The sequence below is a fragment of the Geothermobacter hydrogeniphilus genome, assembly GCF_002898515.1.
Lineage (GTDB): Bacteria > Desulfobacterota > Desulfuromonadia > Desulfuromonadales > Geothermobacteraceae > Geothermobacter_A.
This window is the reverse complement of record NZ_PPFX01000008.1, coordinates 1-57,671: the sequence shown is the minus strand read 5'-3', so window position 1 is coordinate 57,671 and position 57,671 is coordinate 1. Positions and strand designations below refer to the sequence as shown.

The 57,671-nt window shown below is 58.8% G+C and carries 48 protein-coding genes, 7 tRNA genes and 1 riboswitch; of the genes, 17 read left to right on the top strand and 38 right to left on the bottom strand.

What is annotated here, in order from left to right:
• The first annotated feature begins 60 nt into the window (after window positions 1–60).
• Window positions 61–1,428, top strand: coding sequence for a ParA family protein (locus tag C2E25_RS05370; protein WP_103114754.1), 1,368 nt, complete (start codon window positions 61–63; stop codon window positions 1,426–1,428).
• Between the two features lie 16 nt (window positions 1,429–1,444).
• Here the strand turns inward: C2E25_RS05370 and C2E25_RS05365 are convergent, their stop codons facing one another.
• From C2E25_RS05365 to C2E25_RS05225, 30 genes are all read right to left on the bottom strand, one after another.
• Window positions 1,445–2,602, bottom strand: a complete 1,158-nt coding sequence (locus C2E25_RS05365; RefSeq protein ID WP_103114753.1) for a divergent polysaccharide deacetylase family protein — start codon at window positions 2,600–2,602, stop codon at window positions 1,445–1,447.
• 61 nt (window positions 2,603–2,663) lie between these two features.
• Entirely contained in the window at window positions 2,664–3,977 is a 1,314-nt protein-coding gene (locus C2E25_RS05360) for a S41 family peptidase (RefSeq protein WP_103114752.1), read from the bottom strand.
• A gap of 26 nt (window positions 3,978–4,003) precedes the next feature.
• Window positions 4,004–5,149 (bottom strand): murein hydrolase activator EnvC family protein, encoded by a 1,146-nt coding sequence (locus C2E25_RS05355; RefSeq protein ID WP_158247135.1) that lies wholly within the window; start codon window positions 5,147–5,149, stop codon window positions 4,004–4,006.
• 8 nt (window positions 5,150–5,157) lie between these two features.
• Complete coding sequence (gene ftsX / locus C2E25_RS05350) at window positions 5,158–6,051, bottom strand: permease-like cell division protein FtsX (protein WP_103114750.1); 894 nt, start codon at window positions 6,049–6,051, stop codon at window positions 5,158–5,160.
• A 168-nt stretch (window positions 6,052–6,219) separates the two neighbouring features.
• Complete coding sequence (ftsE, locus tag C2E25_RS05345) at window positions 6,220–6,885, bottom strand: cell division ATP-binding protein FtsE (RefSeq protein ID WP_103114749.1); 666 nt, start codon at window positions 6,883–6,885, stop codon at window positions 6,220–6,222.
• A gap of 8 nt (window positions 6,886–6,893) precedes the next feature.
• Window positions 6,894–7,292, bottom strand: coding sequence for a type IV pilin protein (locus tag C2E25_RS05340; protein WP_103114748.1), 399 nt, complete (start codon window positions 7,290–7,292; stop codon window positions 6,894–6,896).
• Between the two features lie 6 nt (window positions 7,293–7,298).
• Window positions 7,299–7,784: a type II secretion system protein gene (locus C2E25_RS05335; RefSeq protein ID WP_233189346.1), complete on the bottom strand. Its 486-nt coding sequence runs from the start codon at window positions 7,782–7,784 to the stop codon at window positions 7,299–7,301.
• Window positions 7,785–10,316 (bottom strand): secretin N-terminal domain-containing protein, encoded by a 2,532-nt coding sequence (locus C2E25_RS05330; RefSeq protein WP_158247134.1) that lies wholly within the window; start codon window positions 10,314–10,316, stop codon window positions 7,785–7,787.
• Window positions 10,317–10,393: 77 nt separating this feature from the next.
• Window positions 10,394–11,092 carry a hypothetical protein gene (locus C2E25_RS05325; RefSeq protein ID WP_103114746.1) on the bottom strand — a complete coding sequence of 233 codons (699 nt, stop codon included), beginning with the start codon at window positions 11,090–11,092 and terminating at the stop codon, window positions 10,394–10,396.
• Window positions 11,089–11,661: a type 4a pilus biogenesis protein PilO gene (locus tag C2E25_RS05320; RefSeq protein WP_103114745.1), complete on the bottom strand. Its 573-nt coding sequence runs from the start codon at window positions 11,659–11,661 to the stop codon at window positions 11,089–11,091. Before C2E25_RS05320 ends, C2E25_RS05325 begins: the two co-directional genes overlap by 4 nt.
• Window positions 11,658–12,215 carry a PilN domain-containing protein gene (locus C2E25_RS05315; protein ID WP_103114744.1) on the bottom strand — a complete coding sequence of 186 codons (558 nt, stop codon included), beginning with the start codon at window positions 12,213–12,215 and terminating at the stop codon, window positions 11,658–11,660. Before C2E25_RS05315 ends, C2E25_RS05320 begins: the two co-directional genes overlap by 4 nt.
• Window positions 12,216–12,222: 7 nt before the next feature.
• A complete protein-coding gene (pilM, locus tag C2E25_RS05310) occupies window positions 12,223–13,143 on the bottom strand; it encodes a type IV pilus biogenesis protein PilM (RefSeq protein WP_103114743.1) in 921 nt (306 codons plus the stop codon).
• A gap of 3 nt (window positions 13,144–13,146) precedes the next feature.
• Window positions 13,147–14,865, bottom strand: coding sequence for a GspE/PulE family protein (locus C2E25_RS05305; RefSeq protein WP_103114742.1), 1,719 nt, complete (start codon window positions 14,863–14,865; stop codon window positions 13,147–13,149).
• 11 nt (window positions 14,866–14,876) lie between these two features.
• Complete coding sequence (locus C2E25_RS05300) at window positions 14,877–16,088, bottom strand: type II secretion system F family protein (RefSeq protein WP_103114741.1); 1,212 nt, start codon at window positions 16,086–16,088, stop codon at window positions 14,877–14,879.
• Window positions 16,089–16,447: 359 nt separating this feature from the next.
• Window positions 16,448–17,431, bottom strand: coding sequence for a cytochrome c3 family protein (locus C2E25_RS05295; protein WP_158247133.1), 984 nt, complete (start codon window positions 17,429–17,431; stop codon window positions 16,448–16,450).
• A gap of 124 nt (window positions 17,432–17,555) precedes the next feature.
• Window positions 17,556–18,323: a hypothetical protein gene (locus C2E25_RS17455; RefSeq protein WP_158247132.1), complete on the bottom strand. Its 768-nt coding sequence runs from the start codon at window positions 18,321–18,323 to the stop codon at window positions 17,556–17,558.
• Between the two features lie 110 nt (window positions 18,324–18,433).
• Complete coding sequence (locus C2E25_RS05290; protein ID WP_103114739.1) at window positions 18,434–19,456, bottom strand: 6-bladed beta-propeller; 1,023 nt, start codon at window positions 19,454–19,456, stop codon at window positions 18,434–18,436.
• Window positions 19,457–19,468: 12 nt separating this feature from the next.
• The gene (locus C2E25_RS05285; RefSeq protein WP_103114738.1) at window positions 19,469–20,434 is read right to left on the bottom strand and encodes a peptidylprolyl isomerase; all 966 of its coding nucleotides are present in this window, start codon (window positions 20,432–20,434) and stop codon (window positions 19,469–19,471) included.
• Window positions 20,435–20,584: 150 nt separating this feature from the next.
• Window positions 20,585–20,661 (bottom strand) — tRNA-Asp (locus C2E25_RS05280).
• A gap of 18 nt (window positions 20,662–20,679) precedes the next feature.
• Window positions 20,680–20,755 (bottom strand) — tRNA-Val (locus C2E25_RS05275).
• A gap of 8 nt (window positions 20,756–20,763) precedes the next feature.
• Window positions 20,764–20,840: transfer RNA gene (locus C2E25_RS05270), tRNA-Asp, on the bottom strand.
• A 126-nt stretch (window positions 20,841–20,966) separates the two neighbouring features.
• Window positions 20,967–21,239 carry an HU family DNA-binding protein gene (locus C2E25_RS05265; protein ID WP_085009138.1) on the bottom strand — a complete coding sequence of 91 codons (273 nt, stop codon included), beginning with the start codon at window positions 21,237–21,239 and terminating at the stop codon, window positions 20,967–20,969.
• Window positions 21,240–21,341: 102 nt separating this feature from the next.
• Complete coding sequence (gene lon, locus C2E25_RS05260; protein WP_103114737.1) at window positions 21,342–23,756, bottom strand: endopeptidase La; 2,415 nt, start codon at window positions 23,754–23,756, stop codon at window positions 21,342–21,344.
• A 38-nt stretch (window positions 23,757–23,794) separates the two neighbouring features.
• A complete protein-coding gene (clpX, locus tag C2E25_RS05255) occupies window positions 23,795–25,045 on the bottom strand; it encodes an ATP-dependent Clp protease ATP-binding subunit ClpX (RefSeq protein WP_103114736.1) in 1,251 nt (416 codons plus the stop codon).
• Window positions 25,046–25,072: 27 nt separating this feature from the next.
• Window positions 25,073–25,657, bottom strand: a complete 585-nt coding sequence (gene clpP / locus C2E25_RS05250) for an ATP-dependent Clp endopeptidase proteolytic subunit ClpP (protein ID WP_103114735.1) — start codon at window positions 25,655–25,657, stop codon at window positions 25,073–25,075.
• Between the two features lie 3 nt (window positions 25,658–25,660).
• A complete protein-coding gene (gene tig, locus C2E25_RS05245; protein ID WP_103114734.1) occupies window positions 25,661–27,001 on the bottom strand; it encodes a trigger factor in 1,341 nt (446 codons plus the stop codon).
• 116 nt (window positions 27,002–27,117) lie between these two features.
• Window positions 27,118–27,200: transfer RNA gene (locus C2E25_RS05240), tRNA-Leu, on the bottom strand.
• Between the two features lie 125 nt (window positions 27,201–27,325).
• A tRNA-His gene (locus tag C2E25_RS05235) sits at window positions 27,326–27,401 on the bottom strand.
• A 77-nt stretch (window positions 27,402–27,478) separates the two neighbouring features.
• Window positions 27,479–27,555, bottom strand: a tRNA-Arg gene (locus tag C2E25_RS05230).
• Between the two features lie 8 nt (window positions 27,556–27,563).
• Window positions 27,564–27,640: transfer RNA gene (locus C2E25_RS05225), tRNA-Pro, on the bottom strand.
• Between the two features lie 380 nt (window positions 27,641–28,020).
• Here C2E25_RS05225 and C2E25_RS05220 point away from each other — a divergent pair.
• The 8 genes from C2E25_RS05220 (at window position 28,021) to C2E25_RS05185 (ending at window position 35,765) form a co-directional block, all read left to right on the top strand.
• Window positions 28,021–28,809, top strand: coding sequence for an MlaE family ABC transporter permease (locus C2E25_RS05220; protein WP_103114733.1), 789 nt, complete (start codon window positions 28,021–28,023; stop codon window positions 28,807–28,809).
• Between the two features lie 41 nt (window positions 28,810–28,850).
• Window positions 28,851–29,642, top strand: coding sequence for an ABC transporter ATP-binding protein (locus tag C2E25_RS05215; RefSeq protein ID WP_103114732.1), 792 nt, complete (start codon window positions 28,851–28,853; stop codon window positions 29,640–29,642).
• Complete coding sequence (gene mlaD, locus C2E25_RS05210) at window positions 29,629–30,075, top strand: outer membrane lipid asymmetry maintenance protein MlaD (protein ID WP_103114731.1); 447 nt, start codon at window positions 29,629–29,631, stop codon at window positions 30,073–30,075. Before C2E25_RS05215 ends, mlaD begins: the two co-directional genes overlap by 14 nt.
• Window positions 30,076–30,079: 4 nt before the next feature.
• Window positions 30,080–30,865, top strand: coding sequence for a VacJ family lipoprotein (locus C2E25_RS05205; protein WP_103114730.1), 786 nt, complete (start codon window positions 30,080–30,082; stop codon window positions 30,863–30,865).
• Between the two features lie 230 nt (window positions 30,866–31,095).
• The gene (locus C2E25_RS05200; RefSeq protein ID WP_103114729.1) at window positions 31,096–31,683 is read left to right on the top strand and encodes an MlaC/ttg2D family ABC transporter substrate-binding protein; all 588 of its coding nucleotides are present in this window, start codon (window positions 31,096–31,098) and stop codon (window positions 31,681–31,683) included.
• Window positions 31,684–31,699: 16 nt separating this feature from the next.
• Window positions 31,700–32,194: a Crp/Fnr family transcriptional regulator gene (locus C2E25_RS05195; RefSeq protein WP_103114728.1), complete on the top strand. Its 495-nt coding sequence runs from the start codon at window positions 31,700–31,702 to the stop codon at window positions 32,192–32,194.
• A gap of 274 nt (window positions 32,195–32,468) precedes the next feature.
• Window positions 32,469–32,669 carry a cold-shock protein gene (locus C2E25_RS05190; protein WP_085009163.1) on the top strand — a complete coding sequence of 67 codons (201 nt, stop codon included), beginning with the start codon at window positions 32,469–32,471 and terminating at the stop codon, window positions 32,667–32,669.
• A gap of 138 nt (window positions 32,670–32,807) precedes the next feature.
• Window positions 32,808–35,765: an insulinase family protein gene (locus tag C2E25_RS05185; protein ID WP_103114727.1), complete on the top strand. Its 2,958-nt coding sequence runs from the start codon at window positions 32,808–32,810 to the stop codon at window positions 35,763–35,765.
• A gap of 6 nt (window positions 35,766–35,771) precedes the next feature.
• On the opposite strand, the gene hrpB is transcribed toward C2E25_RS05185, so the two are convergent.
• Together hrpB and C2E25_RS05175 are read right to left on the bottom strand one after the other, a co-directional pair.
• Window positions 35,772–38,261: an ATP-dependent helicase HrpB gene (hrpB, locus tag C2E25_RS05180; protein WP_103114726.1), complete on the bottom strand. Its 2,490-nt coding sequence runs from the start codon at window positions 38,259–38,261 to the stop codon at window positions 35,772–35,774.
• 219 nt (window positions 38,262–38,480) lie between these two features.
• Window positions 38,481–39,614: a M20/M25/M40 family metallo-hydrolase gene (locus C2E25_RS05175; protein WP_103114725.1), complete on the bottom strand. Its 1,134-nt coding sequence runs from the start codon at window positions 39,612–39,614 to the stop codon at window positions 38,481–38,483.
• Window positions 39,615–40,035: 421 nt separating this feature from the next.
• On the opposite strand from C2E25_RS05175, the gene C2E25_RS05170 reads away from it, so the two are divergent.
• The 6 genes from C2E25_RS05170 (at window position 40,036) to C2E25_RS05145 (ending at window position 46,007) form a co-directional block, all read left to right on the top strand.
• Entirely contained in the window at window positions 40,036–41,361 is a 1,326-nt protein-coding gene (locus tag C2E25_RS05170; RefSeq protein ID WP_103114724.1) for a M23 family metallopeptidase, read from the top strand.
• 20 nt (window positions 41,362–41,381) lie between these two features.
• On the top strand, window positions 41,382–42,860 hold the full coding sequence (locus C2E25_RS05165; protein WP_103114723.1) for an AAA family ATPase: 1,479 nt from the start codon (window positions 41,382–41,384) through the stop codon (window positions 42,858–42,860).
• A 7-nt stretch (window positions 42,861–42,867) separates the two neighbouring features.
• Entirely contained in the window at window positions 42,868–44,031 is a 1,164-nt protein-coding gene (locus tag C2E25_RS05160) for a hypothetical protein (protein ID WP_103114722.1), read from the top strand.
• 19 nt (window positions 44,032–44,050) lie between these two features.
• A complete protein-coding gene (locus C2E25_RS05155; protein WP_103114721.1) occupies window positions 44,051–44,359 on the top strand; it encodes a hypothetical protein in 309 nt (102 codons plus the stop codon).
• Window positions 44,356–45,198: a DUF362 domain-containing protein gene (locus tag C2E25_RS05150; protein WP_103114720.1), complete on the top strand. Its 843-nt coding sequence runs from the start codon at window positions 44,356–44,358 to the stop codon at window positions 45,196–45,198. The genes C2E25_RS05155 and C2E25_RS05150 overlap by 4 nt, the downstream gene beginning before the upstream one ends.
• A 251-nt stretch (window positions 45,199–45,449) precedes the next feature.
• Window positions 45,450–46,007, top strand: a complete 558-nt coding sequence (locus tag C2E25_RS05145) for an ACP phosphodiesterase (RefSeq protein ID WP_146032897.1) — start codon at window positions 45,450–45,452, stop codon at window positions 46,005–46,007.
• Between the two features lie 10 nt (window positions 46,008–46,017).
• On the opposite strand, the gene C2E25_RS05140 is transcribed toward C2E25_RS05145, so the two are convergent.
• Window positions 46,018–46,689 carry a YkgJ family cysteine cluster protein gene (locus C2E25_RS05140; protein WP_103114718.1) on the bottom strand — a complete coding sequence of 224 codons (672 nt, stop codon included), beginning with the start codon at window positions 46,687–46,689 and terminating at the stop codon, window positions 46,018–46,020.
• Between the two features lie 198 nt (window positions 46,690–46,887).
• Here C2E25_RS05140 and C2E25_RS05135 point away from each other — a divergent pair, with 198 nt between their 5' ends.
• Window positions 46,888–49,473 carry an ABC transporter substrate binding protein gene (locus tag C2E25_RS05135; protein WP_158247131.1) on the top strand — a complete coding sequence of 862 codons (2,586 nt, stop codon included), beginning with the start codon at window positions 46,888–46,890 and terminating at the stop codon, window positions 49,471–49,473.
• A 39-nt stretch (window positions 49,474–49,512) separates the two neighbouring features.
• Here C2E25_RS05135 and xthA read toward each other — a convergent pair whose 3' ends face one another.
• From xthA to C2E25_RS05120, 3 genes are all read right to left on the bottom strand, one after another.
• A complete protein-coding gene (gene xthA, locus C2E25_RS05130; protein WP_103114716.1) occupies window positions 49,513–50,340 on the bottom strand; it encodes an exodeoxyribonuclease III in 828 nt (275 codons plus the stop codon).
• Window positions 50,341–50,415: 75 nt separating this feature from the next.
• The gene (gene recQ / locus C2E25_RS05125; protein ID WP_103114797.1) at window positions 50,416–52,251 is read right to left on the bottom strand and encodes a DNA helicase RecQ; all 1,836 of its coding nucleotides are present in this window, start codon (window positions 52,249–52,251) and stop codon (window positions 50,416–50,418) included.
• A gap of 29 nt (window positions 52,252–52,280) precedes the next feature.
• Window positions 52,281–53,645, bottom strand: a complete 1,365-nt coding sequence (locus C2E25_RS05120; protein ID WP_103114715.1) for a radical SAM protein — start codon at window positions 53,643–53,645, stop codon at window positions 52,281–52,283.
• Window positions 53,646–54,019: 374 nt separating this feature from the next.
• On the opposite strand from C2E25_RS05120, the gene C2E25_RS05115 reads away from it, so the two are divergent.
• Entirely contained in the window at window positions 54,020–55,747 is a 1,728-nt protein-coding gene (locus C2E25_RS05115) for a B12-binding domain-containing radical SAM protein (protein ID WP_103114714.1), read from the top strand.
• 14 nt (window positions 55,748–55,761) lie between these two features.
• On the opposite strand, the gene C2E25_RS05110 is transcribed toward C2E25_RS05115, so the two are convergent.
• A complete protein-coding gene (locus C2E25_RS05110) occupies window positions 55,762–56,316 on the bottom strand; it encodes a PAS domain-containing protein (RefSeq protein ID WP_103114713.1) in 555 nt (184 codons plus the stop codon).
• A 32-nt stretch (window positions 56,317–56,348) separates the two neighbouring features.
• Entirely contained in the window at window positions 56,349–57,341 is a 993-nt protein-coding gene (locus C2E25_RS05105; protein ID WP_103114712.1) for an IS1595 family transposase, read from the bottom strand.
• A gap of 276 nt (window positions 57,342–57,617) precedes the next feature.
• Window positions 57,618–57,671: riboswitch (cyclic di-GMP riboswitch) on the top strand. This riboswitch is flagged as partial in the annotation.

Genomic DNA, 57,671 nt, shown 5'->3' with positions numbered 1-57,671 from the left:
CTCCTATGAATACCTTGCGCCGCCACACGATGACGGCCGTCATCTTTTCGGAGTACGTGCATGCAACCTTACGTCGTAACCATTGCCAGTGAAAAGGGTGGAGTCGGAAAAACCACCCTGGCAACCAATCTGGCCATCTATCTCAAAGCCCTGCGTGAAGATCTGCCGGTAACGCTGTTCAGCTTCGACAACCATTTCTCCGTCGATCAGATGTTCCGCATCGGCAACCGGCAGCCGACCGGCGACGTTTATTCCCTGTTGACCGGAACGCCGTTCACGGAACTGCTTGAGACCGGGGAATTCGGCGTCCAGTTCATCCCCTCCAGCTTGCGGCTGGGGGAGTTGCGCGATCGGATGAGCGACCCGGCCCTGCTCGGCAACCTGCTCTGCCAGGCCGACCTGCAGGGGGTGGTGCTGATCGACACCCGTCCTGACCTGGACGAATTCACCGCCAATGCCCTCTACTGCGCCGACCGGGTCATCGTCCCGGTCAAAGACGCTCCTTCACTGGAAAACAGCCGCCGGCTCTATCGCTTTTTCGAGCACCATGAACTGTCCCGGCAGGCATTGCGCATCCTGCCCTGCCTGGTTGATTCCCGCATCCGCTACCAGGAAGGCCCCTTCACCAACCCTTACCAGCTGCTCAAGGCCTATGCCCTCAACCGCGGTTATCGCTGCATGGAGGGCTTTATCGCCAAGAGCCCGAAGGTGGAATCACTCAACACCAATCCGGAGGGAAAAGTCTACCCGATACTGACTCACGGACGCGGCACCGAGGTCCATCTGCAGCTTGCCAGCCAGGCCCGTCAGCTGCTGCTGGATGTCGACGCCGCCGACCGGCACCGCCTGGCGGAGATGGCGGACGCCCGGACAAGCCTCCTGCAACGGCGACAACAAGGTCATCGGCAGCGACTGGAACGGCTCTCCGGCCGGTGCCTGGCCTGCGGAGAACAGTTGCCGGCAGCGGGTATCGAGGGATTTTACCTGGAAACCGGCGACGGCAACCAGGCCGGCTTCATTGAATCGGACTGTTTCACCGACATGGTTTTCGGCTCCGTCTACCAGGGCGGCAGGGGTAAGCCGTCCCAGAACGGCATGCAGGAACTTTTTCTCGAATCGGCAACCCGCAGCTACTTTGCTCTTGCCGTCCCCCCCAGGGCTGACGGTCCCGTCTTCTTCCGATTTGACGAAGACGGTCGGGAACTCTCCAGCCGACCGGTGGCGACAAATACCCGCGACGGTCTCTTCAACCGCGGCCCATCGAGCCTGTTGAAATTCTGGAACCACCTGGAGAAACAGATTCCCGGCGAATTCGCACTGCTGCGCAAGGGGCCTGACGGCCAGGCAGAGGAGATCCTCGCCGGCAACAACTACCGAGCCTTCAGCCAGGTCAAGCAGCTGGTCGGCATGCGCCTGCAGGGGATATAACACCTCGACCGTCTTCTCAACCTGTCCCGGGTCGCTGCACCAGCGCCGAGGCGGGAACCACCTGGACGCCCCGGTCACGCAAAAAACCCTGCTCGCGCCGCAGGGCCTCAAGCGTCTGTGGATAGGGGTGACAGATGCCGATGGCGCTGCCTCGACGCGCCGCAAGCAGGGCGAGCTTGCGAATCTGCAGAGATATTCGATCGACATCCCGGTCGTTGTCGAGAAACATGTCCCGCGAGGCGACCGGCACACCTATACCCCTGGCCTCGGCCGCGGCCACCGACAATCCGGTGGTGCGGCTGTCGATGAAGAACAACCCCTCGCCGCGCATCACCTCCAGCACCGGACGCATCTTCCCCGCGTCGGCGGTAAAACGTGAACCCATGTGATTATTACCGCCGACGGCGTAGGGTATTTTTTCCAGATAGCTGTAGAATCTCTTCCGAATCTCCCCGTTCGACAATTTAACCAGCAACGCGTTGTCCCCCGGGCTGGTATCGGGATAGGCGAGCGGCTCCATGGGAATATGGATCATGACTTCCCGCTTGTGCCGATGAGCCAGGGTCGCCACCTCGGCGGCGTGACGGGTGTTGGGCAGGATCGACAAGGTCACCGGAAGGTCAATATCAAGCAGTTGACGCACCATCCGCAGGTCGCGGCCGAGATCGTCCATGATGATGACAACCCTCGCCCCGGCGGGGGTGGGAGGTGCCTCGGTCTGGAGGAAGAAAAGACGATAACGGACCCTGCCGTCAAGCAGCACCACCAGCGAACGCCCGGACGTATCGATCTGCAGTTCAATCGTACCGGCCAGGCGGCCCAGACGCCGACGCAGTTCGTCAAGAACCTCGCGGGAAGGAAAAGACGCGGACAGGGTCAGCTCGGTCACCTCTCCCCGCTGCCGCGCGACAAGGTGCTGCAGAGAAGCGCCGCTGCGCAACATGGCGCTTTCCAGTTCAACCCTGACGTCCTCCAGCAGCAGCCGGGTGTCGGGCGATTTGACCGGAACCTGGTAGTGCTCACGCATCCGGGCGAGAAAAAGCAGGCTGCCGAGCAGGAAGCCCCCCAGAAACAGGACCGCCAGGGCAACCCGAAGGCCGTTGCCCTGGCCGCCGGCCCTGGATCGACGGGCCTTAGCCGGTTGTTTTTTCTTTTGTGTTTTACGGGATGCCATTCTTGCCGCCAAACTGTCGGGGCCGGATTCCGGCTTTCAATCTCCTGAATCAGGAACCCTTTCAGGCCGCCTGTTTCTCTCCTTGAAAGATCTTCATCCCCTTGAGCAGATCCAGAGCCCGCATCAATTGGTAATCACTGCGGTCCTCCTTGCTCAGGCGTGATTTCACAGGAGCCTTTTCACTGTCTCCGGCAGCGGGTGGCGTGGCGAAATGATGGGCGAGATCTTTTTCACTGAAATGCTGTTCCTCCTCACTTTCTTTTGCCAGCAGCGGATGAACTTCGATATCAGGGGTAATCCCCCGAGCCTGAATGGATGTCCCGCTGGGGGTAAAGTAACGCGCGGTGGTCAGGCGCAACCCCGCACCGTCGGCAAGCGGGAGAATGGTCTGCACAGAACCCTTGCCGAAGCTGCGGGTTCCGAGAACCAGGGCCCGGTGATGATCCTGCAGAGCCCCGGCCACGATTTCCGAAGCGCTGGCGCTGCCGCCGTCGATGAGCACCACCATGGGATAGTTCGGCTCGGTCCCTTCGGCATGCGCCGAGAAGGTCATCTGGCTTTCCAGTTCACGCCCCTCGGTATACACGATCAGACCGGAGGAAAGGAACGTATCGGAGACGGCAACGGCTTGATCCAGCAATCCTCCCGGGTTGTTGCGCAAATCGAGGATCAACCCTCCAAGACCGGCGTCGCCGCTCTCTTTTTTCAGCGCGGCCAGGGCCTGGTGCAGTTCATTGCCGGTCTTTTCCTGAAACTGGGTCAGCCTGGCATATCCGATCTGTCCATCCAGCATTCTGGACTTTACGGAATGGATGCGGATAACTTCCCGGACCAGGGTGAATTTCCTCGGCATGTCGAAACTGTCACGCATAACGGTGATATTGATTTCGCTGCCTGCCGGACCACGCATCATCTTGACCGCTTCCATCAGGCTCAGGCTCTTGGTGTAACGGTCCTCGATCTTGACAATCTGGTCACCGGGCTGCAACCCGGCCCGGAAAGCCGGGGTATCCTCGATCGGAGATACAATGATCAGTTGACCGTCACGCATGGTGATCTCGATGCCAAGCCCTCCGAATTCACCCTTGGTGTCAATGCGCATCTCCCGGTAAACCTCCGGCGGCATGAATCCGGAATGGGGATCGAGGGATTCAAGCATGCCGTTGATGGCACCGTAGATCAATTTTTTCAGATCGACCTCTTCAACATAGCTTTTGCGGACAATGGTCAGAACATCGGTAAAGAGTTGCAATTGACGATAGGGGTTCTCCTCACCATCGTCCTCGGCACCCGAATTCGGCGCCAACCAGAGGCCGCAGAGCAACACTCCGGTCAACAAGATGGCCAGCAAACGGATTTTTCTAAAGCGACGCATAACGCCCTCCTGAGTTCCCCGGATTTTCAACGACGCCGGCGCGTCAGCCAGCGCAGCGGGTCCTGTGGGGTTCCACCTTTGCGAATTTCAAAATAGACCACATCCGACCCCTCAAAGCCCGATACAGCGATGGCTTCCCCTCTTTCGACCCGATCTCCCGCCTTGCGAAGCAGTCGACTGGCCTGCGCATAAAGGGAATAATAGCCGTCACCGTGATCAATGATGAGCAGATTACCATAGCCGCGAAACGGTTTGGCAAAAATGACGGAACCGTCCCACACCGCCTTGATCGGCGTCTCTCCGTTGATCCCGATCTCGATTCCATGGCTGTCATAACGGGTGCCGAGTTCAGGATGACGACCGGTACCGAAACCTATCCTCACGGGGCCCCGAACCGGCCAGGGAAGACGTCCTCGCTGACCGGCAAAGCCGGTTTTCGTACCGGCAGACGTAACAACGGTGTCCTGTTCCAGGTTTTTGACCAGAGCAGAGAGACGCGCAGCTTTCTCTTCCAGCTCATGCAGCAGCACCGCCAGGGCCTCTTCATCGTGTCGCACCCTGGCCAGCAACTGCTGTCGATTACGCTGGGCCTGCCGAAGTTTTTTTTCCCGTTCACGCCGTGTGTCGAGAGCGCGCTGCTGGTCCTGCTGCAGTTCAGCCAGACACCGCAGTTCGGTTTCTGTCAGTCGCACCTGGCGACGGTAATCATCGAGCAACTCCCGGTCATGCCGCACCATGCGCTGCAGAAAATGGTATTCCTCGGCCATGGCGGCCGGGGACCGGGCGGAAAAGAGGACCTTGACCAGGCGGATGTCGCCGCCCTTGTAGAGTACCCTGAGCCGTTCCCTGACCTGCCCTTCAAGGGCCCGCTGATTTTTCCGCGCCTTGTTGACAGCGGCCTGCTGATCAGCAACCTTTTTATTCAACAGGACAAGTTGCCGTCGAGCCTGTTGTAAATGCTGTCGGGCAGCGCGCAACTGCGCATCGCCCCGATGGAGCCGGCTGACCAGTTTACGGGCCGCCGCCTGCTTGGCTGCCAACTGCCGGTTGGTGGTTTTGATCCGCTGCTGCAACTGCTGCAGATCGCGACGGGTATCATCCAGTTTTTCTCCCCCCGAGACGGGGGCCGAAAAAAACAGCAGCAGAAACAGTCCGGTCAGTAGGAAACGCAATGCCACCATCAGATACGTACGAACTTGCGCAGGGAAAAGAGACTGCCGAACAGGCCGAGCAGGCAGCCGAGAAGAACGATCAATATTTGCCAGTGCGGCGGCAGGAAACTGATTTTTCCCAGGCCGCTGGCCAGCAGCAGCCGGCCGAGATCCTCCTTGAGAACCATCGAGAAAAAGAGAAAGCTGGTCAACAGGGCGAAAAGGCCGCCAAGGGCGCCCTGCAGGGCGCCTTCAAGCAGGAAGGGAGCCTTGATAAATGCCGGCGTCCCGCCGACCAGGGCCATGACTTCAAGCTCTTCACGACGGGCGTAGAGAGTCAGCTTGATCGTGTTGGAGACAATGAAGAGGGCGGCAAACAGCAGGAATCCGCCCAACACCAGGCCGGCTGTCCGCAGCAGTCCGAGAAATGCCTCGAATCGCTCCAGCCATTCCTGACCGTAACGCAGGTCGGCGAAGGATTTATTGCGACGCAGGCGTTCCACCACCCGCTGAACCCCGGCACTGTTGCGATATTTTTCTGTCAACCGGACTTCAAGTGCCGCCGGGAGAAAGTCGTTCGCCATCCCCTGAAGCAGATCAGCATCATCTCCCAGGCGGACCTGAAACCGTTTGAACGCCTGCCGAGGACTGATATAGGCCACGCTTTCAACCTCGGGATACTGGCGGATCCGGCTCAACTGACGGTCGAGAACAGGGCTGGCCGGGGGATGATCGAAGTAGGCCACCACCTGAACGTCGCGACTCCAATGGCGGGTCAGCTGCTGCACGTTGATGACAATCAGGGCAAAAAAAGCCAGGATCACCAGCGCAACTGTCACCGTACTGATGGCGGCACTGCAGAGAAAAGGGCTCTGTCGCATATTGCGCAGCGCCCGGAGCAGAAAATAGATAACTCTTCGCATGGCAGCCGAAATCGCTAGCAGGGTGTTAAAAAAGTTCTGTTCCCCAGGCTGAGCAAAAATGTCCAGATGCGAGGCGCCCGCAGCCCCACGGCATAAGGCGTACCGGAAGGTACGTCGTTGACGCGGGGAAAGGGCAACGCAGCAGATGGGCGTTTTTGCTCAGCCTGCCTAGGGCGTCAGGTCACGGACCAGACGTCCCTGATCAAGAGTCAGAACCCGGCGCGGAAACCGGCGGATGATGTCCCGGTCGTGGGTCGCCAGCAGGACCGTTGTTCCGCGGGCATTGGCGCCTTTGAACAGTTCCATGACCTCACAGGTATTGTCCGGATCGAGATTGCCGGTCGGTTCATCGGCAATCAGCACCAGGGGGTCAATGACCAGCGCCCTGGCAATGGCGATCCGCTGCTGTTCTCCGCCTGAGAGTTCCAGCGGATAACGCTTGATCTTGTGCTCAAGGCCGACGAGCTTCAGCACCTGGTAGACCTTGTTGCTGACCTCGTAACGTTTTTTCCCCTGGATTTCAAGAGGAAAGGCGACATTCTCAAACACGCTGCGGCTGTTGATCAGCTTGAAATCCTGGAACACAACACCCAGGCGCCGTCGCATCAGGGCAATTTTTTTGCCGTTCATGCGGGTTAGATTCTGACCGTTGATAAGGATCTGTCCCCGGGAAGGCTTTTCGGCCGCGAACAACAATTTGAGAAGCGTTGATTTGCCGGCCCCCGAGGGGCCGGTGATGTAGACAAATTCACCCTTGGCGACCTTCAGGGTCAGATCCCTGACAGCCGAGGAGTCCTTCTGGTAACTCTTGTTGAGATTATAGACCTGAATCATCCCGCCCCCTACCAGTCACTGTAGGGGATACCGTTAAGGCCCACCTTGTCGGAACCGCTCTTGACATCATAGATCCCCCCTTCTGCCAATTCCCCGTCATCCGTCGGCTCGGGCGGCAGAACCTCCCAGCTGTCGCCGGCACCGGTGAAGGGATCACGCGGCACCCCGCGCAGGTACTTTGACGTTACCAACTCGTCGAGAGATTCGGGGTAACGATTGTGGTCGGCAAAGAAGGCGTCGATGGCATGTCGCATCTGGTAGAGATCTTCCATCAGGACCGTTTCCCGCGCTTTAACCGTACTCTGCTTGTAACTCGGCACCGAGATCGCTGCAAGAATACCGATGATCGACATGACGATCAAAAGTTCGATCAGGGTGAAACCGCGCTGTCGTTTCAATCGCTGCATGTTTCTTTACCAGGTGTTGTAGGGGGTGCCGTCCAGCCCGATGGCATCACTCTGCGAATAGATATCATACACATTGTCACCGCCCCAGACCGTCGAATCGGGATCGTCTTCCAGCGAACGCAGACCCCATCCTTCATTGTAACGGTCGAAAGGATCCTTGGGGATACGACGAAGGTAACGTTTCTTGAAGGGGTAGAGCCCTCCCCAGTCCTTTCCTTCGAGCAGAACCTCAAGACCTTCCGGGTACCCGGTGTCGTTGATCGAAACAATAATTTTCTTCTCGGCCACCGCCCTGTCGAAATCGGCCTTGTAGGCATCGATGGCGTGGCGCACTATTCTCAGGCTGCGCTGCAACTCAATTTCCCGGGTCCGCTTCACCGTAACTTCGGCCATCGGCAATACCGCCGAAGCCAGAACGGCCAGAATCGCCATGGTGACGATCAGCTCAATCAGGGAAAGTCCCTTTTGTCCAACCCGGTACCGACGACCCAATTAACGAACCTCCACCAGGGTTCCTTCGGCAGTGACCTTCAGACGATGACCGGCCGGATCACGAAAATTGATCCGTTGCAGGTTGACCTTGGCCGTGCCGGGCTTGAGGGCGCGGAAAACCAGCTGATAGAGAACACCGTCACCGGAAACACCCTGGCCTCCGGCGCCCTGTTTGTAGCCGACGATGATCTGTCCCCGGGCCTGGTTGGGGCTGGTGGTGAAAACCGTGGCGGTGCCGCCGGAACGCAGGAAGCTTCCTTCCGTGGCACGCACGAACTGCAGCAATTGATGATCGAAAGAAACGAACATCGGCGCGCTGTACAGGTCTTCAACCCCGTCGACACGCACCGTGAGGGTGAACTCCCGGCCGACATCGATCAGCTTCGGCCCCTGGAAATAGGCCCGACTGACAACGTCCGGAATGGGAATATTCAATTGCGGCACACTGTCAACCGGGCCCTTTTCGTCGGCCGGGGCAGCCTGGGGAGCGGCCTGGATACCGGGTGCGTCGGCTTCTTCGGGAGCCCCATCCGCAGGCGTTGACGGTGCAGAGGGAACTTCGTTCCGGGCAGGGGTGACCGCGGGGACGGCTTTGTCCGTTTCCACCGTCTTATCTTCGAGCAACTCGCGGGCCTGGGGAGAAATCCCCTGATCCCCCAGCTTCAGTTCCATCGCAGGCATCGCCTCATGCGGGATCACGGCCGGAACATTCTGCGGCCGGGGAAGTTTCTGCTGAGCATCGAAGTCCTTGGCGAAGGACTGGAAGCTCGGTCCAACCTGGAAGGTATCTTCAGAGCCCGACCAGATACTCGACACGTCCGCTTTCGGCAGGTCGAGATTCTTGACGATGTGGGGGGTAATGGAAAGCAGGATCTCCCGTTTCTGCACACTGTTGTCGTGTCCTGACACGAGGGAACCGAGCAACGGGATATCGCCCAACCAGGGGATGGTGTCCTTTTGTTTGGAAGAACGATCTTCCAGCAGTCCTCCCAGAATCGTTCTTTCTCCATCTTTCAGGGTGATGGCCGTCTGCGCAGTCGTGGTCTGGATGGTCAGCGCCCTGGTACCGCTCTCCGTGGTGAATTCACCGATGACGCTTGACACTTCCAGGTCGAGTTTTGTCACCACGGTGTTATCCAGCTGGATATCCGGTTCGACATTGAGCTTCACCCCGACATCAACGTACTGAATATTGTCCGAACGGGTATTGTTGTCGGAGGTTGTTACGGTGATGATCGGTTCACGCGTCCCGACATGAATCTTGGCCTTTTCCTTGTTCTTGACGCGCAACTTCGGGTTGGCCAGAACCTCGGCCGACGTCAGGCTCTTGGCAAAATCGAAAGTGGCGCTCGGCAATGTATAAAAGGTCTCAAGATTGCCCAGGCTGCTGACCAGGTTGTCCGTCGAACTTCCCAGGGTACTGTCGACAATTTTTCCTGAACCCTTTTTGGAAAAACCCAGCCCCGCGGAATAGGCGGACAGACTGACGCCGATTTTTTCCAGATCGGTCTTGCTCACTCCGACCAGTTCAAGGTCAAAAACAACCTCGGCCTCGGCCCGGTCAGCCGCCTTGAGAATCTGTTCCGCCAGCTTGATAACCTGCGGTTTGTCCCTAATCACCAGGGCGTTGAGCTGTTCATTGACATAGATCTTGCGCAACTGCAGCATGGTGCGCAACATGTTGACCGCTTTTTTGGCATCGATATTCGACAGGTAAAAGGTCTGGATAATCAGATCCTGGTACTGTTTTTCCTTCTCCTTGGTCTTGGGGTAGAGAATCACGGTCTTCGGATTGAGAACCCGTTTCTCCAGTTTGTTCATTTTCAACAGCAGTTCCAGAGCCTGAGCGAAGGTCGCATCTTCGAGAAAAACCGTGACCTGCTGCCGTTCGACATCTTCATCAAAAATAAAATTGATTCCCGACAGTTTGGACAGGATTTTAAAAACATCCTTGACCTTGGCATTCTTGAACTTCAGGGTGATCGGCTGGGTCGACGTGACATCAAGTTCAACCCCGTCGATCAGAGTCAGGCCGACCCGTCGGATCTTGGCCTGCAGCTGCAGGGCATGTGCATGGTCGGGAACCAGCAACAGAGCCTGGTCGAGGCTGTTGGCCGCCTGGTTGAAGCGTCGCTGCTTGTAGAATTCTTCAGCCTCGCTGACCAGTTCATCGGCATGGAGGATTTCCTGCACCTGACGCATCTCCTGGTCTGCGGTTTCCAGGCTGGGATCGAGAGAGCTGGCCTGCAGATATTCGCTGACCGCCTGCGGGTATTGCTGCTCACTGCGGTATTTCCGCGCCTTGTTGAGATGATCGAGAGCCGCCCGGGAACGCGCGTCGAACAGTTTCATCCGGTATTCCTGACTGTCCGGATTCTCACGCAACGCTTCGCTGTACTTGAGCACCGCCTCATCGTAGCGTGCCTGACGCACCAATTCCTCGCCCGATTCAAATGCCTTCTGCGCGGCACACCCGGTGAGCAACAGCAACAGGCTCCCCCATAGTACAAGCTGCTTCCATGTCTGCTTCATGCAAAACCTCATAGGTCAATGTCTTCCCCGGTCCAGCCGGAGATACAATCCGGCGAATCTCTCTGGCACCCTTGCGGTCAAGGCTGGTAGCGCTTGAACGATTTAAGTTGGGGACGCCGAATGGGTGGAACCGGGTGCTGGGGCATCGGTTCATCCGATGTCGTTCCCGGTTGCGCGACCGTTCCGGGAAGCGAGGACGGGCTGTCCTCGGCATCCTTCAGATCCACCCGGATCAAGGCTGATCGTCCCTGCTGGCGAATGATGATTTCATCCGCGTTCATCTCCTCCACCTGGAACTGGTTTTCCTTGCCGAAACGCGTCCCCTCACTGACAATGAACAGTTCATCACCGGCGGCGAGAAAAACAGACTGCCGGGCCTCCTTGACAAACAACCCCAGAAACGTGAACCGGGTCGCGGGCGGCATCGGTGGCGGCGCAACCCTGACCTCCGGCGGCGGCGAAGGCAGGGGCTGTTTAACCACCGGTGCAGGTGGCGGCGGTGGTGGCGGCGCTGGCGGTGGCGGTGGCGGAACATAGAAATGGAAAATATCCCGTTTTACGCCGCTGAAGTCATTCTCCTGCCGTTCCAGCAGTTCCAGCCGCAGGGCCACTTCGTGAGGACCGGGCTTGTGGACGAGCGTCGGTCGACTCTGTCCGCGGGAGCGGATCGCGACCCGTTCACCGGCGACCTGATCATAGGGGTCGTACCAGATCCCATAGCCGATGGCAGCCACCAGCCCGAGAGCCAGCACGATGAGCAGATGCTGACGCTTCATGCCGGCTCCAGACGAAAATAGGTGGTCATACGAATACTGAGCTTCACGCTGCCCGCATCCTTGCCGTCACTGTCAAGACTGAGGTTGTCAATGGCGATCAACCGCGGAGACTGCTCGATGAGGGAAATAAACTCTTTCACCTGTCGGTACTCCCCGCTGATGGAAAAGGTCAGGGGGTATTCCAGCAGATCATGTCCCTTGCTCTTTTTCGGCTGGTAGTTGATCGCCTTGATATCCAGGCCGGTATCGCGGGCAAAACCATAGATCTCACCAACCAGCGCGCTGAGCCCATCCCGACCGGGAATCCGTTGCTTGAATTTTTCCAGATCACGCCGGGCCTTGAGAAAGGCCTGTCGGGGGGACTGGTTGGCCACACTTAATTTCTGCGCCCTGCGTGCCCTGGCCTGCAGCTCTATGAAGGTACGTTCCTTCCGCTCCAGGTCGGGGGAAACCCGAAGATTGATGAAACCATACAGCAGCAGGTCGAGGACCAGCAGTGCCAGCACCAGAAGCGGCCAGAGACGATTGAAACACCAGATCGCCCGCAGACGGGCCAGTATCTGCTTCATACCTTCCCCCTGCGAACCTTGATCCCGAAGGTCATCACACCCTGGCTGCCGGGCATTTCCCGACCGGCAGCCTTGAGGGCCTGATCAAGCAGCAACACATCTCTGAAGGCGGCCGATTTCTGCAGGCGATCAAGAAATTCCTGCAAATCCTCCACCTTGCGAGCCTCTCCCCTGAGCAAAATGGTACCATCCTTGAACTGTGGGCGAATCGAGGTGATGCGAACCTTGGCCGGCAAAACCTCTTCCAGTCGGGAAAGAAGCAGGCTCCAGCGGTAGCTGTCGCGGGCAATAATCTGGTTGGAAAAGCGAATTTCTTTCAATTGGGCAGAGAATTCAGCATCATTGATCGGGGTCGAATCAGCGTTGATGCCGAGTTGGCTCTCCAACTCACCAATCCGTTGCTGCAGAAGACGCGACTGACGGGCACTGGCCCGCCAGTCGGCCAGTTGAACGCCAAGACCCAGCAGCAGTACGGCACAGAGACAAACATAGCCGGCATACAGCGCCCGTCGATTCAGATGGCCATGAGTGGCAAGGTTGATGGTCGGTCTCATAGACGGTTCACATCATCCGTTCGGCGGCACCTGCCGCTCCGGCAAGTCCGCGGGCGCGCCATTCGGGGACTCCGAGGTCAACAGCGCCGAAATGATCGAAGCGGGGGGTGACGGAAACAACTTCCTTTTCAAAAACCGTCTCCAGCGCCGCGACCAGGGAACCGGCATCTTGCCAGTCGTTGTGCAGATAAACCCGGGCGCGATTGATTTCCGGATGCATCTCCCGGGCGCCCGCGAGAGAGCGGTTGACCTCCTGAAATATTTTCTCGGCTGACATTCCGGCAACCCGGCTGCGCTGAAAAACCACGCGTCCATCAGCCTGGTAGCGAAAACTGAGGGCGTCGCCATCACAACCGATCAGGACAAATTCATCACCCATATCAACCGCCTGCCGATACCAGTTGTACAGGTTGGCGCTGTGAAAATCCAACCAGGCGGCCTGGTACCCCGCCTTGTCAAACGCCTCTTCGTACTGCTCGACAACGGCACGGGCGATAACCGCCACCAGCAGGCGATGACGGCCCGACTCCTGTTGTTCGAGAAGCTGATAATCCAGATGGACATCCTGGGGTTCGGCCGGAAGACTCGCCTTGAGCTGCCAACGCAGGATTTCACAGCCTTCCTGCCGTGACTTGAAGATCGTTTCCACCTCTGTAACCAACTGTCTCCCGGCGGCATCGGGAAGCCCTACAGAAACCCGCTCTTCCTTACCGGAGACGGGATCGAGAATCTCCCGCAAGCGTTCCACGAACAGATCGAGATCGGCGATATTCGGCTCCCGGGTTCCCACGGACAACAATCCATCATCCAGGCCGAGCAGACGACCGGTGACCAGATGCCGCTGTTTTCCCCGGCGCTGCATAGACACCAGGCGCAATTCGTCGGGACGGATATCGAGCCCCAAATAGGTACGTTGAAACAGGCCCATCAACTATCCCTCCACGAAGGTCACGCGATTGATCTCAGCCAAACTGGTTGAACCGGAAACCAGTTTTTCCAGGGCGGCCTGGCGCAGAAATTGGGTTCCGGCAGCACGAGCCGCCTGTTTGAGTTTGCTGACCGGAGTTTTATTGACAATCATTTCCCGTAGATCGTCATTGAGATCAAGCAGTTCAACGATGGCGCTGCGGCCATGATATCCGGTTCCATTGCACTCGCTGCAACCCTCGGGCTCATAGAATGTGTGTCCGGCATATTTCTCCGGGGCGAGACCGGCCTCGCGCAGGGTGTCGCGATCATAGGTCACCGGACGCCGGCAGTGAATACAGAGTTTTCTCACCAGGCGCTGCGCTGCCACGCAATTTAAACAGGAGACAAAGTTGTAAGCGTCGATGCCCATGTGCAGAAACCGGCCGAGAACATCGAAAACATTGTTGGCATGCACCGTGGTAAAGACGAGGTGTCCAGTCAGGGCCGACTGTACAGCAATCTGGGCGGTTTCAGGATCGCGGATCTCGCCGACCATGATCTTGTCCGGATCGTGACGCAGAATCGAGCGCAATCCGCGGGCGAAAGTCAGCCCCTTCTTTTCATTGACAGGAATCTGGACAATCCCCTTGAGTTGATACTCAACCGGATCCTCAATCGTAATAATCTTTTCTTCTTCGTTGAAAATCTCACTCAGGGCGGCATAGAGAGAGGTGGTTTTCCCGGAACCGGTCGGTCCGGTAACCAGCACCATGCCGTAAGGTTCGCGAATCATCCTGCGCAATCGTTTCAATTCCCGCTCGGAGAAACCGAGAACGTCCAGGGTCAGTCCCTTGAGGTCCTTGGCGATGCTCTCCTTGTCGAGAATACGGATAACCGCGTCCTCGCCGAAAACACTCGGCATGATCGAAACCCGGAAATCAATCGATTTTCCTGCCATCCGCACCTTGAAACGGCCATCCTGGGGGATGCGCCGTTCAGAGATATCAAGCTCACTCATGACTTTGATGCGGGAAATGATCGGCCCCTGGAAACGGGTATCGAGCGGTTCGGTGGCCCGGAACAGGACACCGTCAACACGATACTTGATGACCACCCCATCCATATTGGTTTCGATATGGATATCCGAGGCGCGCTTCTGCAGGGCGTCGTAAAGCGTTGAATCAATCAACCGGATAATCGGGCTGGTATCTTCGGTCAGCTTTTCGATAGAGAGAATCTCTTCTCCCTTTTCGGTCTCCTTGACCAGGTGCAGCTTGAAATCCTCGGAGACATCCTGCAGCATCTGCTGCGATCCACCGCCCTGCTCCAGCAGCAGGTCAATGCGGCTGGCTGCCGCAACCATCAGCGTCAACGGGGTATTGAGCAGCAGTTCCAGATCATCAAAAGTCGTGACATCCGAAGGATCGGCCATCGCCACCACCAGGCCATGGTCATCCCGTTTAACCGGCAGGAAATGATAACGCAGCGGCAATCCCGCCGGCATTTCCGCCAGCAGTTCGGGATCGGGCTGAAACTCCTTCAAATCGAGATACTCGAGGTTGAACTGCAGGGCGAGAGCCTGAGCCAGTTCATCCTCGTTAAAGAGCCCTTCGTTGACCCCGGTCTGGCCGAAACGGCCACCGACGGCGGCCATCTTCTCCAGGATCAGCTTCACCTGGGCCGGAGCGATGGAACCCATTTCAACCAGAATGTCACCCAGCTTCTTGCGTTCGAATTTCATCACCGTCCCGCTCATCCGCCGACTGTCCCCGCAAGCTGAAAGATCGGGAAATACATCGAGACGACAATGCCGCCGATAATCAGCCCCATGCCCGCCATCATCAACGGTTCAATCAGGGTCGTCAATCGATCCAGGCGTCGCTCGACCTCACTCTCATAGTATTCGGCAACATCGGCCAGCATTTCAGGCAGGGATCCCCCGGCTTCACCGACGGAGATCATCCGCAGGGCAATATTGGGGAAAAAGCCGGCCCGCTCAAAGCTCTCCGAGAGCCCCATTCCCTCTTCAACACGTCGCGTCGCCAGAACAATTTCCCGCTCCAGCGCCCGGTTGTTAAGGGTCCCGCGCGCCATCTGCAGCGACTGGATGACAGGAATCCCGCTGAGCAGGGTGGTCCCGAGAGTACGACAGAAACTGAGCAGAGCATATTCACCCAGCATGGGGCCGAAAAAAGGCAGTTTCAACTTGAAGCCGTCAAACCAGAACGCTCCCTTGTCCGAAGCCAGGAAGGTTCGCAGCAGGATGCCCAGCACAACCACGGCGGCAATCAGTAACGGCAGGAATTCTGTCAACCCGTTGGCGATGCCGATCACGATGCGCGTCATCAACGGCAATTGAACGTTGGCATCAGCATAAATCTGGCTGAAACGCGGGACAACAAAAAGCATCAGAAAAAAAACCACCAGCACCACGGCGATAACCAGCAGCATGGGATAAAAGGAGGCATTTTTAACCTTGGCTTTCATCATTTCAAGGCGTTTCTGATATTCGATATAACGACCGATGGTCACCGGCAACTCACCGGTCCGTTCCCCCGCCTTGACCGAGGCGATGTAAAGATGGGGAAACGCGCGGGGGAATTTCCCCAGCGCCTCAGAGAGCGATGCGCCTCCCCTGATGTCCTCGCGTATCGCGTTGAGCACCTCATGCATCCCCCCGCTCTCCTGACGGTCGAGCAAGGTGTCAAGGATCTGCAGAATCGGCAATCCGGCCTTGAGCAGAACCATCAGTTCCTGGTTGAAGGAGAGAAAACGTCGGCTGCTCCAGCCACCGCGGGTACCGACAGACTGCGCAAGCCCCTGAAAATACCGGCGACGGATCTCGAAAACATAAAACCCCTGCTCACGCAGGTGTTCACGCAACAACTCGCGACTGCCGGACTCGAACTCCCGCTCAACCACACGTCCGTCAGAGGTGCCTATTTTACAGACAAAGGAAGGCATAATCGTCTTAAGATACCATAAAAACAGGGCTGTTTTCACGAAAAAGCTTAACACCTGAATCAGGGAGTTTATGCCGGATGGAGAATGCAAGTGCCTGTCCTGAAAACGGTTTCCAAAAATCCGAGGTGCCCCCATAGGTTCACCGGTGATTTTTGGAAACCGCAGACAGGACAATGGCTTGTGTTATCCGCCAGCAATGAACTCACGGATTCAGGTTGCACTTCGGACGGGGTCGAAGAAATAGACCGAAGTGGAAACGTCCAGGCAAAAAGGCCGACAGAAGACTGTCGGCCTTAATACGTTTCAGTTCATCCGGTCCTGATATTGCCTTCCTCGTGGGACAGTCACCGATCCGGACTTCAGTAGCTCAAGGCATCGTGCTCAACACCGTGGCAACTCAGGGTACAGCTGCCATGGCGGGACGCGACTCCCTGGGCCTTGTATTCGAGTCTGCCGTTTGCGGCCGGCCGTACCACATCCTCGTTGAACCGGATCAGGTACTGATTCTGCTGGCTGCCATGGGCATCGTGACAGGTAAAACAGGACGTGCCCGCTTCGCCACGGGAGCGGTCACCCAGAATATGCAGACTGTGCAGGGAGAAACTCTCATCTCCAAGGATACTGTTGCGATCATGACAGGTGTAGCAGAGCTGATAAGCGTAATAGCTCTCATTGCGCCCGTCATCCATCTCGTAATTGTATTTCAACAGCCCTCGGAAACGTGACCCGTGCGGCCCCCGGGGCCCATCGACCTCGTCACTTCCATGACAGGAACTGCAGCTCAGCATCGAAATGTCACCCGGACGCTCCTGCGTTTCGTTATAAGGCTCAAGCAGGCTGATCACATACTTGTTCCGCCCCTCACCCTCAACCGGATGAAAAGACCGATTGGTCACCTTGAACTCGAGATGTTTATCCGTTGAGTCCACGGGAAGATTGGCGCTACTGGAATGGCACCGGTAGCAGAGTTCATATTCATCCTTGATGTCAGCAATGAAATTCCCCACCCGGCGACCCTTCAACCCCCTGAATGGAGCTTCGGCACTGACCAGATGGGGGTCATGACAATCAACACACTCAGAATGCCGGGTGGCATTGACAATTTCTTCGGGCAGGGCCTCCCCCTGGCGGTGGACCCCCTTTACATCGAGGACCGGGTGGCGATAGGGCTTGACAAGCTCGGCCTCGATGTTCTTCAGCCCCCCCGCTTGCTTGCCGAGATACCCGCGCTCCTGCATGGCCGTCCGGTTGACAGTCGACCCATGACAGGAAAGGCAACTGCCCTCCTCCCCGGAAATCGACATATTCATCCCCCGATGACAGGCGCGACATGTTTTCGGCAAGGCCTGCCTGTCTCCGTGCGCGCCTTGAAGCTTGCCGCCACGAGATAAAGCAGCCCAGGAGGTGGATACGGAAATCAGAAAAACGAAGCAGAGAAGAAGGTATCTCATGACATTCACATCGTTTTTAAAGGTTATGCTGCGTGCCGGTGTTGTTCGGCGGCGCAACATGGCAGGCATCACAGGTCGTTGAATAGTCGGTGGCCTCAACTCCGGTGTAATTGCGCCAGAAAGGCAACGAATAGCCGACACCGCGCGTATTGACGTGAGGATCGTGACAGGTTGTGCATTGCATCCGTTCGAGGCTGTCCCGCGGCGCCTGACTGTCGATCGGCGGCATCTGGTACTCGGTACTCGTTTTGCGACCGTTGATAAGCCCCATAACGGTCGCATTGTAAACAAAGGAGATCGGATGGGATTTCGCCAGATCAATCGTTCCCGAAGCCGACATGGTCATGGAAGAATCAATGATTTCACCACTGATCACCTCTCCGATGGCGGTCACACCATCGTGGCAGGAAAGACACATGCGGGATGCTCCGTTCGGATACTGAATACTGGCATCCGTATTGGTATATTTCGCGGCGCCGATCGTTTTGATTTCAACAACGCCGCCATAAAGCGGGTATGAAGAATCGGGCAGCGCCAGATCGGGGCGGTTCCACAGAGGCGTCTGGGGGTCGCCGCCATGCGGGGTATGGCAGAAAACACAGATACGATCTTCTCCGCCGGCGGCCGCATGGATGTTACTGCTGCTGAGGGAAGAGAGGTTATGTGGATTGGAATTGTTACCGTTATTGAAGCCCAGATCCTTGGGTCCCGGACCGGCGGCAAAAATCTGTCCGCCCGAAAAGAGCAATGAGGCGAATATGAACAGGAAAAAATATTTTGACATACGACTCGTCTCCAACCAGAACAGATTCTAACCACGGAGCCCGACAGTCGCAATATATGCAACATTAGGACCAAAAACCACAATCCCGGCTACCCGGTCCCGAAGAGTCCTCAATCCCCCAGATATTGAAACATCTGCACCCGGTGATTAAAGCTGTCCACCACATACAACCGGTCACTGTCGTCGAAAACCATGCCGGCGGGCATATTGAATTTCCCGGGAACATTGCCGGGACCGCCCCACCCCAAAAGCAGTCTTCCGGCCAAATCAAACACCTGGACATTGTCAAATGCCGCATCAGTCACGTAAACATGCTGGGCGGAATCGACCGCGACACCTCGCGGCCGGGCAAAACTCCCCGGCACATCTCCCAATTGACCGATGCTGCCGAGAGATGCCCCGTCAGGAGAAAAATATTCGATCCTGAAGTTCATGGTATCAACAACAAAGAGACGTCCCGAACGATCGACCGCAAGGCTTCCCGGCAGACTGAACAGGCCATCCGCCGTCAATCCGCTTTTCTGCTCGCCGAGATAGCGACCGTCAGCGGCAAAAATCTTGATGATGTGGGCCAGGGTATCGGCGACATACACACGCCCGTCCGGTGCGACGGCAAGCCCCGTCGGACGGCGGAACCCTCCGGGCGGATCGAGCAACCTGACAAACTTCAGATCTTTATCCGTAACAAAGACCCTGCGCAGACCGGAATCGGAAACATACAACTTGCCGTCCCGCGGGTCCCGGGCGATACCGACCGGGGAAAGCAGGGTCCATTCACCGAGCCGCCGCCAACTTTCCACCCGTTTCCGTGCAAGGTCGATCATCTGCACGGCCCGGCCCTCGGTATCGGCCACCCACATCCGCCCGTCACCATCCACGGCGATTCCAAAGGGAGTGAGCATTCGGATATCAGCGGTCTTTTCTCCGGTCAACCAACTGAACACTTTCCCGCTCTGCTCTTTTCCGGCCAGATCGTCGGCCGCCTGGACACTGCGCAGAAACTGAATCCGCGGAGGTGCGGGCGGTTCCGGCCAGAGCAGTTGTTGACGCGCACGCGCCCAATCAGGATCGTGGCCGCCGGCACCGGCACATCCATAAATAAAAACCAGCAGTAAAACGGGGAAAAACCTCATCTCTGCAACCCGCTACTTGAGGAATCGTTCAACCTTGTATTTCTTTTTCAATGAACTCATCCACTTTTCATAAAGCTGATCGCGATCCTCCTTTTCCAACTTCAAGCGGATCGTTTTAGCCATGTCATCATAACTGAGCTGGGTTGGCGGATTGATCTTGTGCAGCTTGATAATGTGATACCCGTAAAGGGATTCGACGGGCCCGACAATCTCTCCGGGCTTCATTTTTTTAAGCGCGGCCTCAAATTCCGGAAGACTTTGTCCCTCATGGAACAGGCCGAGGTCACCTCCAACCCACTTGCTGCGATCATCGGAGTTGTAATAAGCAAGGTTGAAAAAGTCTTCACCTGCCTTGGCCCTGGCAGCGAGATCCTCAGCTTTCTTCTTCAGCTTGGCCCGCTCCTCTTTGCTGCTGCTCGGATCAACCTTGACCAGAATATGGCTGGCGTGGAACTGCCGCGGACGCATGAAGCGGGATTTATTTTCCTGATAATACCTCTTGACGCGCTCTTCGCTGACCGAAACCTTGTCCGTAACAGCCTGCTTCTCAGCCGCGGCGGCCAATAGCCCCCGATACAGGGCAGCCCGAAACTCATCAATCGTTTCACCACCAAGCGCCTTGGACAATTCATCATCGGTCTTGAACCGTTTCCGGTAGGGCTTCATTTTCTCCTTCAGGGATCCGGGAGGAACGGATATTTCTTCATCCAGAGCATACTGAACCTTGAGCGCCCGCTCGATAAGTTCCTCATAAGCCTGCGACTTGATTTTCGCCATTTTCTCGGCGGAAACACCGCTGTGGAAACTGCCCTGCAGGGGGATAATCTTGTTAATCCGCCGCTGCAGATCGTATACGGTCACCGGGATACTGCCGACTTTAGCAACAATCCTCGGGGTCTCGGCGGCCCAACAGAGAGAAGAAATCGCCAGAACAAACAGACTTGCAAGAATCAGCCGACAGCACCTTTGCCAAATCATAGAGACTCCAGAGTTTCTGAACCCGGGAGGGTTCAAGCGGGTTAAAAAGTTTTCTGACAGGTTGCTGATATTAAGGGCAGGGGGCGGGCAAGTCAAGTAAGGCCCACCTAACGGGCAAAGGCGAGCCCACTGGGGCTCGCCTCTGGAAAATGGCGGGGCTGACGGGACTCGAACCCGCGACCTCCGGCGTGACAGGCCGGCGTTGTAACCGACTCTACTACAGCCCCTGAAAGTCTTATTTGTTTTGGTGGGCGAAGAGGGGCTCGAACCCCCGACATCCTGCTTGTAAGGCAGGCGCTCTCCCAGCTGAGCTATTCGCCCGAAAATAATGGCGGGGCTGACGGGACTCGAACCCGCGACCTCCGGCGTGACAGGCCGGCGTTGTAACCGACTCTACTACAGCCCCGCAACTGAAAAAGACAGAAATAGGAAACAGAAAATAGTGGAAGACTTGAGAAAACTATTCTCTGTTTCCTATTTCCGCGTGGCCGCCAAAAACGACGGCCACGCGTGAAACATCAGGTTTGTTCGCCTAGTTGACCGCGTCCTTCAGAGCCTTGCCGGCTTTGAACTTGGGGGTCTTGGCAGCCGGAATGTTGATCGGCTCACCGGTCTGGGGATTCTTGCCGGTACGGGCGGCCCGGTCACCAACACTGAAAGTGCCAAAGCCGACGAGAGCAACCTTGTCGCCAGCCTTGAGGGCGTCAGTGATAACACCGGTGAAAGCTGCCAGAGCCTTTTCGGCATCGGCCTTGCTCAGCCCTGCCTTTTCCGCCATCGCATTTACAAGATCAGCCTTGGTCACAACAAACCTCCATTTATAAATGATTGATAAAGCCCTGCTGAAAACGGGACATATATAGCAGACTCCAAAAAATGAAGTCAAGCACTAAATACGGCAAAAACCCTAGTGTCGCACAGCCTCTTCGGCACTCTCGGAGTAGGCACTCTGCCCGAGTACGGCATCTTCCTTCCCGACCTGCAGGGCCGCGGAAATTACGCCATCCATATGAGCAACGGGTACGACTTCCAGATCTTTGCGAACCTGACTGGGCACCTCTTCAAGATCCTTCTCATTCTCCTGAGGGATCAGGACACGACCGATACCACCACGACGCGCCGCCAGCAGCTTCTCCTTCAGACCGCCGATCGGGAGCACCCGACCCTGCAGGGTGATTTCGCCGGTCATGGCCACATCACGATCAACAGGCCGTCCGGTCAGAGCTGAAGCCAGGGCCGTTGCCATGGTAATGCCCGCGGAAGGTCCATCCTTGGGAATCGCGCCCTCGGGAACGTGAATATGGATATCCAGCTTGTGATAAAAATCCTTGTCAAGCCCCAGTTCCCGCCAACGGGAACGGACATAACTCATGGCCGCCTGGGCCGACTCACGCATGACCTCGCCAAGCTTGCCGGTAACCGTCAATTTCCCCTGTCCCGGCAGGACCACAACCTCGATGGTGAGCAACTCACCGCCAACCTCGGTCCAGGCCAGTCCGGTGACCAGACCAACCCGATTCTGCTGTTCCTTGACACCAAAATTGAACCGCGGCACGCCGAGATATTTTTTGACCTGTCCGCCACCGACCACGAAACGCCTGTCCTTCCGCCTGGACTTGACCACCTCCCGGGCAATCTTTCGACAAATGGTGGCAAATTCCCGCTCAAGGCTGCGCACCCCGGCCTCACGGGTATAGTGACGAACGATTTCATAAATGGCCGCATCCGAAAAACGTACCTGATCAGGGCTGAGGCCATGAGCCTCAAGCTGCTTGCCGGCCAGGTAGCGGCGGGCAATATGCAGTTTTTCCTCTTCGGTATAACCTTCGATGCGGATGATTTCCATGCGATCCTGCAGGGGGCGCGGGATATTGTGCAGCGTATTGGCAGTCGTCACGAACATGACACCCGACAGGTCATACTCAACATCGAGAAAATGATCCCCGAACGAAGCGTTCTGTTCCGGATCAAGAACTTCCAGCAACGCCGAGGAAGGGTCCCCGCGAAAATCGGTACTCATCTTGTCAATTTCATCGAGCAGGAAAACCGGGTTTTTGACCCCCGCCTTACGCAACCCCTGAATGATCTTGCCCGGCATGGCGCCGATGTAGGTCCGTCGATGCCCACGGATCTCCGCCTCGTCACGAACGCCGCCGAGAGAAATCCGGACGAACTTTCGTCCCATGGCACGGGCGATGGATCGACCCAGGGAGGTTTTTCCCACCCCCGGCGGACCGACCAGGCAAAGAATGGGGCCCTTGATCTTTTTCGCCAGCGACTGCACGGCAAGGTACTCGAGAATTCGTTCCTTGACCTTCTTCAGACCATAGTGGTCAGCCTCAAGAACCTCTTCGGCATGAACGATATCGAGTTGATCCTTGGTGCCTTTTTTCCACGGCAGGGCAATCAGCCAGTCGAGATAATTGCGAACGACGGTCGCCTCGGCCGACATCGGCGACATCATTTTCAGCTTGCGCAGTTCAGCGAGGGCCTTTTCGGTCCCCTCCTTCGACATCTTCTTCTGCTGGATATTTTCCTCGAGTTCGCGCAACTCCTGCTTGAACTCATCCTTTTCTCCCAGCTCTTTCTGGATGGCGCGCATCTGCTCGTTGAGGTAATACTCCTTCTGGCTGCGCTCCATCTGGTTCTTGACCCGGCTGCGGATCTTCTTCTCGATCTGCAGGATCTCGACCTCCCGCTCCAGCAGACCCAGCAGATTCTCCAGCCGCTCCACCGAATCCATGGTCGCCAGGATCTCCTGTTTTTCGGCGATTCGCACGTTCAGGTGGGCGATAATGGTGTCGGCCAGACGGCCGGCCTCACTGATTCCCTTGACCGAGGAAACCATCTCCGCCGGCACTTTTTTGCTCAGGTTGATGTAATTTTCGAACGCGTCATTGACACTGCGGATCAGCGCTTCGATTTCGGCTGAACCGGAATCCCGATCCTCAAGGGCCTCGATGGAGACAAAATAACAGTCATCCCGCTCCATCATCGCCTGGATATGGCCACGCATCTTGCCCTCGACCAGCACCTTGACAGTCCCGTCGGGCAGCTTGAGCATCTGGATGACCTGGCCGACCGTACCTATCTCGTAAATATCTTCGGCCTGGGGCTCATCGTTTTTGGGGTCTTTCTGCGTCGCCAGAAACACCAGCTTGTCTTTTTCCATCGCCCCTTCAAGGGCATTGATGGAACGCGGCCGGCCGACGAACAACGGGGTGACCATGTGCGGGAAAATGACAATGTCGCGCAGAGGGAGAAGCGGCAGAAGCTCGGCAGAAGGCTCCTGTCCGGAGTAATCCTCAAGAATTTCAGTCATAATAATGAGCGGCTCCGATGGCCGGGGGCAAAGCCCCCTCAGGCCGATTCAGCACAATCGTAAAGTACAATCGGACGGGATCGCTTGAGAATGGTCTCTTCGTTGATAACCACCTCCTTGACCCGGTCCTGGGAAGGAATGTCGTACATCACCTCAAGCATGGCCGTTTCCAGGATCGAACGCAGACCGCGGGCCCCGGTTTTGCGTGTCAGGGTCTCCCTGGCGATGGCCACCAGGGCGCCGTCAGTAAATTTGAGGGTGACATTCTCCATCTCGAAGAGTTTCTGGTATTGCTTGATCAGAGCGTTTTTCGGCTCTTTGAGAATCTCGATCAGGGCCGTCTCGTCGAGTTCCTCAAGGGTGGCGATCACCGGCAGACGACCAACAAACTCGGGAATCAACCCGTATTTGAGCAGGTCGACCGGCTCGATCCGGGACAGGATTTCCCCCAGATTCTTCTCTTCCCGCGACTTGATTTCGGCACCGAAGCCCATGCTTTTGGCGCCGCAGCGACGGGTGATAACATCCTCGATTCCGGCAAAAGCACCACCACAGATAAAGAGAATGTTGGTGGTATCGACCTTGAGGAATTCCTGTTGCGGATGCTTGCGACCACCCTTGGGAGGCACGCTGGCGGTGGTCCCCTCGATGATTTTCAACAAGGCCTGTTGAACACCCTCACCGGAGACATCCCGGGTGATCGAAGGCGAGTCGGACTTGCGGGCGATCTTGTCGACCTCATCGATATAGATAATACCCCGCTGCGCCTTCTCCAGATCGTAATCGGCCGCCTGCAACAGGCTGAGGATGATATTCTCAACATCCTCGCCCACGTAACCGGCCTCGGTCAGGTTGGTGGCATCGGCAATCGCAAAGGGAACGTTCAAGACCCGGGCCAGGGTCTGGGCCAGCAGGGTCTTGCCGCTGCCGGTGGGACCAAGCAGCAGGATGTTGCTTTTCTGAATTTCGACATCCTCGTTCCGGGCGGCATACTCGACCCGCTTGTAGTGATTGTAGACCGCAACCGCGAGGATTTTTTTCGCCAACTCCTGGCCGATAACGAAATCGTCAAGAATATCCTTGATCTCGGAAGGCCGGGGCAATTTAGCGTCACCGTCCCCCGTGCCTTCATCAAGCTTGGCCTCTTCCGCGATGATATCCTTGCAGAGGTCGATACATTCATCGCAGATATAGACCGCGGGACCGGCAATCAGTTTCTTTACTTCGTCCTGAGCTTTTCCACAGAAGGAACAGCTCAACTCGCTGGACTGATCATCTCTTTGGCTCACACATCACCTTCCCGGGATGAAAAGGGATCACCCCTTCCTGGTAACTATATCGTCCAGAATACCATACTCTTTAGCCATGGCACCACTCATGAAAAAATCGCGTTCGGTGTCGACAGCGATCCGGTCGAGAGCCTGACCGGTATGGTCGGCCAGAATCTGGTTGAGCTGGTCCCGCATCTTCAGAATTTCTTCGGCGTGGATCTTGATATCCGATGCCTGACCCTGAAACCCACCGAGGGGCTGATGAATCATGATCCTGGCGTTGGGCAGCGCATAGCGTTTGCCCTTCTCACCGGCCGCCAGCAGGACAGCCCCCATGCTGGCCGCCTGGCCGACACAGATGGTCGATACCGGAGCCTTGACATGCTGCATGGTGTCGTAGATGGCCAGACCACCTGTCACGACACCGCCCGGCGAATTGATATACAGATGAATATCCTTGTCCGGATCTTCCGATTCGAGAAAGAGCAACTGGGCAATCACCAGGTTGGCGACATTGTCGTCAATCGGCCCACCGAGAAAGATGATGCGGTCCTTCAGCAACCGGGAATAGATATCATAAGCCCGCTCGCCACGACCGGTCTGCTCAACCACCATCGGTATCAGGGTCATGATCTATACCTCCGCCGGGGATTCGGATTCTTCAGCCGGCTGGTTTTCCGCCAACTGATCCTTGCTCACTTCAGTCACGGTCGCCTTTTCCAGAAGAAAGGCAATAGTTTTTTCTTCAACGATCTGGGATTTCAATGAATTCCGGGCCTCATCGTTGTCGTAGTACTTCTTTACCGCATCCAGGGAGGCGTTGGCCATGGCGGCAATCTCTTCGAGCTTACCGTCAATTTCTCCGTCCTCAACCGCAATATCTTCCTGGCGGGCAATCGCTTCAAGAATCAGACTGCCCTGAACCTGTCCGACAGCCGTCTCGCGATACATAGCGGCGAAAGATTCTTCGTTCATACCGAGCATTTCCAGGGACATGCCCTGCTGCTGCATACGGTTGCGGATATTGTCGAGCATGTATTCCAGCTGCTGCTGAACCATGGCCTCCGGCACGTCAACCGGGTTACGCTCCACCAGGACCTTGACCAGACGCTCACGCAGCTCACTGTCGATCCGGCCGGTTTCCTGCTCACGGTAGTTTTCAGCCAGCTTCTCCTTCAGCTCGGCGAGACTGTCAACGCCGTAGCCCTTGGCAAACTCGTCGTCGAGTTCAGGAACTTTCTTCTCCTTGATTTCGTGCAGCCGGACCTTGAAGACCGCCGGCTTTCCGGCCAGATCCTTGTTGCCGTACTCTTCCGGAAAACTGACCTCGATCTCTTTTTCCTCGTCCCGCTTCATGCCGACCACCTGCTCCTCGAACCCGGGAATGAACGATCCCGATCCGAGTTCCAGAACATGCCCCTCGGCCGTGCCGCCTTCAAAGGCCTCTCCGTCGACAAAACCCTGAAAATCGATGGTCACGAAGTCACCCTCACGGGCTTTTTTACGCTTGCTGACCTCCATCGACGAACGGGATTTCTGCATCTCTTCGAGACGATGATCCAGCAACTCCTGGTCAGGGGCGAAAATCTCCTTCTCCAGCTGCAGACCGGTGTAGTCGCCGGCCATCACTTCGGGTTTGACTTCAACCTCGGCAACATAGGTAAAGGGGGATCCCTTGGCAATCTCGCCCGACTCGATGATCTCCGGGTTGCCGACCGCCGGCAACTGGTGGTCGACCAGGGCCTTGAAATAACTGTCGTTGATCAGCCGGGTCAGTACCTTCTCGCGCATCTGCGGCGCGTAGTACTGCTCCAGCACCCGGGGCGGCACCTTGCCCTTGCGAAACCCCTTGACCTTGGCGGTCCTGGCAATTTCTCCGTACGCACGGCGAATCTCCTCACCGACCCGATCGGCGTTCAACTCAAAGGACAGTTTCTTGCGGATACTGCTGACTTCTTCGACCTTGACATTCATCTGATCACCTCTATTGAAATAGACTGACTCGGCTCCAGAACAAAAAGTCCGCAACCCGGCAAACGGGCTGCGGAAGCGCCCGCCGACGCGCAGCTGCTCACAGGCGACAGGGGGGATGGTGCGAGAGGGGGGACTCGAACCCCCACGGTTGCCCGCTGGATCCTAAATCCAGTGCGTCTGCCAATTCCGCCACTCTCGCGAAACCGACCTTGTTCCTGACCTCTTATCTTTGCCAAATAAGAAAGCCCACCCCTCTCCGCAGTCCCCCGCGGACTGTGCCGCGTATGTTCGTTACGGTTTCCGGGCGGGCTATCAATGTTGAAATGGGGTGAGTGAAGGGATTTGAACCCTCGACAACTGGAGCCACAATCCAGCGCTCTACCAACTGAGCTACACCCACCACAAGCGAGGGGGAATACTACCCAAAAGCAGATTGGCTGTCAAACCTAAAAAAACGTCTTCCAGCACGAATAAAAGTGGCACGCCAGGAAGGACTCGAACCCTCGACCCACGGCTTAGAAGGCCGTTGCTCTATCCAGCTGAGCTACTGGCGCTGAAACTATGGTCGGGGAGACAGGATTCGAACCTGCGACATCGAGTTCCCAAAACTCGCGCGCTACCAGACTGCGCCACTCCCCGGTTAACTTTATCTCTGACCCGCCGACGACACCCCACCAAAATCGTACGAATAAAAGAAAGATCACCGATCCATCACCGGCGGCTGTACGTCCTGACGGAGGCGGTTTTTACCATGCTCAGGCGAGCAATGCAAGCACCTCTTGTCTAAATCAACCACTTGGGCCGTGAGTTGGCAAGCTTTTCAGCTCGGTATTCATGTTCTGCCTGCCGGTCCGGCACCCGGTCGAAGGCCGATTGCCTTTCGAGCCACTCATTCGGTCCGCCAAAAATCGAGCTGTTTATCTCAACTTTACCTTCTCGGATTTGACTACGGCAGGCCAAGGTGGTGGAATGATTTTCCTATTGCAAAGCGGACTCAATTGGTTATTCTCAAGAGTGTTATGTTGAAGCTATTGGAAAAACTCGGTTATGAAAGTCTGTACCTGCTTGAAGTCACCGGCCGAATGGGCATTTTCCTGTTCTCCTGCCTCGGTCGGGTCCTGGCGCCGCCCTACAAGCTGAATCCGATCATCCGACAGATTCATTTTATTGGCAGTCGGTCAGTCTTTGTCATCCTCTTCACCGGAACTTTCACCGGCATGGTCCTGGCCCTGCAGGGTTATTACACGCTGCGCAAATTCGGTTCCGAAGGCTTGCTGGGCTCCGCCGTCGCTCTCTCCCTGCTGCGCGAACTCGGACCGGTCCTGACAGCGCTGATGGTCATCGGCCGAGCCGGATCGGCGATCACCGCCGAGGTTGGAATCATGCGCAACTCGGAGCAGATCGATGCCCTTGAATGCATGGCCATCGACCCCTACAAATACCTGATCGCTCCCAAATTCGTCGCCGGCCTGATCGCCATGCCGCTGCTGACCTTCATCTTTGACGTGGTCGGCATCTTCGGCGGCTGGGCGGTCGGGGTCGGCCTGCTCGACATCAACCAGGGAACATTTTTCCAGTCCATGTATAAAGCGGTCGCCTGGCAGGACATCAACATGGGTATCATCAAGGCGCTGATTTTCGGACTGCTGATGATCTGGATCTGTTCGGTCAAGGGTTATTTCCTGCACCTCGACCGTTCAGGGGGATTCGGCGCCGAGGGAGTCAGCCGCACAACAACCTCCGCGGTGGTACTGTCATCGGTATCGATCCTGGTCTGGGATTACCTGATCAGCGCCATCATGCTCTGACCTTCGACAGGTTCATTGCTCTTCAATCCCGGAACACGGACATGGATTCAGAAATTGTCATCGAACTGATCAATGTGGAAAAATCCTTCGGCAGCCAGAAGGTTCTCGACCGGGTCAACCTGCAGGTCCGCCGCGGGACAACCCTGGTCATCGTCGGCGCCTCCGGGCAGGGGAAAAGTGTCATTCTCAAGCACATGCTCGGTCTGGTCAGACCCGATGCCGGACAGGTCAAGGTCTTCGACAAGGATATTGCCAACTGCAGCAAATCCGAACTGAAAGAGGTCCGGAAAAGCTTCGGGGTTCTTTTTCAGAATGTCGCCCTGTTCGATTCGATGACCGTCTATGACAACATCGCCCTGCCCCTGCGGGAGAGAACCCACCTCTCCGAAGCCGAAATCCGGGCCAACGTCGAGGAGAAACTCGCCATGATGGACCTCGACAAGGCCGGCAACAAATTCCCGGCCCAGATCAGCGGCGGCATGCAGAAACGAGTCGGCCTCGCCCGAGCGCTGGTCCTCGACCCGAGCATTGTGTTTTTCGATGAGCCGACCACCGGTCTCGATGTCAACAAGAGCAACGAAATCTACCGCCTGTTTTACAAAACCCAGGCCCAGCTCGGGTATACCGCCGTCATTGTCAGTCATGACGTGCCCAAGATCTTCAAACTCTCCGACCACGTGGCGCTGCTGGCCAACAAGCAGATCCAGGGCTGCCTGACTCCGGAAGAATTTCAGCTTTCGGACAACCCCCACATCCGCAGCTTCGTCGAAACGACCATGGGGCCGATATATTCAAGTGAACGGGAGGAATCGAGTTTTTATGAAAAAGTTTAATATCGAAATAGCCGTCGGCCTTTTCCTGGTCCTGAGCTTCCTCTGTTTTGCCTATATCTCTGTCAAACTGGGCAATCTCAACCTGTTCGGCAACCCGACCTATCAGGTGGTCGCCCGTTTCGAGTCGATTTCCGGCCTCAAGGTCGGCGCCAATATCGAAATCGCCGGCGTCAAGGTCGGCCGGGTGGCCGCCATCCATCTCGACCAGAATGATTACGAGGCCGTGGTGAATCTTGAGATCAACAACAAGACCAGAATCCAGGAGGACAGCATCGCCTCGATCCGCTCCGCCGGAATCATCGGCGACAAGTACGTCAGTATTTCTCCCGGCGGCTCGGATGACTACCTGAAGGCGGGTGACGAGATCACCGAGACAGAGTCGGCCATCAATATCGAGGAACTGATCAGTAAATATATTTTTGAAAAGGATTAGCTTGATGTCCAAATTGATCACCGCGCTTCTGCTGACCATTTTTCTCGCCCTGCCCCTGGCCGGATTTGCCGCCGAGGTTCAACCGTCCACAACCGGTCCACGGGTGGCAACTGAGAACGGGCAGTCTGCCGTCGACACGGAGGACGATTTCGACGACCCCTTCGCCGATGAAGAGATCGTTGTCAATGACCCGATCGAACCCTTCAACCGGGCTATGTTCTGGTTCAACGACAAACTCTATTTCTATCTCCTCAAGCCCATCGCCCGCGGCTACCGGATCATTCCTGAGCCGGCACGGGTATCAGTCGACAACTTCTTTCGCAACATTGAAACACCGGTCCGACTGGTCAACACCCTGCTGCAATTCAAGATGGAAGATTCAGGCACGGAAATCGGTCGTTTCGTGGTCAATACCACCGTCGGCCTGCTCGGGCTGTTCGACCCGGCAAAAAGCTGGCTGGGGTGGGAAAGGAAAGAAGAGGACTTCGGGCAGACCCTCGGCCATTACGGCTCCGGCCCCGGACTGTACATTGTCTGGCCGGTGATGGGACCTTCCAACCTTCGTGACAGCGTCGGCATGGCTGGAGACTACTTTGCCCACCCCCTCTACTCCCCCCTCTATTTCAAGTTGAAAACCTGGGAACAGTATGCCCTCTACGGGCTCGACTCAACCAACAAGACCTCCCTTGACCGGGACACCTATGAAGGCATCAAGAAAGACGCGCTGGATCCCTACCTTTTTGTCAGGGATGCCTACCAGCAGTACCGGGAAGCGCAAATAAACCGGTAGAACAACATCCGTGATCCACGGTATACTTGGACCTGAATCAGTGAGCCCCTTGTCGGCGGATAGCACAAGTCATTAATCTGCCTGAGCTTCCCAAAAATCACCAGCGAACCTATGGGTGCACTTCAGATTTTTGGAAATCTCATTCAGACCAAGCGCTTACGCTCTCCATCCAACAGGAACTCACTGATTCAGGTTGGAGGAAATAAAATCGACTCTTAAGGAGAGATTCAATGACTGTTCGACATCTTTATCTGCTGGCACTGCTGTTCAGCCTGGTCTGGCCGGTAACCGCCGGCGCCAGCACCCCGAAGCAAGACATATCCGGCACCGTAGATAATATTCTGGTGGTATTGCGCAATCATGAACTTTCCGCCGAACAACGCCGCGAGCAACTCAGCAACCTGATCCGACAACGATTTGAATTCACCGTCATGTCGCGCAGCACCCTGGGTAAAAACTGGAGAAAAGCCAGCACGGAGCAGCGGCAGGAGTTCATGAAGCTGTTCTCCGACCTGCTGGAAGCGACCTATCTCGGTCGCATTGAAAGCTACACCAACGAGCAGGTTCTCTATGGCGAAGAAAAGGTCCGCGGCAAAAAAGCCCTGGTTAAGACCCTGATCAAAACCAAGACGGTCGAGATCCCGATTGACTACAAACTGGTCAGGAAAGAAAACAGCTGGTTCGTCTATGACGTGGTCATCGAAGGGGTGAGCCTGGTCCGCAATTTCCGCAGCAGTTACAACAGCATCGTTGCCCGGGAGGGCTTTGACGGCCTTTTCGGCAAAATGCGGACAAAAATCGCCGAACTGCGCAAGTAGAAAAGGCAGAACAACTATGGGACAAGCAACATCTTTTGTCTGTGACGGCGTCTGTGAAGAACGGCTCTGCGGTCGGATGAAACAGGAGTTGCGTTTTTTCAACTTCATGGAAGACGAAGACCTGGATGAGGTCAGCCATTATTTCGAATGCCGCCAGGTGCCGGCCGGACAGACCCTGTGGAAAGAAGGCGAACCGGGAACCTTCGTCGTCTTCATTATCAACGGCCGCATCGAACTGCGCAAGGAAACGGAATTCAAGGGGCGCAGCGTGGTCGTGGGAATCTACGGCCAGGGATCAATCGCCGGAGAACTCTGCCTGCTGGACCACAGTCCGCGGACCGAAACGGCCATCGCCCTCGACCATGTCGACCTGATTATTCTGACCGCTAACAATTTCGAACAGATGATGTCCCTTCATCCGGAACTGGGCAACAAGCTGCTGCGCGGCATGCTGTTGACCGTGTCCCGCAGATTGAAAAAATCGTTCGAACGTCTTGCCTCCATTTTCTGACCTCACTCCTTTCGCTCAAGAAGCCAAGCCTCCGATATCACGCTTTTTTTCTATTTCCAGCCTTTTCAGTCAAAAAAAACTTGCCACGATCTTGAGGTCATGATATAAGGCAAGGGATTCTTCAGGTTAACTCCAGGTAACAAATGCAAGTTTTCAAACGCAATAGCAGGAAAAGAAAACGGTCGCACACCTGAGGAAGGCGTGCGACTTTTTTTATTTCCAAAGGGTTCCAGGACCCGCAACTAAAGCCCTGCGAGGGTAAAAGGAGCAGAAGATGGCAGAAGGTGTTGTGAAATGGTTCAATGATGCTAAAGGTTTCGGTTTTATTGCCCAGGAGGGTGGCCCCGATGTGTTTGTTCACTTCTCCTCCATCCAGGCCGATGGTTTCAAGTCCCTTGCCGAAGGGGACCGTGTTTCATTTGACATCACCGAAGGCCAGAAAGGCCCGCAGGCCGCGAACGTCGCCAAAATTTAATACCGGCGAAAAGGAATACAGAAGCCCCGCGGTTCAATCCGCGGGGCTTTTTTTGTGCCCGGGCAACACTTCCCGCTCCTGTCGGCTACACTTGACCTGACAGTTGCTCGCAATCTGAACTCTGGAGTCATGACAATCATGCAAGAACCCCGCTTCCACCCGGGAGAAACCATTTCCGGTTTCCTGGTCCATGAAAATGAAACAATCGCCACCCTGAACCTGCAATTGATCCGCCTCGAACATCAGCAGACCGGTGCCCGCTACCTGCACCTGGCGACCGAAGATCCCAACAACCTGTTCGCCGTCGGTTTCCGCACCCCGCCGAAGGATTCCACAGGAGTCGCCCACATCCTTGAACACACGGTCCTTTGCGGCTCACGACGCTATCCGGTCCGGGACCCTTTTTTTTCCATGCTCAAACGTTCGCTGAACACCTTCATGAACGCCATGACGGCCAGCGACTGGACCTGCTACCCCTTCGCCAGCCAGAACCGAACAGACTTTGACAACCTGCTCGGTATCTACCTGGACGCGGTTTTCTTCCCGCTGTTACGCGAGCAGGACTTCCTCCAGGAAGGACACCGCCTCGAATTTGCTGACAGAGACAATCCTTCGTCAAAACTGACCATTCAGGGTGTGGTCTACAATGAAATGAAGGGCGCGATGGCGTCGCCATCTTCACTACTCAGCCGACGGCTGGCCCGCGCCCTCTACCCGACCACCACCTACCACCACAACTCCGGCGGAGAACCCTCCGAAATCCCGAAATTGAGTTGGCAGCAGCTCCGGGAGTTCCATGCCGCGTACTATCATCCCAGCAACAGCTGGCTGTTCAGCTATGGAAATTTCCCCCTCGCCGAGCACCTGGAGAACGTCGAGGAGCGGGCCCTGCGACACTTCACCCGCCGCCCGGTCGCAAGCGAAGTCCCATCAGAACAACGACTCGACCAACCACGCGTTGTCGAGGAGCCTTACGCCCTGGCAGCGGATGAGAACCCTCAAGGCAAATCGATGGTTCAGGTGGCCTGGTTGACCAGCGACATCGAGGACCACGAACTGCGCCTGGCGCAGAATCTGCTCTCGGTCCTGCTGCTCGGCAACCCCGCCGCCCCCCTCTACCGGGCCCTGCTGGAAAGCCGCCTCGGCAGCAACCTCGCCCCCGGATGCGGCTACCATGACGACAATCGCACCACCTATTTCGCCGCCGGGCTGCAGGGGACGGATCCCGAGCGGGCCGGGCAGATCGAACAGCTTATCCTCCAGACACTGGAACAGGCAGCGACCACCGGCTTTGAACCGGAGCGCGTCGAAGGGGCACTGCACCGCTTGGAATTCGTCAACCGGGAAGTCAGCGGCGACAGTTATCCCTACCCCCTGGGCCTGCTGATGCGCCTCTTCGGCCCCTGGCTGCACGCCGATGAAGCCGCCGCGCCGCTGCGCATCGATCTGCACCTGCAGCAACTGCGAAAACGCCTGCGTGACCCCGCCTACCTGCCGGAAATGATACGTCGCCTGCTGCTCGACAACCCCCACCGGGTCCGCCTGCTGCTGCGTCCCGACCAGACGCTGGAGACGCGGGAAAATGAACAGCTTGAAAAAGAGCTGCAGGCGGTCCGCGAACAGCTCGGACCGCAGCAGGCACGAGCGTTGATCAAACGCTCGGCCGAATTGCGGGCTATGCAGGAAGCCGAAGAAGACCTGAGCTGCCTGCCGACCCTCAGCCGTGCCGACATCCCCCCATCCGAACCCGTCGTCAAATCCGGACACATGATTTTCGATCACGGCACGATAACCCGTTTCGCCCAGCCGACCAATGGCATCTGCTATCTGGTCGGGCATCTGCGCGCCGATCGGCTCCCCCCCGCCCAGTGCGCAGACCTTCCTCTTTTCGCCGCCCTGTTGCCGCAGATCGGCGCCGGGAGGCGTGATTACCTGCAGATGGCTGCCGCCACAGAACGCTACACCGGTGGCATCCAGGCCGGCACTGAAATCCTCGAACAGCCGACGGCCGCGGCTTGTTTTCAGAGTACCCTGGTGATCAAGGGCAAGGTGCTGACACGGCACCGCGACCGGCTGCTGGAGCTGCTGGGCGACACGCTGCTCGCTCCCGACTTCAGTGATCTCGAACGGCTGCAGACAGTCCTCGGCCAATTCCGCAGTTCCCTGGAAAACTCCATCCCCGGCTCCGGGCACAGCTATGCCGCACGCTACGCGGCGGCCAGCCTCTCCCCGGCGGCCCGGCGGCGTGAAGAATGGAGCGGCATCAGCCTGCTGCGCCGCATCCGTACCCTGACCACGGACAGTCGGGAAAACCTGGAGGGTTTCGCCCAACGGCTCGATGCACTGGCAAAAACGCTCGCCGGAGAAGCCGGTCCCGCCTGGGCGGTCACCGCCGACGAAGCGGACCTCAAGACCCTCGACAAGTCCCTCGAAACCTTCCTGCAGCGCTTTCCCACGACCGACAGGAACATCCCGCCCGACGAAGAGCAATCGCACGGCAGTGCCCCCCACCACTGCGGACTGACCACCTCGGTTCCGGTCGCCTACGTCGCCCGGGTTTTCCCCACTGTCTCCTACAACCACCCCGACGCCGCGCCACTGATGGTGCTGGCCAAACTGCTGCGCGCCGGCTACCTGCACCGGGAAATTCGCGAAAAAGGCGGCGCCTATGGCGGGCTGGCCGGTTGCGATATCGAAGGCGGTACCCTCTCCCTCCTCTCCTACCGGGATCCGCATATTGTCCGGACCCTGGGAGTCTTCGATGCTGCCACCCACTGGGCCGCGGCCGCGGACTTTGACGACTCGGCCGTTGACGAGGCGGTGCTGTCGGTGTTCAGCGATCTGGATCGGCCCCTGTCCCCCGGAAGCCGCGGATCGCGGGAGTTCGCCAACCAGCTGCAGGGACTGACCCCCGAACTGCGCCAGCAGTTCCGCGAACGGGTACTCGCGGTGCGGGCCGCCGACCTGGCCCGGGTCGCCGAAGCTTACCTGGTGGCGAACCGTAAAAAGAGCGCGGTCACGGTTGTCGCCGGACGCGAGATGATCGAAAAAGCCAACCAGGAATTAGAAACCCCGTTGGCGGTGGAGGCGATTTGAGCCGGGCTACCTTCTTGAAGGGCGTTTGACCCGTCCGGTCGCTTCGGCGTTGAGAGGATCTTCCGGCCAGGGGTGTTTCGGGTAGCGGCCCAGCATCTCCTTGCGGACTTCGGGATAGACGTCGTTCCAGAAGGAGGCCAGGTCACCGGTCACCTGCAGCGGCCGGCCGGCGGGAGAAAGCAGGTGGACCTGGACCACGATCCGGCCCTCGGCCAGCCTCGGCGTCTGCGCCTGGCCGAACAGTTCCTGCAGTTTCACCGCCAGCACCGGGGTTTCGCCCGCCAGGTAATCGAGCTGAACGTCGCGGCCGCTCGGGACCTTCAGCCGCACCGGAACCCAGCGATCGAGCTGCCGCAGGGACCGAAAGTCGAGCAACGCCCGCAGCGGCGGCACCAGGTCCACCCGCTGCAAGGCGGCAATGCTGGAGACCCCGGAGAGGTAGGGTCCAAGCCACTCATCAAGCTGACCCAGCAGCCGCTCGTCGGTCAGCTCCGGCCATCCGGGTGGAGAGAGAACGTCCGCTACCAGCCGCATCCGGGCCAGCAGTTGCCGCGCCGGCGGCGTCCAGCCGAGCGTCTCGATACCACGTCGCCGCACGGCTTCCAGCAGGGCGGCAAGGACCTGCTCCGAACGCGGCTTAAAGGGGCGCTGCTGGACCCGCAGTTCGCCGATCCGACGCACCTCCCGCGCCTGCAGCCTCTGTCGGCGATCATCCCATTCAACTTCGGCGCGCCAGGGAGTATCATCTCCCAGCAGGCCTAGAACCTGGTCTTCCGCCAGGCTGCTGGCCAGCCGAATCAGGCCTTCACCCGACTGCCCCTGGATATCAACCGCGACCAGCCATTCCGCCCCTCCGGCCTGCGAACTTTCGGCCAGCAACGCCCCCTGTCCCCCGGACAGCAGGTAACGCCGTTCCGTCCCCGCCCGTCGCCGGGCGATACGGTCGGGGAAGGCTTTCGCCAGCAGCAGAGCGACCTGGCGTGAGTCGATCTGCAGCCGGACCCGGGAGGTTCCACAGCGGTCCAACCAGAACTGAAATGCCCGTGTCAGGGGCGGCCAGCGCCGATCCGCGTCTCGACTTCGCAGCCAGGCGAGCCGTTCGCACAGATCGCAACCACCACGGCCATCTCCGGAGACGCGCTCCCCCAGGGCGTCACGTTCACTGAGCAGGGCAACCAGGGCGCTGCCGGTAGCCGGGCAGTCCAGATCCAGCGCGTCAACCAGCAACCGCGCCAGGCGCGGATGACAACCGAAACCGGCCATACGCCGTCCGATCGGTGTCACGCGACCCCGTTCGTCGAGCGCCCGCAACTGCAGCAGCAGGCGGCGCGCCGCCTCCAGAGCCGAAGTCCCCGGGGGATCAAGCCAGGCCAGCTGCGACGGATCACGCACCCCCCAGCCGGCCAGCTCCAGCAGCAGCGGGGCGAGATCGGCCTGGCGGATCTCGGCCGGCGCGGCGGGCAGCAGCGCCCCCTCTTCAGCTTCGCTCCAGAGGCGGTAACAGTCTCCGGGCCCGAGCCGTCCCGCGCGTCCGGCCCGCTGCCGGGCGCTGGCCAGGGAGATGCGCACCGTTTCCAGGCGGGTCACCCCGGCGGCCGGGTCAAACCGCGGACGGCGTTCAAAACCGCTGTCGACCACGGTCCGTACCCCGTCGATGGTCAGACTGGTCTCGGCGATATTGGTCGCCAGCACCAGTTTGCGCTTTCCGGCCGGGCGGATCGCCCGCTCCTGGGCCGCGTAATCGAGACCGCCGTAGAGGGGGACCAACAGCAGATCATTATTCTCCGCCCAATCCTTCAGTTGTCCCTGCAGCCGGCGGATATCGGCGGTTCCGGGCAGAAAGACCAGCACGTCTCCCGCGGTCTCGGTTACCGCCCGCCGCACCAGGGCCGGCATGGCGTCCAAACGCCGACCGGCGGGAACCCGTTGCAGATGGTGCAGCCGAATCGGATGCTCACGTCCGGGACAATCGATCAGCGGCGCATCGTCGAGCATTTCGACCAGCGGAGCCGCCTCCAGGGTCGCCGACATGATCAGCAGCTTCAGATCCTCGCGCAGCCCGCTCTGCACTTCGCGGCACAGTGCCAGCGCCAGGTCGGACTGCAGGTTGCGTTCATGAAATTCGTCGAAAATGACCAGGCCGACCCCCTGCAGTTCGGGGTCGTCCTGCAGACGACGGGTGAGAATCCCCTCGGTCACCACCTCGATCCGGGTTCGTCGCGAAACCCGGCTCCGGTAGCGGACCCGGAAACCGACCGTTTCACCGACCGGTGAACCGGTCAGTTCGGCCATGTAGCGAGCGGCATTGCCGGCCGCCAGGCGGCGGGGCTCGAGCATCAGGATGCGTTTACCGGCCAACCAGGGTTCATCAAGCAGGGCGAGCGGTACCCGGGTGGTTTTGCCGGCCCCCGGTTCGGCCCGAAGGATAACTGCCGGAAATTCACGCAGGGTGTTCCGGAGTTCGGAAAGAATTGCTTCGATCGGCAGGGACGTCATAAAACCTGTAAGACGTAAACCTGAATCAGCGAACCCCTTGTCGGCGAACAGCACAAGTCATTGACCTGTCTGAACTTCCCAAAAATCACCAGCGAACCTATGGGTGTACTTCAGATTTTTGAAAATCTCATTCAGACCAAGCACTTGCACTTCCCATCCAACAGGAACTCACTGATTCAGGGTAAAATGGTGAGACGTGAGATGTGGAAAACTCGCCCCTCACGCCCGGCGGAGAATCTCCACCAGCAGTTCGCTGACCCGTACCATGTCGTCAAGACTGACTTGCTCTTCCACCGTATGCACTTTCTCCATGCCGGTGCCGAGGATAACGGTCTCGATACCGTGCCGGTTGAAGATATTGGCATCCGAACCGCCACCGGCGGTGGCAACCGTGAGGGTTCGGCCGAGGGCTGCCGCGGCCTCCTCGGCCAGGGAAATCACTTCGGACCGGAGGGGCACATGCATGATCGGATAGTCGGACAGAACCTCCTGTTTCAGGACGGCCCGCACCATCTCGCCGTCGATCTCTTTTTCACTTTCGGCGATGGCGGCATCCATACAGGCCAGCATCGCGACGGTCTGTTTTTCCAGCTTGTCGGCATCGTGGCTGCGCGCTTCCCCTTCGATCACCAGCTCACGCGCCACGATATTGGTCGCCATGCCGCCATGGATGGTGCCGATGTTGGCGGTCGTTTCCGCATCGATACGGCCGAGGGGCATCCGCGCGACAGCTTTTGCGGCTACCTCGATGGCCGAGATACCCTTCTCCGGGGCAATCCCGGCGTGCGCTTCGCGCCCGATCAGGGTGAGGCGCAGTTTGTTGGCGCCGGGGGCGCGGTGTATCAGCCGGTCAACGCCGTTGGTATCGAGCGCGTAGCCGCGACGTGACTTGATTGCGGCGGGATCGAAACACTTTGCGCCGACCAGACCGACCTCCTCGCAGATGGTGATCACCAACTCCAGTTCGGGATGGCCGATCTGCTGTTCGCGAACCACCTCAAGCGCTTCGATCAGTTCGGCGATCCCGGCCTTGTCATCCGCTCCCAGCACCGTCTCGCCGGCGCTGCGAAAAATACCGTCGGCAAAAACCGGCACGACCCCCTCGCAGGGGGAAACGGTATCCATATGCACGGTCAACAGCAACGGATCGCCCGCGCGGGTACCGGCAAGGCGGGCCACCAGGTTGCCGACCTCGCCGCCGACCTGCTGTCCGGCATCGTCCATTGTCACAACGGCACCGAGTTCTTTCAGCCGCGCGGTCAGGTAGTCGGCCATCCCCTTCTCCCGGTAAGAGGGGCTGGATATGGCCGCCATGCACATGAATTCGTCCGCCAGTCGTTTGCGATTGATCATGATTTCCTCGCTTTTATCTGGATCCGTGAGTTCCTGTCGGATGGAGAGTGCAAGTGCTTGGCCTGGACGGGATTTCCAAAAATTTGAAGCGCACCCACAGGTTCGCTGGTCATTTTTGGGAAGCCCAGGCAGGTCAATGACTTGCGCTATCCGCCGGCAAGGGGCTCACGGATGCAGGTTTCAGTTGCAACCTTACGCAAACAGGAACACTTTAGCAACCACGACGCCCCGGTTCCGCCTGATACTGGACAGGCTCTCCGCCTTCCTGCTAACATGGCGTGGATTTGGTCCGCCGGCCCGGCCGACCTGCGGGTCACACCTGAATCCGTGAGCCCCTTGCCGGCGAATAGCACAAGTCAGGCGCTTGCACTCTTCAACCGACATAAACCCACTGATTCAGATAAAAGTAAGGTAGCTTTTCGTGTCCATCGATTTCCAGCCTCCGAAACAGAGTTTTTCTCACCGCTCACGTAAATGGCGTCTCCCGTTGATTCTTCTGGCCGGTCTGTTGCTGCTCGGGGCTGTCTTTCTTTTGAACCGCCCGGCGGTCACCCCGACCGAAGCCCGCACCGCGCCCACCGTTGAAATCAGCGCGCCGCCTGTCCCGCAAGTCAAACATGAGGTGATCGCCGACCAGATTCGCAACGGTGACACCATCACATCGCTGTTGGGCGACTACCTGAGCCCCGGTGAGATTCTCGATCTCGGCAAGCGGAGCCGGAAGGTTTTTCCGCTGTCGAAAATCTGTTCCGGGCAGCCCTACAAGCTCTGCCTGGCCGACGGCAGTTTTGAACGCTTCGAGTATGATATCGACCGTAATGAACAGCTGATCATCACCCGCCAGGCGGATCAGTTCAGCATCGACCGCAAGCCGATCGACTACCAGGTGCAGGTCGACCACCTGCGCGGGGTGATCAGCAGCAGCCTGTTCGAAGCGGTCAGTGAAATCGGCGAAGAGCCGGAACTGGCCCTCGGCCTGGCCGACATCTTTGCCTGGGATGTCGATTTCATCCTCGATATCCGCAAGGGAGACAGTTTCCAGGTTCTGGTCGAAAAACGCTTCCGCGACGGCAAACCGGCCGGCTACGGGCGCATCCTGGCGGCCGAGTTCAGCAACCGGGGACATGACTACAAGGCCTTCCTGTTTGCCGACGGCGACAAGCGGCCCTCCTACTACGACGAAAACGGCAAGAGCGTCCGCAAGGCCTTTCTCAAGGCGCCGCTCAAGTTCAGCCGCATTTCCAGCGGCTTCACTTTCCGCCGTTTTCATCCGATCCGCAAGACCTGGCGGGCTCATCCGGCCATCGACTATGCCGCCCCCATCGGCACCCCGATCAAGGCGGTCGGTGACGGCGTCATCAGCCGCAAGGGCTATACTCGCGGCAACGGTAATTTTATCGAAATCCGCCACAACAGCACCTACAAGACCCTCTACCTGCACATGAGCAAATTCGGCCGCGGTATCCGCAAGGGCAGGCAGGTCACCCAGGGGCAGATCATCGGCTACGTCGGCCAGACAGGCCTTGCCACCGGCCCGCATCTCTGTTTCCGGATGTACCGCAACGGCCGTCCGGTCAACCCGACCAAAATCAAGGCGCCGGCCTCGGCGCCGGTATCGAAACAGCATCGAACCGAATTCGAGGCCATGATCCAACCACTGCTGGCTCAACTTGAGGGTGGTTCCACGGTCCCGAGCCTGCGCGCGGAGAACCGCCCGGCAAGCAACATTAAAACCGTGTCCAATTGAGCTGTGTCCAAGGAGACAATGTGAGTGACATTCGCGACCTGATCACTCTGGTCCGCTCCCGCGTCAGCCTGGTGCTGCTGGAGACCCGCGAGGAATTGCGCGCCATCGACCTGCTGCACCGGGTGGCGGTCGACGCCGGCAAGCCGCTTTTCAAATGGACCGTCACCGAGGGGCTGTTGCGACTGGAACAGGGCTATCGCCCACAACGCCACAACCTGCGTCCGCAGGATGTCCTCGGCCATCTCAAGGCCGGCGCGGTTCCCGGAATTTACCTCCTGCTCGATTTTCATCCTTACCTGGAGGACCCAACCACCGTACGCCTTTTGAAAGAAGCGGTACTGGCGGCCGAAGAGAACGGTCAGACCCTGATCCTGCTCAGCTATCGCCTTGACCTGCCCCCCGAAATCGAGCATTTGAGTGCCCGCTACCGGCTTTCGGTTCCGGACGCGGCACAACTCAAACAGATGATCCGTGACGAAGTCAGACAATGGGCCGGAGAACATGACGGCCGGCGACCACGGATCGAAAAAGCCGTTCTGCCGGCGCTGTTGCGCAACCTGCAGGGGCTGGCCCTCGGCGAGGCCAGGCGCCTGACCCGACGCGCCCTGCAGGATGACGGAGCCCTGACCCACGATGATCTGCCGCAGGTGATTGAAAAAAAAGTCAGCCTGCTCGGACGCGGCGGGGTCCTCAGTTTCGAGCCGGAAACCGCTCGCTTTGCCGACGTCGGCGGGCTTGCGTACCTCAAAGACTGGCTCAACAAACGCCGCGTCGCCTTTCTCGGCGACCGGAAGATTCCCGGCCTGCCGACCCCCAAGGGTATCCTGCTGCTCGGCGTGCAGGGCTGCGGCAAGAGCCTGGCGGCCAAGGCGGTTGCCGGGATGTGGAAAATTCCCCTGCTGCGGCTCGACTTCGGCGCGGTCTACAACAAGTACCACGGTGAAACCGAGCGCAATATCCGCGAGTCGCTGCAGGCCGCCGATGCCATCGCGCCCTGCGTGTTGTGGCTGGACGAACTGGAGAAAGGGATCGCCGACGGCGGGGATGATTCGGGCACGTCGCGCCGGGTTCTCGGCACCCTGCTGACCTGGATGGCGGAACGACCCGATGGAGTCTTCCTGGTCGCCACCGCCAACGACATCGCCGCCCTGCCGCCGGAACTGATCCGCAAGGGACGACTGGATGAAACCTTCTTCGTCGACCTGCCCGACGTCGAAATCCGCAAACAGATTTTCACCATCCACCTGAAAAAACGACGCCTCGATCCGGACCATTTCGATCTCGACGCCCTGGCCGAAGCCAGCGAAGGCTTTTCCGGGGCGGAAATCGAACAGGCGGTGGTCGCCGGCCTCTACTCCGCCCTCGGCGGCGAAGGCAAACTCGACAATCGCCTGCTGCTCAACGAACTGGCCACCACCCGGCCCCTGTCGGTCGTAATGTCCGAACGCGTTTCCGCCCTCCGCCGCTGGGCGGCAAACCGCACCGTCGCGGCGGATTGAAATCATTATGGGACAGAAGAACCAGATCGGAAAAGAATTGCTGCGCCGCGGACTGATCAGCGAAGCTCAGCTTGAAGAGGCACTGAAAAGCCAGGCCATTTTCGGCGGTCGCCTCGGCAGCCACCTGGTTGACGTCGGCGCCCTCGAAGAAGAACAGCTGGCCCGCCTGCTCAGTGCCCGGCACCGGGTTCCTTTCGTCCGGGGCAAGCACTTCAACAACCTGCCTCGGGAGATCATCGACCAGCTGCCCGTCGAACTGGTGGAAAAATATTTTGCCGTCCCCCTGAAGAAAGATACGCGCCAGCTGGTTGTCGCCCTGCCCGACCCAGGCGACCTCGACGCGATCGACGCCATCGGTTTTCACTGCGGCATGCGCGTCAAGCCGGTGGTCGCGGTCGAGTCGACCCTGGTCCGCGCCATGCACCGCTATTACGGCCTCGAACGGGTCGGCCAGTACATCCTCGTTCCCGAGGACGAGCCCCGGCAAGATCCGGACCGGGCAGCTGATGCCGATACCGAGGAGGAGGATGAGAGCAGCTGGCTGGGAGGCCCGGAGCAGGACGCCATGCTTGAAGACTGGGAGCAGCGTCAGCGCCTGGAAACGGCATCCCCTCCTCCCACCGCCAGGGAGAGCGTGTTCCCGGCACAACCGGTCGAAACGTCAACCGTCACCCCCCAACCGGCCGCCACCTTTGAACAGCTCGGTGAACAATTCAGCCGGGCCGCCAACCGGGATGAGGTCGCCGACCTGGTGATCACCTGGATCAACCGCGAGTACCGCAGCGGAGCGCTGCTGCTGGTCCGCGGCGGGGTGGCCTTCGGCTGGCGGGCGGTCCGCGACAGAAAACCGCTGCCCGACTTCGAACAGTTCCAGCTCGAGCTGGACGAGCCATCTATCCTGCAGATGGTGGCCGACAACCACGCCCAGTATCTGGGGCCGGTTCCCCGTTCTCCTTTCAACTCCCTGCTGTTGCACGAACTCGGTGGTCATATCCCGGAGCAGGTGCTGATCGAGCCGGTCCTGCTGCTCGGCCGGCTGATCGGTTTCCTCTATATCGACAACCCCCGGCTCAATCTCGCCGCCGTCGCGGCCGAGGTTCGTGAACTCGCGGTGAAACTGACCATGGCGTTTGAAATGCTGATTCTGCAGAACAAGCTGGCCTCAACCTGAAGCCGTCCCGGAGAGAATCATGCGTCTCACGATCATCATTCTGGCCATTCTGCTGGCCGCCTGCAGCACCGACCCCATCATGGCGGAGCAGCCATCCGATTCTGAAAACCTGATCGCGTTCACCGGGCGGATCATTCACGTCAATCTCGAGGGCGGTTTTTACGGTATCGAGGACCAGGCGGGTCATCACTACCTGCCCGACCATATTCCGCCCGCGCTGCGCCGTGACGGCCAGCCGGTGCGGGTCAAGGCCCGTCCCGCTCCCCCAGCGGTCGGTTTCCGCATGTGGGGACAACGCATTATTATCGAGGAGATCAGTGCCCCATGAACCGCGCCTGCCACCTGCAGCCTTTTGAGAGTTTCGGCGAATCGCTGCCGCTCGCCCTGGAAGCGATCGGCGCCCGGGAGATCCTGGCCGAACAGCAGACCATCATCATCAAACCGAACCTGGTGACCGACGATCCTCCCCCGGTCACCCTGCCGGTCGGAGCGGCCATGGTGCTGGTACGCTGGTTGCGGAAACAGACCCGGGCCCGCATCATCCTCGCCGAGGGAACCGGCGACCAGCTGCACTCGACGATCAAGGTTTTCGATCATCTCGGCTACATGGATCTGGCCGAACGCTATGATCTGAAGCTGATCGATCTCAACGAAGCGCCGGCGGTCGAACTGAGTCGCGACGACTGCCCGATTTTCCCGCAGTTGTACCTCCCCGAGATCCTCAGCGACAGCTTCGTCATCTCTTTCGCGGTCCTCAAGGAACATTCCCTGGCTGACGTCACCCTGAGCATGAAGAACATGGTCGGCTGCGCTCCGCCGCGCTTCTACCAGCAGGGCGGGATGTGGAAAAAATCCGCTTTCCACCGCCAGATCCACGAGGCGATCCTCGATCTCAACCGCTACCGCAAACCGGACCTGGCCCTGATTGATGCCAGTGTCGGCATGCGCGACCACCATCTTACCGGCCGTCCCTGTGATCCCCCGCCGCACCGCCTGATCGCCGGCTTCGATCCGGTCGCGGTCGATGCCGCCGGCGCGATGCTGCTCGGCAAGAACTGGCGCGACATTCCCCACATCGCCCGGGCCGACGGCGAACTCGGCAACGCGATGGCGGGCGAAACGGCTTATCAGATGGCGGAAGAACCAAATTCAAAGGCCAAACACTAGGAGGCTGTCGGACTATCCATGGACTGGCTGCAAATCCGTCTGATTGGCCCATATTTCAGCTCCTTTTCGATCAATAGCTACAGCTATTGCCCTCAAATGAGCTAAAATCTGACCTCAATCAGCCAAATTTTCGCTTCAGCCCGGATAGCCCGACAGACTCCTAGATTCGGCTGAAGACCAAAGGTTATAGGGACGCCTTTGGCCTTTGGCCTTTGGCCTTTGGCCTTCAACCTTTAGCCGCCCTTGCCGTGATGAACTATCTTGTCCACCTCTACCTCTCCGATCCCGATCCCGAGGTTCGACTCGGCAACCTGCTCGGCGACTGGGTCAAGGGATGGCTGGATGAAAGGGCCTGGCCCGAGGGCGTCCTGCGCGGTCTGCGTCAGCACCGGATGGTGGATCGACACAGCGTCACCAGTCCGGCAGTCAGACGCAGCAAAGCCCGCATCGATGAACGGTTCGGTCTGCTCAAGCCGGTACTGGTCGACATCTTCTATGACCACCTGCTGGCAGCCCACTGGGGCGACTATCACGACCAGTCTCTGGAATCATTCAGCCGCGAAATCTACCGGCTGTTCAGCACCTATGACCACCTGCTGCCAACGGCTTTTCGCCCGGTGACCCGGCGGATGAAACGCTACAACTGGCTGGTTTCCTACCGCGAACCGGCAACGATCTCCATGGTCCTGCAGCGCATTTCCGATCGACTGCGACGGCCCAATCCCCTCGGCGAAGGGGTGGAAGAACTGGACAGACAATACGATGGTTTCAGGGAGGATTTCGATCGGTTCCTGACCGAATTCAACTGACAAGTACGGACTAACCGGGCTCTCTCGGATCAACCAGCAAGGTGCCGGACCAGTCCACCGCGTCGAAATCGATCAGGATCGCCGTGGGGATGAAGGTATCGAGTTCAGAATACGGCCGGCCGGTCAGCCGCAGGGCAAAACGACGAAAAAGTTCAATTTCCCGCCGAAACAGATCCCGAAACGGGTAACGCAGCCGAGAATCATCCGGAGCGACCCGGTTGCGGCTGCAGACGGCTGACGTGAAATCGGTCCCGTCGAGATCGATGGCCGGCAGGCCGTGCAGGCGACAGGTCATCGGCCGGGCGGTGTAAACCAGGCAACGATCATCATCCCCGAGCAGCGGACAGGAAGTTTCATCCTCCTCGGGCATCTCCGTCCACTCATCATCCGGCAATCCGTTAAGCAGCCAGGGCGCCTTCCAGTTCGGCCATCGCTGTTTCAATTCGGCCAGACGCAGCTCGGCCTTGCGCCGCACCTGGTCGCGGGCATTCATCGGCAACCCTTCCCAGGCCCGCCGCAGCAGCAGGGCCTCGATCAGGCTGATATCAAACAACCCCCGACAACAGGCATCACATCCCGCTCGACAGGCAACCGATGCTGCTCCGACCGACCGGACACTGCGGATAAACCAGTCATCGACTTCTGTCAACAGAATCTGGAATTCATCGAGCAGGGATCGCATATCTCATCCATTTCCGTTTAAAAAAGAAATGACTTGAACTTTAACCATTTATATAGTTAAAAGAGTGTTCTAATGATTTTTTTCAGGTCACAGGAACAACACATGTCCCTCCGAACGATTCTTTCTCTTCTGCTTTTTTTCGCAGTCTTCCCGTTCCATCTGGCAACAGCCCAGGCCGTCCCCCCCCCACCCAGGGTTATGATACTGCATTCTTATCACCCCGGATTTCCCTGGACTGATTCCATTGACCGGGGAATTCGTACCACTCTGAACTCTGACCGTGAGCAGCTGCAACTGTTCACCGAGTATCTGGACAGCAAAAGATCCCCCCCCAAAAAACAGTTCCCCCGCTTTGCCAGGTATCTGGCTGAAAAATACCACGGCCAACGTTTTTCGGTCATCATCACCAGTGATGACAACGCCTTGAGCTTCGCCTTGCGATACCGGGAGCAGCTTTTCCCCGACGCCCCGATTGTCTTCTGCGGAGTCAACAACCTTGGATCCCGTCACCTGGAGAAAGAATCCGCGATAACCGGGGTCGCTGAGGAAGTTGACATCCTCGGCACCCTGCGACTGGCCCTGAAGCTTTTTCCCGACACCGAAACCATCGCCCTGGTCAGCGACTCGACCCCGACCGGCCGTATCATGTTGCGCCGCGCCCTCAAAATCCGTGACAAGCTGCCTGATTCCATCCGTTTTCACATGCTCTCGGAATTGACCGCCGAGGAACTGCAGGAAGGTTTACGAAATCTGCCGCGACAAAGCATCGTTCTTAATCTGAGCTTCTGGCGGGACCGTCACCAGCGAACTTTCAACCGGGAACAGAGCCTGCGGTTCCTGAATGAGAACTACCGGGGACCGATCTTTGCCATCTGGGATTTCACCGTTGGCTACGGGACCTTAGGCGGCCTGGTGGTGGATGGATACCGACAGGGACAGCACGCCGCACGCCTGGCCTTGCAGATTCTCGCCGGCGCGGCCCCGGAAACTCTGGCCATCGAACGGGAAAGCCCCAACACCCCTCTGTTTGACGACCGGGCCCTGCGCCGTTTCGGTATCGATCCGGACCGACTGCCGCGCGATGCGATCATCCGCAACCGGCCGCAATCCTTTTACCAGCGTCACAAAACCGCCATCTGGGCCGGAGCCGGGACCGTTCTGCTCCAGAGCCTGGTGTTACTGTTGCTGATCGCCAACATTCTGCGCCGCCGACTGGCGGAAAAAAAACTGGCGACCAGCGAAGCAAATTTCCGGCAACTGATTGAGGACTCCCCCAACCCTATTCGGGTCACCCGCCTCGGCGGCAACATCGATTTTGTCAACCGCCGCTTCACCGAGGTTTTCGGCTATACCCGGGATGACCTGCCGAACATGGACGCCTGGTTCGACAAGGCCTACCCTGATGATGACGACCGGAAACGGGTCCGTCATTTCTGGAACTCGCAGATCGAACAAAGCAGCAGTTTCGGCAACCCGGTGGAGATGCAGGAATGGAAGGTACGCTGCAAAAACGGCGACATCCGCGACATCGAGTTCAACCATAGCCAGCTTGGAGAGCTGGGGGTGTCGATCATGTTCGACGTTACCCGCCGCAACCGCGCCGAACAGGAACGGCGGGCCCTGGAGCAGAAAATCCTGCAGGCACAGAAACTGGAAAGTCTCGGCATCCTGGCCGGCGGCATCGCCCACGATTTCAACAACCTGCTGATGGGCATTCTCGGCTGCGCCGATCTGACCCTGGGCAAGCTGCCTCCGGAAAGTCCGGTTCGTGACATGGTGAAGATGATCGTCAAGTCGGCCGAGCGTGCCGCCGACCTGACCTCGCAGATGCTCGCCTACTCCGGCAAGGGACGCTTCGTGGTGGAAACCATCAACCTCAATGAGCTGGTCGAAGAGATGGCCCACCTGCTGCAAACCGTGATCTCCAAAACCGCTCTGCTGAGACTCAACCTCGCCCAGGTCCCGGTGTTGACAGAGGCCGATCCAACCCAGCTGCGGCAGGTGATCATGAACCTGATCACCAACGCCTCGGACGCCATCGGCAAACGCAGCGGTGTGATTTCCATCACCACCGGGGTGATGGATGCCGACGCCGAGTACCTGGCGGGTTCCTATCTCGATGACAATCTGCAACCCGGCCCGTTCACCTTCGTCGAGGTATCCGACAGCGGCGCCGGCATGGGCGAGGAAACCCGAAGGCGCATTTTCGATCCCTTTTTCACCACCAAGTTTGCCGGCCGCGGGCTCGGCCTGGCCGCCGTCCTCGGCATCGTCCGCAGCCATCACGGGGCGATCCGCATCTACAGTGAACCGGGCAAGGGGACCAGCTTCAAGATCCTGCTGCCCTGCTGCACGTCCGCCGTCCGGCATCCGGAAACAAGCCGGGCAGCGACCCTGCCCACCGATCTGGCGGAACGTTGTGGAGCCATCCTGATTGTCGATGATGACGAGACAGTCCGCTCAGTCGGCCGGATGATGCTCGAAGAGTACGGCTTCAAGGTCCATCTGGCCGAAGACGGCCGAGAAGGGGTCGACCTGCTGCGCCGCAACCCGGACCGGATCGGCCTGGTGCTGCTCGACCTGACCATGCCCCATATCGACGGCGAGGAGGCCTTCCGGCAGATGCGGACGATCAAACCCGATATCCGGGTGATTCTTTCCAGCGGCTACAATGAACAGGACGCCACCGACCTGATGGCCGGCAAGGGGCTGGCCGGGTTTCTGCACAAACCCTACCGCAGCGAAGACCTGTTGACCAAGGTGATCGAGACGCTGCAGATCTGACAGAACCCCTCCGGACAACGGACGGAAACAAGGTCTCCTTCAAGGGGCCAGGTCCAGGTCGAATTCCGCCCAGCACGGACAATGATCCGACGGCTTCTCCATGCCGCGAATTTCATAGTCGATGCCGGCTCCGGTCAGCTTTTCGACCAGGGGCGCCGTCACCAGCAGCTGGTCGATGCGGAGGCCGCGTTTCGGGTCGCGATCAAAACCGCGCGAGCGGTAATCGAACCAGCTGAATCGGTCGTCGACGTCGGGATGCAGCTGCCGGTAGCTGTCAACCAGTCCCCAGCCGCGCAGCTGCTCGTGCCACTGCCGCTCTTCGGGCAAAAAGGAACACTTGCCGGTCCGCAGCCAGCGTCTGGCGTTGTCGGACCCGATGCCGATGTCGCTGTCGAAAGGCGCGACGTTCATATCTCCCAACACCACCAGCGGTCCGGCAGGATCACATGTCTGATCGAGAAAAGCCTGCAGGTTGGCGTAGAAGTCCCGCTTGGCGGGAAATTTGCTCGGATGTTCGCGGCTCTCTCCCTGAGGGAAGTAACCGTTGATCACCCGCAGCGTACGGCCGTCGGCAAGAGAAAAATCACCCATCACGCAGCGCCGCTGAGCGTCTCCGCCTTCACCGGGGAACCCCTTGCGGGGATTCTTCGCCTCCTGTTTCGAAAGCAGCGCCACCCCGTAATGGGTCTTCTGACCATGAAAGACGACCCGGTAACCGAGGTCATGGATGGCATCGACGGGGAACTCAACATCCCGCACCTTGGTCTCCTGCAGGCCGATGATATCGGGCGCGTGACTCTCCACCAGCGCCGCCAGCTGGTGCAGCCGGGCGCGGATACCGTTGACGTTGAAGGATACGATTTTCATGGGAATCTCCTTGAGATTCAAAAGGCAAAAGGGGGACAGGCACCTGCGGAGCCAGTCCCCCTCACATCTCACATCTCACGAGGCCTGCCCCAGCTCCTCCAGGAAATCCGCGCCGAAGCGTTCCAGCTTGGTCAGACCGACGCCGTTGATCTGCAGCAGTTCCTGGGCGGTCTGCGGCACGACGGCGGCCATCTCCGCCAGGGTAGCGTCGGAGAAGACCATGTAGGGGGGGATCCCCTGCCCGTCCGCGATCTTCTTGCGACGGGCGCGCAACCGTTCGAACAACGCATGGTCGTAGTCGCCGACCGGGCCGCGGCTCTTCTTCGGCTTCTTCACCGCCTTGACCCGCAGTCGCGGAACCGGCAGTTCGAGGGTCTCTTCTCCACGCAGCAGCGGCCGGGCCTGCTCGGTCAATTTCAATACTGAGTAGTTCTCGATATCCTGGCGGAGATAACCGCGATGGATCAGCTGCCGCAGCAGGCTGCTCCAGTGATCGCTGCTCTTATCAGCGCCGATCCCCCAGGTCGAGAGCTGCTGATGGTTGTTGCGCCGCACCCGCTCGTTGTCGGCGCCGCGCAGCACCTCGACCACGTAGCCGACGCCGAAGCGCTGCCCGACCCGATAGACGCAGGAGAGGGCCTTGCGGGCGTCCTCGGTGGCGTCGTAGGTTTCCGGCGGATCGAGGCAGGTGTCGCAGTTGCCGCAATCCTCCTTGAGCCCTTCGCCGAAATATCCCAGCAGGGTCCGCCGCCGGCAACCGCGTTCCTCGCCGTAGCCGACCATGGCGTTGAGCTTGTGCAGCTCGATGCGGATCTGTTCTTCATTCTCCGACTTTTCGATCAGGCCGCGCACCAGGGCGATGTCGCCATAACCGAACAGCAGCAGCGCCTCGGAAGCGAGCCCGTCGCGTCCCGCACGACCGGTTTCCTGGTAGTAGCTTTCAAGATTCTTCGGCAGATCGTAATGGACCACGAAGCGCACGTTCGGCTTGTCGATGCCCATGCCGAAGGCGACCGTGGCGACGACGATATCGAGATCGTCGCGCAGGAACGCTTCCTGGGTGGTGTGACGCAGCTCGTCCGGCAGCCCGGCATGGTAGGGGGCGGCGCGCAGTCCGGCGGCGCACAGTTTGCCGGCGATCTCTTCGGTCCGCTTGCGTGACAGGGCGTAGACGATGCCCGATTCATTCGGGTGGCGATTGAGAAAACGCTGCAGCTGTTCAAACGGGCGCGATTTTTCGACCACCGTGTAACGGATATTGGGCCGATCGAAACTGGCAACGTGGGTGTAGGCCTGCTGCAGCCCGAGCCGCTCGACGATATCCCGGCGCGTCTGCGGATCGGCTGTGGCGGTCAGCGCGGCCAGCGGCACGCCGGGGAAGTGCTGCCGCAACTGCGGCAGCTGCAGATACTCGGGACGGAAATCATGCCCCCACTGGCTGATGCAATGGGCCTCGTCGATGGCGATCAGGGCGATGTCGATTTCGGCCAGCCGGGCCAGGAAACCGTCGGAAAGCAGCCGCTCCGGGGCAACGTAGAGCAGGTCGAGCTCGCCGCCATGCATCCGGGCGAGAATCTGGCGCGATTCGGCGGCGCCGAGCGCCGAATGGTAACAGGCGGCGGCGACTCCAAGCTGACAGAGGCTGTCGACCTGGTCCTTCATCAGGGCGATCAGCGGCGACACCACGATCGCCGTGCCCTCGCGCGCCAGCGCCGGCAGCTGGAAACAGAGCGACTTGCCGCCGCCGGTCGGCATCAGCACGAAGACATCCCGGCCGGCACTGAGCGCCCGCACAATCCCTTCCTGGCCGGGGCGGAAATCGCGGAAGCCGAAAACCTTGTCAAGGGTCTGCAGCAGGGGATCGGGATCGGCAGGGCGGGGACAGGCACCTGCGGAGTCGGTCCCCACCATCTCGCATCTCAAGTCTTCCGTCTCACGCTTCATGATTCCCCCTCCGGGGGACAGGCACCTGCGGAGTCCGTCCCCTGCATCTCCCACAGTTCCTTTCCGACGGGATAAAAGTTCTCACGGGTACGGTTGAAATAGCCGAACTGCAGTCGCGGATGCTCGGCCTTGAGCCGGTCCATCATCCGCTTCAGGCCGGTCCCCGGTCCTTCGAGGCCCATCGCCCGCCAGTACATCACCGGGTCGATGGCCAGGTTGCGCATCTGGATCAGGTCGATGCCGGCCGCGTCGATCAGCGCGCTCAGCGCCCGCAGCTCATCTTCGCGGTCGGTAACGCCGGGAAAAACCAGGTAATTGAGCATGGTGAACAGGCCATTTTTCTTCGCCCGGTGGATGCTCTCGATGACATCGGCGAACCGATAGCCGTGCGGCCGGTAATAGGCGTTGTAGCGCTGTTCGACCACCGAGTTGAGGGAAACGCGGATCGATTCGACGCCGGCCGCCGCCAGACTGTCGACGGCGTCCGGCAGCGAGGCGTTGGAATTGAAGTTGATGGTGCCGCGCGGTGTCTGCCGACGCATCTCGCGCACCGCCTCGGCGATAGTTTCATGCTGCAGGATCGGGTCCCCTTCGCAGCCCTGACCGAAGGAGACGATGGCATTCTCGGCAGTCTCAAGGTGGGGGACCGCCACCTCGCACAGTTCCTGCACCGTCGGCACGAAGGTCAGCCGCTCCTGGCTTGACGGACAGCACTCGCTCTCCTGCAGGGAGATGCAGCCGAGACAGCGCGAGTTGCAGACCGGCGAGGTCGGCAGCGGCGCCTCCCAGCGGCCGAAAAAGAGGTTCTTGGCGGCAAAGCAGTGGTAGTCGAGGGCGCAGCGGGAAAGCTGTTCGTAGAGCCGGTTGTCGGGATAGGCCGCGACCCGCTCGCGGACCAGCGGTTCGAGCTTGCGGTCGTCGAAATGCTCCGGCTGCCACTGGTTGTTGCCGTCGACCTTGACCGCGGCGGCGTAGAAACGCTCTTCCTCCTCGCACCAGCCGACCGCCGCGTAGGACCAGAGCGGCAACTCAACCTGTTTGCGCTGCCAGTCGGCCGCCGGCAGCAGGGTGCGGGTGTAGGCGGGGGTGAGAAAGGCACAGACCGACTGGATGCTCCCCTCCCCCCAGCTCTGCGGCAACCGGTCGCGGGTCACCAGCTTGCCGCTGCGACGGTCAAAACCGACCGGCGGGGTATCCGGCACGGTGAACAGTCGGCTCCCCTGCGGCAGCGGGATCAGCTCATCGGCTTCCGGTAGCCTGGCGGTCAGGCCGCTGCTACCGGCCATCAGCAGCTCGGGATGCTCGAAAACCTCGCCTGATTCGTCGGCGACAACCGCAAGGATGGTTCTAGATTGGGGCATGGAGGAAAACCTGAAAAGCGGCTAAAGGCTAAAAGGCTAAAAGGCTAAAGGTTCAAGGCACAAGGCTAAGGGCTCAGGGGCCCAAGGTGAGAAACAGGCCACGGATGATAGCGCGGATCGCGGGCTGATCATAGCACAGCGATCGGGCCATCACAATTTCCCAAATCCACCGGCTGTTTTGTGGACCGAGGGTGGCGGAACGGGTGGAGATGCGAGGCGCCGCGCCGATTCGGGCGCAGACGTAGCCGAGCTACGTTGAGCACCGAAGCGGTGAAGGCAACGAAGCAGATTCAGCCGTAACGACAGCCGAATCCCGAAATTGCCGGTGGATTTGGGAATTTGGCTTTCACGCCTTTTTCCGCTATGCTCCCGCCATGCGCGTCGTCCTTGCCACCCTGCACAGCAAGTATATTCATCCCAGCCTGGCGCTTCCCTACCTGGCGGCCTACTGCGGTGGTCTCGACTGCGAGTTCCGCATCCGCGAATTCACCCTGCACGAGCCGAAGGAATCGATCCTGGCGATGCTGCTGGCCGAGCAGGCGGAGGTCGTCTGCTTCTCGGTCTACCTCTGGAACCGCCGTGCGACCCTCGAACTGGTTGACGCCCTGCACGTCGCCCACCCCGGATTGCGGATCGTCCTTGGTGGACCGGAGGTCAGCTTTGACGGGGAGAAGCTGTTTGCCCGGCATCCGGGCCTGGCCGCCCTGGTGCGCGGTGAGGGGGAGCTGCCGCTGTACGGCCTGCTGCGGGCCTGGATGGCGGGGGAAGAACCGCTGGATATCCCGCGCCTTGACTGGCGGAAGCGGCAACAGATCATCACCGGGCCGGACGGTCCGCCCCTGGCGGACCTCGACCGCATCCCCTCCCCTTTCGCCGCCGGACTGGTCGCCCTCGCCAAGGGGACAATCTACTGTGAAACCAGCCGCGGTTGTCCCTACAGCTGCGCTTTCTGCATGAGCGCCCTCGACGCGCGGGTCCGCAGCTTTTCACCGCAGCGGATCGAGGCTGACCTCGGACGATTGATGGCGGCCGGGGTCAGGCAGGTCAAACTGGTCGACCGCACCTTCAATTACGACGCCGCCCGCGCCCGGCGCATCTGGCGCTTCATCCTGCGACACAACCGGCACACCAATTTCCATTTCGAAATCGGCGCTCACCTGCTGACTGAAGACTGCCTGCAACTGCTGGAGCAGGTGCCGAAGGGGATGTTCCAGTTTGAGATCGGCGTGCAGTCGACCCTGCCCGAGACCCTGCGGGCGATCGGCCGCAATGCCTCGCTGCAGAAGCTGGAGGCGAACGTTTCCCGGCTGATCCGGGCCGGCAACATCCATCTCCACCTCGACCTGATCGCCGGACTGCCGGGGGAGGGTTATGACAGCTTCCTCGTCTCCATCGACCGGGTTCTCGCGCTCGGCCCCGAACACCTGCAGGTCGAACCGGTCAAACTGCTGCCCGGATCACCGCTGCGCTCTGACGCGGCCGAACGCGGCATCCGCTTTGACCCCAATCCTCCCTACACGGTTCTCGTCACGCCGGATCTTTCTCCCGCGCGGCTGGAACAGCTGCGCACCGTCAGCCGCCTGCTCGATATGACCTGGAACGCCGGCCGCGCGCGTCACCTCTTTGCCGCCCTGGAACGGCAGGGGATCACGCCGGCCCGCGCCCTTGACCGGCTGGCCGGCTTCTGCCTCGCGGGACAGCGACTGAGGCATCCGCTCAGCCAGCAGGGCGTCTTCGAACTGCTCTGGGAGTGGCTGCAGGCGGAATTTGCCGGGGATAAACGCGAACCGCTACGCGAAGCCCTGGGCCGGGACTACGCCCGCTGCGAGCGGGTACTGCCGGAACGAATTCCCGACTTCCTGACCGGAGATCTGAGCGCTGCGGAACGTATCCAGACGCGGCAGCGGGTCGAAGCCGAACGCGAAAAGCACCGCGGCGACGGCAGTAAGCTGCAGTTCTTCGCCGCGCCTTTCACCCACCTGCCGGGGCGGGAAGGAGAACGCGTGATCCTCCTCTACCTCTACCGCACCGCCAGCGGCCGGGGCCGTGAAGTGGAAGAGCTCTGGTTCAGAGACGGAAACTGGCAAACGCCTTCCGCCTGACGCCATCTCTCATTTTACAGTTGTTTCTTGATGATCTTTTCCTGGCACTCCGGACAGTAGCCGTGGGTGAACCTCATGTCGTGGTGGGTCTTGAGATACTGCTCCATCTCCGACCAGTCCTGCTGATCATCGCGCACCTTTTTGCAGACCGCGCAGACCGGCAGGATACTCCAGAGATTGGCCAGTTCGTTGATGTCCTCGATGGTCAGCAGCACCAGCTTCCGTCCCTCATGCTCGAACGGAACGGCGGTCACCAGGGCGTAAAATCCGATCACCACTCCATCCCGTTTGAATTTGAGCATCGCCCGGCTGCGGGAAAGTATTTCGCCGTCGCTCACCTTGTGAACCGCTTCTCGAATGACGCAGGTGCGGCAGTGTTCGGCGTGACCGCAACCACGGGGATGACTGTCATGGCTGACACAATGCAGAATCTCTCCCGGCCGCCGACGCACAACCGCGCTTTCATCCGGCGTGATCACGGCCTGCGCGGCATGATTCGCCGCCAGCACCCGTACCTTCTCGTCAACCACCAGCATCATCGCCGGGTTGGCGTCCACCATCGCCCGCAACAGGGGCTGCTGACCTTCATAAAGTTTCGGATCTATCCACCAAACAAAGGTTGTGGAACGGCGATACCGCCGTAAATCGTCCGTCTTAGCTGTGTGCCAACCGCATACTTGAGCAGGTTGTCGAACTGTTCAAGAACTGGCTTGGCTTGCATAACGATCTTTGACAATCCGTTTCGCTGCTTTTTCTCCACGGGGTCGCGATTATTCCACCGGAAAACAACCTCGCCAAGGTAACGAGGCAGGTGCTGGCGACTGATGTAATGGAAGATGCCTTGCTTGGCCCTCTCCAGCGTTGCGTTGAAAGATTCAGCCGTATTGACATGGGCATTACCCCTCGCGAACTCCTTGATGCCATGATGGACGCTTTCGTGACTGGCGAAATCCTTCCCAATGGCGACATATGTCTGAAGTTGGTCCGTCATGAGTTGAGCGTCTGCCGCGACAACCTTTCTGACGTGCGGTGCCAGGGTCGCGTAACTGTCATTGTCGACAACGCTTGCCCGAGCGGGACCCTGGCGACTGACCGCTACATGAACACAGGATTTCCGGGTTCCTTTGCCCCTGGGATGTTTTACTCCTCGCTGGAACCTGGGCTTGCCACCGAGGTATTTTTCGTCCAGTTCAACGATTCCAGACAGTTGCCCTATGGCATTTCCGTGTGCGGCCATCATGGCCCGGATGGCGTGACCGATCTTCCAGGCCGTCTTCTGGTTGACCCCGATCCACTTGGCCAGGAATACAGACGATACGCCTTTGCTGGAATTGACCATGAAATACAGGGCCATCAGCCATATTCGCAACGGCAACTTTGTGCCGTGCAAAGGCGTTTTTGTCGTCACGGTAAACTGGCCATGGCAACCGCCACACTCGTACAGACCGGATCGGGTTGTGCGCCCTCTGATCGGCCAGGATTTCAGACACCCACAGTGCGGGCAAAACCTGCCGTTGGGCCAGATTGCTTTTTCCAAAAATTTGCGGGCCACGTCCTCCGTGGGAAATCGTTTGCGAAACTGATTGAGATTCATGGATCATCCTCCTTTGGGGAGCATAATCCACTGTCTTTGTGTCAAAATACGTCACAAACCACCTTTGTTTGGTGGATAGAACCGAAAAACAACACCGGCAACCACGGGCAAAAAATCGTGTCAATTTTTCGCCTCATCCCTCCGCGAAATAACACCTTCCCCTGTTGTGTCGGAATCCGGCCGCAGTAAAAGCAGCCACTTGCAGAGATGGCACACGAAATGCAACTATTCGCTGTTAAGTATCGAAAAAATAAAACTAAATAATCCAGACACTATCTCCGATAAGGGCAAAACCAGAGAGATCTGGCGACGCAAAGCCACGGGTCCTGA

Coding starts and splice junctions, on each gene's coding strand:
- C2E25_RS05115 (WP_103114714.1), top strand. CDS start 54,020: ATGCGCGTCGTCCTTGCCACCCTGCACAGCAAGTATATTCATCCCAGC.
- C2E25_RS05285 (WP_103114738.1), bottom strand. CDS start 20,434: ATGATTTGGCAAAGGTGCTGTCGGCTGATTCTTGCAAGTCTGTTTGTT.
- C2E25_RS05140 (WP_103114718.1), bottom strand. CDS start 46,689: ATGCGATCCCTGCTCGATGAATTCCAGATTCTGTTGACAGAAGTCGAT.
- C2E25_RS17455 (WP_158247132.1), bottom strand. CDS start 18,323: ATGTCAAAATATTTTTTCCTGTTCATATTCGCCTCATTGCTCTTTTCG.
- C2E25_RS05340 (WP_103114748.1), bottom strand. CDS start 7,292: ATGCAGCGATTGAAACGACAGCGCGGTTTCACCCTGATCGAACTTTTG.
- C2E25_RS05365 (WP_103114753.1), bottom strand. CDS start 2,602: ATGGCATCCCGTAAAACACAAAAGAAAAAACAACCGGCTAAGGCCCGT.
- mlaD (WP_103114731.1), top strand. CDS start 29,629: ATGAAAAAGTTTAATATCGAAATAGCCGTCGGCCTTTTCCTGGTCCTG.
- hrpB (WP_103114726.1), bottom strand. CDS start 38,261: ATGACGTCCCTGCCGATCGAAGCAATTCTTTCCGAACTCCGGAACACC.
- C2E25_RS05325 (WP_103114746.1), bottom strand. CDS start 11,092: ATGAAGCGTCAGCATCTGCTCATCGTGCTGGCTCTCGGGCTGGTGGCT.
- C2E25_RS05205 (WP_103114730.1), top strand. CDS start 30,080: ATGTCCAAATTGATCACCGCGCTTCTGCTGACCATTTTTCTCGCCCTG.
- C2E25_RS05305 (WP_103114742.1), bottom strand. CDS start 14,865: ATGAAATTCGAACGCAAGAAGCTGGGTGACATTCTGGTTGAAATGGGT.
- C2E25_RS05145 (WP_146032897.1), top strand. CDS start 45,450: ATGAACTATCTTGTCCACCTCTACCTCTCCGATCCCGATCCCGAGGTT.
- C2E25_RS05190 (WP_085009163.1), top strand. CDS start 32,469: ATGGCAGAAGGTGTTGTGAAATGGTTCAATGATGCTAAAGGTTTCGGT.
- ftsE (WP_103114749.1), bottom strand. CDS start 6,885: ATGATTCAGGTCTATAATCTCAACAAGAGTTACCAGAAGGACTCCTCG.
- C2E25_RS05155 (WP_103114721.1), top strand. CDS start 44,051: ATGCGTCTCACGATCATCATTCTGGCCATTCTGCTGGCCGCCTGCAGC.
- clpP (WP_103114735.1), bottom strand. CDS start 25,657: ATGACCCTGATACCGATGGTGGTTGAGCAGACCGGTCGTGGCGAGCGG.
- C2E25_RS05370 (WP_103114754.1), top strand. CDS start 61: ATGCAACCTTACGTCGTAACCATTGCCAGTGAAAAGGGTGGAGTCGGA.
- C2E25_RS05105 (WP_103114712.1), bottom strand. CDS start 57,341: ATGAATCTCAATCAGTTTCGCAAACGATTTCCCACGGAGGACGTGGCC.
- C2E25_RS05175 (WP_103114725.1), bottom strand. CDS start 39,614: ATGATCAATCGCAAACGACTGGCGGACGAATTCATGTGCATGGCGGCC.
- C2E25_RS05185 (WP_103114727.1), top strand. CDS start 32,808: ATGCAAGAACCCCGCTTCCACCCGGGAGAAACCATTTCCGGTTTCCTG.
- C2E25_RS05300 (WP_103114741.1), bottom strand. CDS start 16,088: ATGCCTTCCTTTGTCTGTAAAATAGGCACCTCTGACGGACGTGTGGTT.
- C2E25_RS05290 (WP_103114739.1), bottom strand. CDS start 19,456: ATGAGGTTTTTCCCCGTTTTACTGCTGGTTTTTATTTATGGATGTGCC.
- pilM (WP_103114743.1), bottom strand. CDS start 13,143: ATGGGCCTGTTTCAACGTACCTATTTGGGGCTCGATATCCGTCCCGAC.
- C2E25_RS05160 (WP_103114722.1), top strand. CDS start 42,868: ATGGGACAGAAGAACCAGATCGGAAAAGAATTGCTGCGCCGCGGACTG.
- C2E25_RS05330 (WP_158247134.1), bottom strand. CDS start 10,316: ATGAAGCAGACATGGAAGCAGCTTGTACTATGGGGGAGCCTGTTGCTG.
- recQ (WP_103114797.1), bottom strand. CDS start 52,251: ATGGTGGGGACCGACTCCGCAGGTGCCTGTCCCCGCCCTGCCGATCCC.
- xthA (WP_103114716.1), bottom strand. CDS start 50,340: ATGAAAATCGTATCCTTCAACGTCAACGGTATCCGCGCCCGGCTGCAC.
- C2E25_RS05320 (WP_103114745.1), bottom strand. CDS start 11,661: ATGAAGCAGATACTGGCCCGTCTGCGGGCGATCTGGTGTTTCAATCGT.
- C2E25_RS05200 (WP_103114729.1), top strand. CDS start 31,096: ATGACTGTTCGACATCTTTATCTGCTGGCACTGCTGTTCAGCCTGGTC.
- C2E25_RS05360 (WP_103114752.1), bottom strand. CDS start 3,977: ATGCGTCGCTTTAGAAAAATCCGTTTGCTGGCCATCTTGTTGACCGGA.
- C2E25_RS05195 (WP_103114728.1), top strand. CDS start 31,700: ATGGGACAAGCAACATCTTTTGTCTGTGACGGCGTCTGTGAAGAACGG.
- tig (WP_103114734.1), bottom strand. CDS start 27,001: ATGAATGTCAAGGTCGAAGAAGTCAGCAGTATCCGCAAGAAACTGTCC.
- C2E25_RS05120 (WP_103114715.1), bottom strand. CDS start 53,645: ATGCCCCAATCTAGAACCATCCTTGCGGTTGTCGCCGACGAATCAGGC.
- C2E25_RS05215 (WP_103114732.1), top strand. CDS start 28,851: ATGGATTCAGAAATTGTCATCGAACTGATCAATGTGGAAAAATCCTTC.
- C2E25_RS05315 (WP_103114744.1), bottom strand. CDS start 12,215: ATGAGACCGACCATCAACCTTGCCACTCATGGCCATCTGAATCGACGG.
- ftsX (WP_103114750.1), bottom strand. CDS start 6,051: ATGCGAAGAGTTATCTATTTTCTGCTCCGGGCGCTGCGCAATATGCGA.
- C2E25_RS05135 (WP_158247131.1), top strand. CDS start 46,888: ATGATACTGCATTCTTATCACCCCGGATTTCCCTGGACTGATTCCATT.
- C2E25_RS05220 (WP_103114733.1), top strand. CDS start 28,021: ATGTTGAAGCTATTGGAAAAACTCGGTTATGAAAGTCTGTACCTGCTT.
- lon (WP_103114737.1), bottom strand. CDS start 23,756: ATGACTGAAATTCTTGAGGATTACTCCGGACAGGAGCCTTCTGCCGAG.
- C2E25_RS05150 (WP_103114720.1), top strand. CDS start 44,356: ATGAACCGCGCCTGCCACCTGCAGCCTTTTGAGAGTTTCGGCGAATCG.